This window comes from Mycobacterium sp. 852002-53434_SCH5985345 (assembly GCF_001667155.1).
Lineage (GTDB): Bacteria > Actinomycetota > Actinomycetes > Mycobacteriales > Mycobacteriaceae > Mycobacterium.
The window spans coordinates 113223-167287 of record NZ_LZIE01000066.1 but is presented as its reverse complement, the minus strand read 5'-3'; the positions used below and the strand labels follow the sequence as shown (position 1 = coordinate 167287).

Annotated in this window: 62 protein-coding genes (1 of these 62 only partly in view); 26 read left to right on the top strand and 36 right to left on the bottom strand. The window is 67.7% G+C overall.

Annotated elements, in window-relative coordinates; all coding sequences use genetic code 11:
• Positions 1-122 carry the 5' end (the start) of a class I SAM-dependent methyltransferase gene (locus A5756_RS16730; protein WP_066954518.1) on the bottom strand. It extends 541 nt beyond the left edge of the window, so only the first 122 of its 663 coding nucleotides appear in the window; its start codon is at positions 120-122; its stop codon lies beyond the left edge, outside the window.
• Positions 123-246: 124 nt separating this feature from the next.
• Between A5756_RS16730 and A5756_RS16725 the strand changes: the two genes are divergently transcribed.
• Positions 247-918, top strand: coding sequence for a cutinase family protein (locus A5756_RS16725; RefSeq protein WP_066954515.1), 672 nt, complete (start codon positions 247-249; stop codon positions 916-918).
• Positions 919-960: 42 nt separating this feature from the next.
• On the opposite strand, the gene A5756_RS26495 is transcribed toward A5756_RS16725, so the two are convergent.
• On the bottom strand, positions 961-1413 hold the full coding sequence (locus A5756_RS26495; RefSeq protein WP_232005353.1) for a hypothetical protein: 453 nt from the start codon (positions 1411-1413) through the stop codon (positions 961-963).
• A 690-nt stretch (positions 1414-2103) separates the two neighbouring features.
• Here A5756_RS26495 and A5756_RS16715 point away from each other — a divergent pair.
• A complete protein-coding gene (locus A5756_RS16715) occupies positions 2104-2931 on the top strand; it encodes a family 16 glycosylhydrolase (RefSeq protein WP_066954512.1) in 828 nt (275 codons plus the stop codon).
• Between the two features lie 6 nt (positions 2932-2937).
• Here A5756_RS16715 and A5756_RS16710 read toward each other — a convergent pair whose 3' ends face one another.
• Together A5756_RS16710 and A5756_RS16705 are read right to left on the bottom strand one after the other, a co-directional pair.
• On the bottom strand, positions 2938-3783 hold the full coding sequence (locus A5756_RS16710; RefSeq protein ID WP_066954509.1) for an SAM-dependent methyltransferase: 846 nt from the start codon (positions 3781-3783) through the stop codon (positions 2938-2940).
• 31 nt (positions 3784-3814) lie between these two features.
• Complete coding sequence (locus tag A5756_RS16705) at positions 3815-4501, bottom strand: hypothetical protein (protein ID WP_066954506.1); 687 nt, start codon at positions 4499-4501, stop codon at positions 3815-3817.
• Positions 4502-4553: 52 nt separating this feature from the next.
• Here A5756_RS16705 and A5756_RS16700 point away from each other — a divergent pair, with 52 nt between their 5' ends.
• Positions 4554-5564, top strand: coding sequence for an NADP-dependent oxidoreductase (locus A5756_RS16700; RefSeq protein ID WP_066954503.1), 1011 nt, complete (start codon positions 4554-4556; stop codon positions 5562-5564).
• Positions 5565-5567: 3 nt separating this feature from the next.
• Here the strand turns inward: A5756_RS16700 and A5756_RS16695 are convergent, their stop codons facing one another.
• Both A5756_RS16695 and A5756_RS16690 read right to left on the bottom strand, forming a co-directional pair.
• On the bottom strand, positions 5568-6404 hold the full coding sequence (locus A5756_RS16695; RefSeq protein ID WP_066954500.1) for a class I SAM-dependent methyltransferase: 837 nt from the start codon (positions 6402-6404) through the stop codon (positions 5568-5570).
• Positions 6405-6469: 65 nt separating this feature from the next.
• Positions 6470-7126: a heme-binding protein gene (locus A5756_RS16690; protein WP_066954497.1), complete on the bottom strand. Its 657-nt coding sequence runs from the start codon at positions 7124-7126 to the stop codon at positions 6470-6472.
• Positions 7127-7322: 196 nt separating this feature from the next.
• Here A5756_RS16690 and A5756_RS16685 point away from each other — a divergent pair, with 196 nt between their 5' ends.
• Positions 7323-7577 (top strand): hypothetical protein, encoded by a 255-nt coding sequence (locus A5756_RS16685; protein WP_066954494.1) that lies wholly within the window; start codon positions 7323-7325, stop codon positions 7575-7577.
• Between the two features lie 62 nt (positions 7578-7639).
• Here the strand turns inward: A5756_RS16685 and A5756_RS16680 are convergent, their stop codons facing one another.
• From A5756_RS16680 to A5756_RS16660, 5 genes are all read right to left on the bottom strand, one after another.
• On the bottom strand, positions 7640-9094 hold the full coding sequence (locus A5756_RS16680) for an aldehyde dehydrogenase (RefSeq protein ID WP_066954491.1): 1455 nt from the start codon (positions 9092-9094) through the stop codon (positions 7640-7642).
• A 153-nt stretch (positions 9095-9247) separates the two neighbouring features.
• The gene (locus tag A5756_RS16675) at positions 9248-9658 is read right to left on the bottom strand and encodes a VOC family protein (protein WP_066954488.1); all 411 of its coding nucleotides are present in this window, start codon (positions 9656-9658) and stop codon (positions 9248-9250) included.
• Between the two features lie 4 nt (positions 9659-9662).
• On the bottom strand, positions 9663-10112 hold the full coding sequence (locus A5756_RS16670; protein ID WP_066954485.1) for a helix-turn-helix transcriptional regulator: 450 nt from the start codon (positions 10110-10112) through the stop codon (positions 9663-9665).
• Positions 10113-10121: 9 nt separating this feature from the next.
• Complete coding sequence (locus A5756_RS16665) at positions 10122-11024, bottom strand: NAD(P)-dependent oxidoreductase (RefSeq protein ID WP_066954722.1); 903 nt, start codon at positions 11022-11024, stop codon at positions 10122-10124.
• A gap of 17 nt (positions 11025-11041) precedes the next feature.
• Entirely contained in the window at positions 11042-12226 is a 1185-nt protein-coding gene (locus A5756_RS16660) for an acyl-CoA dehydrogenase family protein (protein WP_066954481.1), read from the bottom strand.
• Between the two features lie 138 nt (positions 12227-12364).
• On the opposite strand from A5756_RS16660, the gene A5756_RS16655 reads away from it, so the two are divergent.
• Both A5756_RS16655 and A5756_RS16650 read left to right on the top strand, forming a co-directional pair.
• Positions 12365-12754 carry an NYN domain-containing protein gene (locus A5756_RS16655; protein ID WP_066954478.1) on the top strand — a complete coding sequence of 130 codons (390 nt, stop codon included), beginning with the start codon at positions 12365-12367 and terminating at the stop codon, positions 12752-12754.
• Complete coding sequence (locus A5756_RS16650; RefSeq protein ID WP_066954475.1) at positions 12751-13710, top strand: nitronate monooxygenase family protein; 960 nt, start codon at positions 12751-12753, stop codon at positions 13708-13710. The genes A5756_RS16655 and A5756_RS16650 overlap by 4 nt, the downstream gene beginning before the upstream one ends.
• Here the strand turns inward: A5756_RS16650 and A5756_RS16645 are convergent.
• Positions 13691-14002, bottom strand: a complete 312-nt coding sequence (locus A5756_RS16645; protein WP_066954472.1) for a DUF4333 domain-containing protein — start codon at positions 14000-14002, stop codon at positions 13691-13693. The genes A5756_RS16650 and A5756_RS16645 overlap by 20 nt on opposite strands.
• 120 nt (positions 14003-14122) lie before the next feature.
• Complete coding sequence (gene tpx, locus A5756_RS16640) at positions 14123-14617, bottom strand: thiol peroxidase (RefSeq protein WP_066954469.1); 495 nt, start codon at positions 14615-14617, stop codon at positions 14123-14125.
• Between the two features lie 110 nt (positions 14618-14727).
• Between tpx and A5756_RS16635 the strand changes: the two genes are divergently transcribed.
• Together A5756_RS16635 and A5756_RS16630 are read left to right on the top strand one after the other, a co-directional pair.
• Positions 14728-15687, top strand: coding sequence for a GlxA family transcriptional regulator (locus A5756_RS16635; protein WP_066954466.1), 960 nt, complete (start codon positions 14728-14730; stop codon positions 15685-15687).
• Between the two features lie 18 nt (positions 15688-15705).
• Positions 15706-16443, top strand: coding sequence for a DJ-1/PfpI family protein (locus A5756_RS16630; protein WP_066954463.1), 738 nt, complete (start codon positions 15706-15708; stop codon positions 16441-16443).
• Here A5756_RS16630 and A5756_RS16625 read toward each other — a convergent pair whose 3' ends face one another.
• Entirely contained in the window at positions 16444-16920 is a 477-nt protein-coding gene (locus tag A5756_RS16625) for a nuclear transport factor 2 family protein (protein ID WP_066954460.1), read from the bottom strand. It abuts the gene before it with no gap.
• Positions 16921-16978: 58 nt separating this feature from the next.
• On the opposite strand from A5756_RS16625, the gene A5756_RS16620 reads away from it, so the two are divergent.
• Positions 16979-17749 carry an SDR family oxidoreductase gene (locus A5756_RS16620; protein WP_066954457.1) on the top strand — a complete coding sequence of 257 codons (771 nt, stop codon included), beginning with the start codon at positions 16979-16981 and terminating at the stop codon, positions 17747-17749.
• 1 nt (position 17750) lies between these two features.
• On the opposite strand, the gene A5756_RS16615 is transcribed toward A5756_RS16620, so the two are convergent.
• The 4 genes from A5756_RS16615 to A5756_RS16600 all read right to left on the bottom strand — a co-directional run bounded on the left by A5756_RS16615 (position 17751) and on the right by A5756_RS16600 (position 22440).
• Entirely contained in the window at positions 17751-18524 is a 774-nt protein-coding gene (locus A5756_RS16615; protein ID WP_066954454.1) for a YqjF family protein, read from the bottom strand.
• Positions 18521-19177, bottom strand: coding sequence for a hypothetical protein (locus tag A5756_RS16610; protein ID WP_066954451.1), 657 nt, complete (start codon positions 19175-19177; stop codon positions 18521-18523). The genes A5756_RS16615 and A5756_RS16610 overlap by 4 nt, the downstream gene beginning before the upstream one ends.
• Positions 19178-19295: 118 nt before the next feature.
• Positions 19296-20528 (bottom strand): serine hydrolase domain-containing protein, encoded by a 1233-nt coding sequence (locus tag A5756_RS16605; RefSeq protein ID WP_066954719.1) that lies wholly within the window; start codon positions 20526-20528, stop codon positions 19296-19298.
• A gap of 76 nt (positions 20529-20604) precedes the next feature.
• Positions 20605-22440, bottom strand: a complete 1836-nt coding sequence (locus A5756_RS16600) for a fatty acyl-AMP ligase (protein ID WP_066954448.1) — start codon at positions 22438-22440, stop codon at positions 20605-20607.
• A gap of 215 nt (positions 22441-22655) precedes the next feature.
• On the opposite strand from A5756_RS16600, the gene A5756_RS16595 reads away from it, so the two are divergent.
• Positions 22656-23123, top strand: a complete 468-nt coding sequence (locus tag A5756_RS16595; protein WP_066954445.1) for an SRPBCC family protein — start codon at positions 22656-22658, stop codon at positions 23121-23123.
• Positions 23124-23175: 52 nt separating this feature from the next.
• On the opposite strand, the gene A5756_RS16590 is transcribed toward A5756_RS16595, so the two are convergent.
• The 5 genes from A5756_RS16590 to A5756_RS16570 form a co-directional block, all read right to left on the bottom strand.
• Positions 23176-23511 (bottom strand): hypothetical protein, encoded by a 336-nt coding sequence (locus A5756_RS16590; RefSeq protein WP_156659573.1) that lies wholly within the window; start codon positions 23509-23511, stop codon positions 23176-23178.
• Between the two features lie 71 nt (positions 23512-23582).
• Positions 23583-24746, bottom strand: a complete 1164-nt coding sequence (locus A5756_RS16585; protein WP_066954439.1) for an LLM class flavin-dependent oxidoreductase — start codon at positions 24744-24746, stop codon at positions 23583-23585.
• Positions 24747-24930: 184 nt separating this feature from the next.
• Positions 24931-25329 carry a hypothetical protein gene (locus A5756_RS25945; protein WP_066954716.1) on the bottom strand — a complete coding sequence of 133 codons (399 nt, stop codon included), beginning with the start codon at positions 25327-25329 and terminating at the stop codon, positions 24931-24933.
• Between the two features lie 377 nt (positions 25330-25706).
• Complete coding sequence (aceA, locus tag A5756_RS16575) at positions 25707-27995, bottom strand: isocitrate lyase ICL2 (RefSeq protein ID WP_066954435.1); 2289 nt, start codon at positions 27993-27995, stop codon at positions 25707-25709.
• A 211-nt stretch (positions 27996-28206) separates the two neighbouring features.
• A complete protein-coding gene (locus A5756_RS16570) occupies positions 28207-28923 on the bottom strand; it encodes an MBL fold metallo-hydrolase (protein WP_066954432.1) in 717 nt (238 codons plus the stop codon).
• An 84-nt stretch (positions 28924-29007) separates the two neighbouring features.
• On the opposite strand from A5756_RS16570, the gene A5756_RS16565 reads away from it, so the two are divergent.
• The 3 genes from A5756_RS16565 to A5756_RS16555 all read left to right on the top strand — a co-directional run bounded on the left by A5756_RS16565 (position 29008) and on the right by A5756_RS16555 (position 31163).
• Positions 29008-30012: a zinc-binding dehydrogenase gene (locus A5756_RS16565; protein ID WP_066954429.1), complete on the top strand. Its 1005-nt coding sequence runs from the start codon at positions 29008-29010 to the stop codon at positions 30010-30012.
• Positions 30013-30047: 35 nt separating this feature from the next.
• On the top strand, positions 30048-30491 hold the full coding sequence (locus tag A5756_RS16560) for an SRPBCC family protein (protein ID WP_066954426.1): 444 nt from the start codon (positions 30048-30050) through the stop codon (positions 30489-30491).
• 63 nt (positions 30492-30554) lie between these two features.
• Complete coding sequence (locus A5756_RS16555) at positions 30555-31163, top strand: YbhB/YbcL family Raf kinase inhibitor-like protein (RefSeq protein WP_066954423.1); 609 nt, start codon at positions 30555-30557, stop codon at positions 31161-31163.
• 10 nt (positions 31164-31173) lie between these two features.
• Here the strand turns inward: A5756_RS16555 and A5756_RS16550 are convergent, their stop codons facing one another.
• Positions 31174-32736 (bottom strand): NAD(P)/FAD-dependent oxidoreductase, encoded by a 1563-nt coding sequence (locus tag A5756_RS16550; RefSeq protein WP_066954420.1) that lies wholly within the window; start codon positions 32734-32736, stop codon positions 31174-31176.
• A gap of 107 nt (positions 32737-32843) precedes the next feature.
• Between A5756_RS16550 and A5756_RS16545 the strand changes: the two genes are divergently transcribed.
• Complete coding sequence (locus A5756_RS16545) at positions 32844-33443, top strand: TetR/AcrR family transcriptional regulator (RefSeq protein ID WP_066954417.1); 600 nt, start codon at positions 32844-32846, stop codon at positions 33441-33443.
• Positions 33444-33488: 45 nt separating this feature from the next.
• Here the strand turns inward: A5756_RS16545 and A5756_RS16540 are convergent, their stop codons facing one another.
• Positions 33489-34358 (bottom strand): LysR family transcriptional regulator, encoded by an 870-nt coding sequence (locus A5756_RS16540; RefSeq protein WP_066954413.1) that lies wholly within the window; start codon positions 34356-34358, stop codon positions 33489-33491.
• Between the two features lie 94 nt (positions 34359-34452).
• Here A5756_RS16540 and A5756_RS16535 point away from each other — a divergent pair, with 94 nt between their 5' ends.
• Positions 34453-34845, top strand: a complete 393-nt coding sequence (locus A5756_RS16535) for a tautomerase family protein (RefSeq protein WP_066954410.1) — start codon at positions 34453-34455, stop codon at positions 34843-34845.
• Positions 34842-35828: a nitronate monooxygenase family protein gene (locus tag A5756_RS16530; protein ID WP_066954407.1), complete on the top strand. Its 987-nt coding sequence runs from the start codon at positions 34842-34844 to the stop codon at positions 35826-35828. The genes A5756_RS16535 and A5756_RS16530 overlap by 4 nt, the downstream gene beginning before the upstream one ends.
• Here A5756_RS16530 and A5756_RS16525 read toward each other — a convergent pair.
• Genes A5756_RS16525 through A5756_RS16515 form a run of 3 tightly spaced genes read right to left on the bottom strand, consistent with a single transcriptional unit; the run spans position 35814 to position 38684 of the window.
• The gene (locus A5756_RS16525) at positions 35814-36527 is read right to left on the bottom strand and encodes a hypothetical protein (RefSeq protein ID WP_066954404.1); all 714 of its coding nucleotides are present in this window, start codon (positions 36525-36527) and stop codon (positions 35814-35816) included. The two genes, A5756_RS16530 and A5756_RS16525, sit on opposite strands and share 15 nt — an antisense overlap.
• Before the next feature lie 15 nt (positions 36528-36542).
• On the bottom strand, positions 36543-37985 hold the full coding sequence (locus tag A5756_RS16520; protein ID WP_066954401.1) for a class I adenylate-forming enzyme family protein: 1443 nt from the start codon (positions 37983-37985) through the stop codon (positions 36543-36545).
• A 9-nt stretch (positions 37986-37994) separates the two neighbouring features.
• Positions 37995-38684 (bottom strand): hypothetical protein, encoded by a 690-nt coding sequence (locus tag A5756_RS16515; protein WP_232005354.1) that lies wholly within the window; start codon positions 38682-38684, stop codon positions 37995-37997.
• 129 nt (positions 38685-38813) lie between these two features.
• Here A5756_RS16515 and A5756_RS16510 point away from each other — a divergent pair, with 129 nt between their 5' ends.
• The 6 genes from A5756_RS16510 (at position 38814) to A5756_RS16485 (ending at position 42891) form a co-directional block, all read left to right on the top strand.
• Complete coding sequence (locus tag A5756_RS16510) at positions 38814-39296, top strand: carboxymuconolactone decarboxylase family protein (RefSeq protein ID WP_066954393.1); 483 nt, start codon at positions 38814-38816, stop codon at positions 39294-39296.
• A gap of 11 nt (positions 39297-39307) precedes the next feature.
• Positions 39308-39937 carry a nitroreductase family protein gene (locus A5756_RS16505; protein ID WP_066954390.1) on the top strand — a complete coding sequence of 210 codons (630 nt, stop codon included), beginning with the start codon at positions 39308-39310 and terminating at the stop codon, positions 39935-39937.
• Positions 39937-40431 carry an SRPBCC family protein gene (locus A5756_RS16500; RefSeq protein ID WP_066954387.1) on the top strand — a complete coding sequence of 165 codons (495 nt, stop codon included), beginning with the start codon at positions 39937-39939 and terminating at the stop codon, positions 40429-40431. The genes A5756_RS16505 and A5756_RS16500 overlap by 1 nt, the downstream gene beginning before the upstream one ends.
• A gap of 105 nt (positions 40432-40536) precedes the next feature.
• The gene (locus tag A5756_RS16495; RefSeq protein ID WP_197505785.1) at positions 40537-41124 is read left to right on the top strand and encodes a hypothetical protein; all 588 of its coding nucleotides are present in this window, start codon (positions 40537-40539) and stop codon (positions 41122-41124) included.
• A 16-nt stretch (positions 41125-41140) separates the two neighbouring features.
• Positions 41141-42112: an FAD-dependent oxidoreductase gene (locus A5756_RS16490; RefSeq protein WP_066954384.1), complete on the top strand. Its 972-nt coding sequence runs from the start codon at positions 41141-41143 to the stop codon at positions 42110-42112.
• Positions 42109-42891 (top strand): enoyl-CoA hydratase/isomerase family protein, encoded by a 783-nt coding sequence (locus A5756_RS16485; RefSeq protein ID WP_066954381.1) that lies wholly within the window; start codon positions 42109-42111, stop codon positions 42889-42891. The genes A5756_RS16490 and A5756_RS16485 overlap by 4 nt, the downstream gene beginning before the upstream one ends.
• Here the strand turns inward: A5756_RS16485 and A5756_RS16480 are convergent.
• The 3 genes from A5756_RS16480 to A5756_RS16470 all read right to left on the bottom strand — a co-directional run bounded on the left by A5756_RS16480 (position 42888) and on the right by A5756_RS16470 (position 44733).
• Positions 42888-43280, bottom strand: a complete 393-nt coding sequence (locus tag A5756_RS16480; RefSeq protein ID WP_066954377.1) for a phage holin family protein — start codon at positions 43278-43280, stop codon at positions 42888-42890. The two genes, A5756_RS16485 and A5756_RS16480, sit on opposite strands and share 4 nt — an antisense overlap.
• Before the next feature lie 66 nt (positions 43281-43346).
• Complete coding sequence (locus A5756_RS16475) at positions 43347-43586, bottom strand: hypothetical protein (protein ID WP_066954374.1); 240 nt, start codon at positions 43584-43586, stop codon at positions 43347-43349.
• Positions 43587-43665: 79 nt separating this feature from the next.
• Positions 43666-44733 (bottom strand): amidohydrolase family protein, encoded by a 1068-nt coding sequence (locus A5756_RS16470; RefSeq protein WP_066954370.1) that lies wholly within the window; start codon positions 44731-44733, stop codon positions 43666-43668.
• A gap of 52 nt (positions 44734-44785) precedes the next feature.
• On the opposite strand from A5756_RS16470, the gene A5756_RS16465 reads away from it, so the two are divergent.
• Positions 44786-46048 carry a sialate:H+ symport family MFS transporter gene (locus tag A5756_RS16465; protein ID WP_197505784.1) on the top strand — a complete coding sequence of 421 codons (1263 nt, stop codon included), beginning with the start codon at positions 44786-44788 and terminating at the stop codon, positions 46046-46048.
• A gap of 1 nt (position 46049) precedes the next feature.
• On the opposite strand, the gene A5756_RS16460 is transcribed toward A5756_RS16465, so the two are convergent.
• Positions 46050-47324: a competence/damage-inducible protein A gene (locus tag A5756_RS16460; RefSeq protein ID WP_066954368.1), complete on the bottom strand. Its 1275-nt coding sequence runs from the start codon at positions 47322-47324 to the stop codon at positions 46050-46052.
• 34 nt (positions 47325-47358) lie between these two features.
• On the opposite strand from A5756_RS16460, the gene A5756_RS16455 reads away from it, so the two are divergent.
• A complete protein-coding gene (locus A5756_RS16455; protein WP_082948149.1) occupies positions 47359-47853 on the top strand; it encodes a macro domain-containing protein in 495 nt (164 codons plus the stop codon).
• Here the strand turns inward: A5756_RS16455 and A5756_RS16450 are convergent.
• The gene (locus A5756_RS16450) at positions 47850-48155 is read right to left on the bottom strand and encodes an MTH1187 family thiamine-binding protein (RefSeq protein ID WP_066954365.1); all 306 of its coding nucleotides are present in this window, start codon (positions 48153-48155) and stop codon (positions 47850-47852) included. The genes A5756_RS16455 and A5756_RS16450 overlap by 4 nt on opposite strands.
• Positions 48156-48206: 51 nt before the next feature.
• On the opposite strand from A5756_RS16450, the gene dtd reads away from it, so the two are divergent.
• The gene (dtd, locus tag A5756_RS16445; RefSeq protein ID WP_066954362.1) at positions 48207-48638 is read left to right on the top strand and encodes a D-aminoacyl-tRNA deacylase; all 432 of its coding nucleotides are present in this window, start codon (positions 48207-48209) and stop codon (positions 48636-48638) included.
• A gap of 67 nt (positions 48639-48705) precedes the next feature.
• Positions 48706-49617 carry a class I SAM-dependent methyltransferase gene (locus A5756_RS16440; protein WP_066954359.1) on the top strand — a complete coding sequence of 304 codons (912 nt, stop codon included), beginning with the start codon at positions 48706-48708 and terminating at the stop codon, positions 49615-49617.
• 5 nt (positions 49618-49622) lie between these two features.
• Here the strand turns inward: A5756_RS16440 and A5756_RS16435 are convergent, their stop codons facing one another.
• The 3 genes from A5756_RS16435 to A5756_RS16425 form a co-directional block, all read right to left on the bottom strand.
• Positions 49623-50648 carry an alcohol dehydrogenase catalytic domain-containing protein gene (locus A5756_RS16435; RefSeq protein ID WP_066954357.1) on the bottom strand — a complete coding sequence of 342 codons (1026 nt, stop codon included), beginning with the start codon at positions 50646-50648 and terminating at the stop codon, positions 49623-49625.
• 10 nt (positions 50649-50658) lie between these two features.
• Positions 50659-52590, bottom strand: a complete 1932-nt coding sequence (locus A5756_RS16430; RefSeq protein ID WP_066954354.1) for an NAD(P)/FAD-dependent oxidoreductase — start codon at positions 52588-52590, stop codon at positions 50659-50661.
• 110 nt (positions 52591-52700) lie between these two features.
• Positions 52701-54065: an HNH endonuclease signature motif containing protein gene (locus tag A5756_RS16425; RefSeq protein ID WP_066954351.1), complete on the bottom strand. Its 1365-nt coding sequence runs from the start codon at positions 54063-54065 to the stop codon at positions 52701-52703.

The window sequence follows — 54065 nt, the reverse complement described above, 5'->3', positions numbered from 1 at the left end:
CCGTCGAGATACCGCAGCGCGGCTTCGTAGAGCGCCCGTCCCTCGTCGGCGGGTAGGAACCCCTGCACCTGTTCGGCCAGCGCGAACAGGCGTTCGGGCGCACTCGCGTCGACGTGACTCATCAGCTGAACCTATCGTTCGCGCCACCGGTGCCCCCACGGTGGTCGGGGTCGCCGCCGCGCGACCGGACTGAGGTCGCTTTGCCTAAGCCCAGCGGCCGGGCCGGGACCGCTTTACCATCATGCTGTGCTTGCCCGCAGACTCCGTGACATCAGCCTGGCGGCGGTCCTCATCGCGGCCGCACCGGCGTTGCCCGCTGCCCTCCCGGCGTCCGCAATTCCCAGCGCCGCGGCCGCCACCTGCCCCCAGGTGCAGGTGGTCTTCGCCCGCGGACGGATGGAGTCGCCGGGACCGGGGGTGTTGGGCAACGCGTTCATCAGTTCGCTGCGATCCAAGGTCAACAAGAACATCGGCGTCTATGCCGTGAATTACCCCGCCGACACCGAGGTTGCTCAGGGTGCCAACGACATGAGCCACCACGTTCAGGACATGATCAACAATTGCCCGAATACCCGGCTGGTGCTCGGCGGCTACTCGCTCGGCGCGGCGGTGACCGACGTGGTCCTCGCGGCGCCCATCGGCGCGTTCGGCTTCGACAGCCCCCTGCCGCCGGGCGCCGACCAGCACATCGCTGCGGTGGCCCTCTTCGGCAACGGCAGCCAGTGGGTCGGTCCGATCACCAACTTCAACCCGACCTACAACGACCGGACCATCGAGTTGTGCCACGGCGCCGACCCCATCTGCAACCCCGCCGACCCGAACACCTGGAACGCGAACTGGCCGCAACACCTCGCCGGTGCGTACATCGACGCGGGCATGGCGAATCAGGCGGCCGACTTCGTCGCCGGCAAGCTCTGAGCGATCCGGCGCGCCGGATCGCTACAGGCGGTAGTGAGCGAGCTAAGCCCGCGACGTAACCCGCTCCGGCGATCTCGCGGTCCGACGCCGTCGTGCCCGCAGTCCCACGTACCCGAGCAGCAGACCCGCGCCGATCTCGGCGACCGCGGTGACCCACGAGAACCAGGTGACGTTGATGCGCGGCCCGGACGTGAAGCTGTCCTGGAAGTCCGGCAGGAACGTCGGCAGCACATGGGCATAGACGAACAGCGCGGCGCTGCCGAAACCCACCGCGATCGCCGCCTCGGGCGCCCGCGGGTGATGACGCAGGACGAGCACGACGGCGATCAGCACGACGATGCCCTGGATGGTGCCGCCGACCATGATCGACGGCGGCGATGCCGCCATTCCCCGCCGAAAATGATCGATTGCGTGCAGGGCGTAGGCGGCGGCGAACCCGATCATCGCCGTGGTGAGCGGACGGTGCGCTGTGCTCGAAAACCAATTGTTCGACATCGCTTTCCCCAATCGACTTCTACTACTCACGGTAGTAAACGGTGGGAATGATGTAAACGGCGCACACCGAAAATCTCGGGGCATCGCCGTGGCTCTCGCGCCACGGCTGCCCTCTATGGCGGAGCGCTGCCCCGGACGGAGTTATCGAAATGATTTTGCGGCTCGATTATCGCGTGGGAGCGGGTCCACGCCCGGTACGCCTATTGCGCAATTTACGCACGGAAATGTTCAGGCCGGGGTGTTGGTGCTGGAGTAGAGCTTGAAGTCGCGGATCAGCGGAATGACCTCGCCACCGGCGACCGCGGCACGCTGGCTGGCGCGGAAAGCGGGGTGACGACGCATCGCCTCACGGCGTTCGCGTTCCTGGCGCCGAGCCGCAGCCCATCGCGGGTGGGACTGAAGGGAAATAACCGTCGCTCCCGTTGAATTCGCCACGATCGTTAACTCCTCCCAGTGCAACCCGCAAAAGCTACGCCTTCTGGTTATCGGCTTGTGATCTCAGGATGCCCGGCCGATCCTGAGGCCAAACCACCCACGAAGTTGAGAATTAGCCATGAATTTCGACTAATCCCGCCGCCGTTACCGCGCCGCCGTCCGTGCTGGCCCGCCCGCGATTCGAAACGTTAGCGGCGAGCACCGACAGATTTCGGAGTTCGGTCGGGACGGCGGTGGCTGCTATCGTCCCCGCGTATGCCCAAGATGGACCGCCGCCGCATGATGTTGACCACCGGGATCGGCGTGCTGGCAGCCGCGCTGCCTGCGCCGGATGCCCTGGCCAGCCCGGGTCGCACACCCGCTCCCGCCGCTCCCAGCGGCCAAACCGGCACCTACATTTTTCACGACGAATTCGACGGACCCGCCGGCTCAGCGCCGGATTCGTCGAAGTGGACGGTGGCGAAGGCCCGCGAATCCATCAAGGACCCGACATATTGGGAGCTGCCCGAGCACATCGGGCAGTACCGCGACGATCGTCGCAACGTCTTCCTCGACGGCAACTCCAACCTGGTTCTCCATGCCGCCAAGGATGGCCCCACCTACTACAGCGGCAAAGTCCAAAGCCTCTGGCGGGGTGGCGTCGGCCATACCTGGGAAGCCCGTATCAAGCTCAACTGCCTGACCGCCGGTGCCTGGCCGGCCTACTGGCTGGGCAACGATGACCAGGGCGAGATCGACGTGATGGAGTGGTACGGCAACGGCAGTTGGCCCTCGGCCACCACCGTGCACGCGAAAGCCAATGGCGGCGAATGGAAGACCCACAACATTGCGATGGACAGCGCCTGGCACACCTGGCGCACGCAGTGGGATGAGGCCGGCATCCGGTTCTGGAAGGACTACTCCGACGGGGCCCAGCCGTATTTCGACGTGCCGGCGAGCTCGCTGCCCGATTGGCCGTTCAACGGACCGGGCTACACGGTCTACCCGGTGTTCAATCTGGCGGTGGCAGGTTCCGGCGGCGGCGATCCGGGACCGGGAACCTATCCCGCCGACATGCTCGTCGACTGGATCCGCGTCTGGTAGGCGGGTTCAGTGGGTGAGCAGGGCGACCGCACTCGACGATTTGCCGCCCGGACGGCGCAAATCCGGCCGAGGCAGCCAGGCAAGCGGACGCATCCAGATCGGTAGGCGATGCAATCGGTGGGCGGCCACCAGTACCGACTCAGCCTCGACGGTCCGCCAACCAAGGTCTTCGAAAAAGGCCAGGCCGTTGTCGGGTGCGAATTTGAACGGCGCGTTTTCCGAGATGCCGGCGACGTTCTTGTTGATCCGCTTCTTCAGGCCCGGAAAGGCGAAATCGAGCATCCACCACGCGACCTCGGGGCGCTTGATCGCGTCTGAAAGCCCGACGACGGCGGTGGGCTCGAGGTACATCGACAGGCCCTCGGTCAGCACGAAGGCCTTCGCCGCACCATCCAGCGCGTCGTTGAAGAACGTGTCTCGGGCGCGCGGGTCGGCGAGGTCAACCGCTATGCGTCGGAGCCGGCAGCGCGGGGTCTGATCGCCGAGTACTTGCGTCTTTTCCTCGAGCAACTTGGGCAGATCGGCCTCGACCCAGGTGAGATCGGGTGGGAGGTCTAAGCGATAGGGCCGGGTGTCCAGACCGGCGGCCAGATTCAGCACCCGGTCGCAGCCGTTCGCGAGCGCGTCGGCGATGGCGTCGTCGATGAGCTTGGTGCGCGCGACCAACCAAAAACCGCTGCGATCGGTCCAGCGAACGTTGTCGACGATCGCGCGGCCGTGTTCGCCGGCGAGACGCTCCGCCAGCGGGTCGCTGAACAGCGCGTCGGGGCGGGCCGATTCGGTTGCCCGATGCAACGCCGTCCACCGGGCCGTATCGGAAACATGGGTGATCGTTTGGCCTGGGCGTGACATACGTTGCGTTATAGCAAGCCCCGCTGCCGCTCTACTGACCGGCCTTGCCGCCGGCGAGCCACGCTTCCGTCACCCCGCGGGTCTGGGGCGGTGGGTAGACGGTGTCCGGTCGGCCGATTTGGCCGACCTTGACCGTCCACGCCGATGATGAGCGGTCGATGCAACTCCCGGCGCCCTGGCTGGGCAGCCACAGCACCGCGGTATTGCCACCGCCGCCGGTGCCGCACCCGTACACCGGGACATACCCGTCGGCGCGACCGCCCCAGGCGCCACCGTTGCGGAACAGGCACCGCGTGCCGTCGTCGAGAGTCAGCGCGAACGGGTCCGGGGTTGTGGGTGCCTGCACGGGCGGCAGCGGGCCGTCGTAGTTCACCCGATGCATGCGCTTGTCCCAGGGATTGTCCACGCACAGCAGCGATCCGGGTGTCGAGGGCCAACAGGTGAGGGCGCCCGCCGCGGTTGGCGAGCAGGAGTAGACGTTGTCGGCCAGCGCCGACGGCGACGGTGAAGAGCACTCGCTGGCCTGGCCGACGTTGCCCGGTCCGGACGCCACCTGGTAACCGTTCATCGGTTGGCCATCGGGCCCGACGGCCACGACGGTGATCTGCTGGGTGGGCGGCGGATCCGCGGCAGCCGGCCCGGGCGGCGACAGGATCGTCGCTGTCAGCACCGTCAGCGCGGCGACGGGGACACCGGCGATTCGCGACATCACGTTCACCGCGCAAAACCTTTCGTACGGCGGCCCCCTTGTTGAAGGGTACGGTGCGCATATGTCCGATCGAAACCGTCGTTTTCTGCTCCGCGAACGCCCCACCGGCCGCATCGGCCCGGACACCTTCGAACTGAGCGAGGAGGCGGTGCCCGAGATCGGCGACGGCGAGGCGCTGGTGCGCGTCGACTGGATCTCGCTCGACCCGACCAACCGCATGTGGATCAACGACACCCCGACATACCTCCCCCCGGTCGGGCTCGGCGAGGTCATGCGCGCCGCCGGGATCGGCGAGGTCGTCGCGTCCAAGAGCTCCACCTACGCGGTCGGACAGCAGGTGCAAGGCCTGCTCGGCTGGCAGGAGTACGCGGTCCTCACGGACACGGCGATGGTGAACCCGGTGGACGTGGCACCCGGCATCTCGCCGAGCGCCTACCTGGGTGCGCTCGGGATGACCGGGCTCACCGCGTGGATCGGGATCCGTGAGATCGGCAAGCCGCGGCCGGGCGAGACCGTCGTCGTCTCCGCGGCCGCGGGTGCGGTCGGGTCGGTCGCCGGCCAACTCGCCAAGGCCGCCGGCGCTCGCGTCGTCGGGATCGCCGGCGGGCCCGAGAAGTGCGCGCTACTCACCGACCAGCTCGGCTTCGACGCGGCCGTCGACCACCGAGCCGACGACTGGGCCGCCCAGCTGGCGGCGGCGACGCCCAAGGGCATCGACGTCGACTTCGAAAACGTCGGCGGCGACCTGATGGACGCCATCTTCGCGCGCCTCAACATCGGCGCCCGCGTCGCGCTCTGCGGCCTGATCTCCGGCTACAACGCGGAAGACCCCCCGCCGGGCCCCCGCGCATTCGGCAATCTGCTCATCCAGCGCGCCACATTGCAGGGTTTCATCGTCCTCGACCACTTCGGGCGCGCGCCGGAAGCGATCGGCGAGATCGCGGGCCTGATCGAGGCGGGAAAGCTCACCCCGCTCGAGACCCTCGTCGAGGGCTTCGAGCAGCTGCCAACGGCGATCAACATGCTCTTCGACGGCAAGAACGTCGGCAAGCTGGTGGTCAAGGTCGGCTGATCCTCAGCCGAATTCGAGTAGGGCGAAGACGCCGCGATAAGGCTTCGCGGGCGGAAAGCGCCAGAACGCGGGGTATAGCTTGCCGAAGAAGAAGCCCCGCCCCGCGGGCATCGGTACATCGTGCACGGCACGGATGCCGGGCACGCCTTCCGCCAGCTTCGCCAGTTGACGCACCGAGAGGCTGAAGGGCATCGGCGGTACCCGGTAGCGCTTGGACGATCGCAGCCCCCTTCGCGCGACCTTCTTGACGATCGTCGGCGGCAGGTCGAAGAACATCCGGCCGCCGGGAAATCGCTTGGCGCACTGGGTGATCAGTCCCAGCGCCTCGTTGGGCTGTAGGTACATCAGCAACCCTTCGGCGGTGACGAACACGCCGTTGCCGGTGTCGACCTTGTCCATCCAGCTGTAGTCGAGTGCGGACTGCGCGAGATGAGTGATCCGCGTGGATTGCGGCAGCAGCCGCTGCCGAAGGTCGATGACCTGAGGCAAATCCACCGAAAGCCAACTGAATTGCGCGCCGGGTAGGGCGCGGTCCAGGCGCCAGAAAGACGTCTGGAAACCTTCGGCAAGCGCGACCACGGTCGCCCTGGGATGCGCGGTCAGGTAATCGATTGCGCACCGATCGACGGCCAGCGAACGCAGCGCCATCTCCTGGCCCCTGCGCCCGAACTTCTCGAAGTCGAAGTCGAAGGACTCCACCAGCCTGACGGCCATCGGATCGTCGATGATCGGGTCCGGGCGCCCGGCCTGATATGCCCTGCCGTAGAGGGTCAGCAGCGCCGTTTCCGAAACACCGGTCAGCAGCGTGGCATCCACCTTCTGGCTGTCTTGATTCGTCATCACGCCAAACCGTAACCGGCTCAGCGCCGAACGTAGGTGCCTACGCGCCGTCTCATGTCGAGCGGCTAGGCCGGTGCGGAAGCCGGATCGATCGGAATCGCGATCTCGTTGCGACGCCGCATCGGCAGCGTCCAGGGCGGATCGTAGAACCAGGCCTCGGCCTCTCCGGTGGTCTTGATCCCGTTGTCCCGCAATGTTTTCCTGAGCTCATCGGTGCGAGACGCGACCGCCTTGGGGCTGCGGTCACCGCTGAATCGCAGCACGGCTACGGTCGCGGACGGCACGGTGACGAGGCGGACCTGATCGTCTTTGGGCGCGGGAAGGGTCTCCATCGTCCACTTCTCGGGCATGAAAAACCGGATCACCCAGCCACTCTCGGCGCTGGCGGACTGTACGACGGGCGCGGTCATCGCGATCTGCTGGCCACGACGGCCCGGCTGCTGGCTGACGGGTGCCGTCATCGAGATCGATTCGTTGCCCCGATTGCCGCCGAATATGTATCCCGCCAGTCGTCGGAACCCCACGTCACGAGCGCGGTTTTCGTCGGCGTCGACTGTAGTCTCGGCGGCAATCCGCGGACCGTAGCGGCGTATCTCGACGGTGCCGGTGAGCGGATGGCGCGTGTACTTCGGTTCCTCGAGGCCAACGCGAATGCCGCCCACCGCCAGAACCGATTCGGCGACCTGCTCGGCGAGCTTGATCGGGTTCATCATCAAAACCATTTGACCCACCAGGCCCCGATGACGCAAGTGCGGTCACTCCCCAACGACGGTGTCACCCGACCCTTGTCTTTCGTCGTGGGCGAGGGTAACGCGCGTCCTCCCCGGTGGCGGGTTGGGATCGGTAGCCGACCCGGGGATCTGTACTTGGCGCAACGACGACGCCAGTCCGGCGCCGCCCCACGAAAGGAAGTCAGAAATGAAGATCGTCCCGGCCAGCATCGAAGAGCAGATCAACCGGGTGGACCGGCAGCGCAGCCTCTACATCGGGCTCAGCGCCGGCGCCGTGGCGCTGTGGAGCGCTTTCCGGCTGATCTGGGCCCTCTACATCGGGATGACATTCGGCTGGTTCTTGGGGTCGATGGTCTTCCAGTTGGTGCTGTGGGGCGTGATCGGTGCGGTCTCGGCGGTTGCGGCCGCTGGGTTCCTGACCCGCTACGCCAAGGGCTCTTGACTCGTCCGTAGCAGCGCGAAGTTCCGAACCTCATGGAGGTTCGGAACTCTTGCGTTCGAAGGCTAGAGCTGGGCCCAGACCGACTTCGTCTTCAGGTAGGCCTCGATGCCCTCACGCCCGAACTCGTGACCCCAGCCGGACTGCTTGTAACCGCCGAACGGTACATCGTGGTCGAACACCAACTGGCAGTTCACCTGAACGCTGCCGGCCTGCAGCCGCTTGACGATGCGGTGGGCGCGGCCGAGGTTCTCCGTCCAGGCCGTGGCCGCCAGGCCGTAGGTGGTGTCGTTGGCCATGGCCACGGCCTCGTCCTCATCGTCGAACGGCAGGACACTGACCACCGGCCCGAAGATCTCCTGCTGATACAGCCGCATGCCGGGGTCGACGTTGGTCAGCACCGTCGGGTGCACGAAGTAGCCCTTGCGGTCCAGGCGGTAGCCGCCGGTCACCACTTCGACGCCGTCACTCTTGCCCTCGTCGATAAAACCCATGACGCGGGTCAGCTGCTTCTGGCTGATCAACGGTCCGCTGACGCAGCCCTCTTCGCTGGGCGCGCCCAGCTTGAACGTGTCAGCCATCAGCGCAATGCCTTCCACCACGCGGTCGTACACCCCACGCTGCACGAAAATCCTCGAGCCACATACGCATCCCTGCCCGGAGTGCACGAAGATGCCCAACGACGCCATCATGATCGCCTTGTCCAGGTCGGCGTCGTCGAAGATCAGCACCGGCGACTTCCCGCCGAGTTCGAGCATGACCTTCTTCAGGTTGCCGGCCGAGGCCCGCACGATCTCCTTGCCGACCTCGGTCGACCCGGTGAAGGCGACCTTCTCGACGTCGGGATGCGCGGTGATCGCCGCACCGGCGGTATGCCCGTAACCGGTCAGCAGGTTGACCACTCCCTCGGGGACACCGGCATCGTGAATCAGCCTGTCCAGCAAGACCGCCGACAGCGGGGTCTCCTCCGCGGGTTTGACGAGCATGCTGCACCCGGCCGCCAGCGCGGGCGCCAGCTTCGCGCTGGCATTGAAGATCGGGCCGTTCCACGGGAAGATCAGCCCCACCACGCCGAAGGGCTCCTTGAGCGTGTAGGCATGCATGTTGACGAAGGCGTCGGTGGCGATGCCGTCCGTCTTCACGTCATACGCGACGCCGTTGAGCTTGGAACACCAGCCCGCGTAGTAGCGGAAGAACTCCGAGCAGGTCGACATCTGCAACTGCGCCTGCATCAACGGCATGCCGGTGTTGAGCGAGTCGAGTTGGGCGAACTCTTCGGCATGCTCGTCGATCAAATCCGCGATACGCCACATGATCTTGGCGCGCTCGCGGCCCGGCAGCTGGGACCAGGCGCCCGATTCGAAGGAAGCCCTCGCCCGCGCGGCGGCACCGTCGACCGCCGCTTCCCCACAGTCGGTGAACTCGGTGATCGTCTCCTCGGTGGCGGGGTCGATGACCGCGATGACCTCGCCCGTTCCCGGGCGGTTTCGGAGGTCCTCCAATACCGTCTGCAGCGTCATCCGATCCCTTCCGTATCGCGGTGCCGTTCGGCCGGCACACAATGCTGAGCACTTGCTTAGCATTGTGTGTGCAGCCGGTCAAGGCCGCGTTCACGGATCAGACCGCGGCGCCGTGCCGCGAAAGCGGTTGGTATCGATTGGCTAGCGCAGCACTCAGCGCAGTTCCTGGATGCGGATCAGGTTGCCCGCGGGATCGCGGACCGCGCAGTCCCGCAGTCCGTACGGCTGTTCTGTCGGCTCCTGGACGATGTCGACGTCGTTGGCCTGCAGCTGCTCGAAGGTGCGGTCGAGGTCCTTGGTCGCCAACAGCAACGTGGCGTAGCTGCCCTTGGCCATCATCTCGGCGATGGTGCGCCGCTCGTCATCGGTGATGCCCGAGTTGGCGGCCGGCGGATTCAGGACGATCGACGTGTCGGGCTGGTTCGGAGGTCCCACGGTGATCCACCGCATCTTGCCCTTTCCGACGTCAAGGCGGACTTCGAAGCCGAGGGTGTCGCGGTAGAAGGCGAGCGAGGATTCCGGGTCGTCGTGTGGCAGGAAGCTCGAGTGAATCGTGATATCCATGGGGTCAGGCTAAGCGCGGCCCGGTGACCGATGCTTCTCGATTCCTGATCGGTCTGGTCACCTGTTTGGCCACGCAGGGCGGCATTCCGGCCAGCGTGTCCACCCCCAGGCGCCGGTAGGTGCTCGGCGGCACGCCGACCAGTTCGGTGAAGCGAGTGCTGAAGGTGCCCAACGAAGAGCAACCGACCGCGAAACACACATCGGTGACGCTCAGGTCGCCACGCCGCAGCAGCGCCATCGCGCGCTCGATGCGCCGCGTCATCAGATAGGAGTATGGCGACTCGCCGTAGGCACGGCGGAACTCGCGGCTCAGGTGGCCGGCGGACATGTGCACGTCACGCGCGAGCGCCTCCACGTCCAGCGGCCGTGCATACTCGCGATCGATCCGGTCCCGGACGCGGCGGAGCAGCGTGAGGTTGCGCAGGCGCTGCGCCGCGTCGGCTCCTTGGCGCACCGGTAATCCCTACGCGCCGACCAACTCTGGATGGAACTTGGTCGCCATCCGGCGCAGCCCGTCACGCCAGTCGACCGTCGTGCCGCCGATCAGCTCGTGCATCCGGACGCTGTCCGTGGGATTGCCGCGCAGCGCCTGAGCGCTCACCTCGAAGACCGGCTCCTTGCCCACCAGCGAGCCCAGGTAGCCACACCACTCCTGGATGCTGACCGTTTGGTCACCGCACCAGTTGACCGTGGTCGCCGGGACCGACGCCACCTCCAGCAGCTTCGGAATGGTCGCGATGATGTCGTCCTCGTGAATCGGGTTGTAGCGCGCGGGTTCCCCGGGCGGGACCGGGATCGGGATGCCCGCCAGCAGCATCTCCATGTGGTAGAACGGCCACCCGCCGTTGTCGCCGTATGGGACGTTGAGCCGGGCGACGGTGGTGGGCACTCCGAGGGCCCGCGCCATCGAACGGGCGACGACCTCCCCGGCGATCTTGGAGATGGAGTAGGTGGGGAACAGGCACTTGTGGTTGTCGCCCAGGGCGGCGGCCTCGGTTCGCGGATCGTCGCCCGGCGGGTCATAGACGGCGGCGGACGAACAATGCAGAAACGCCTTGGCATCGCGGCAGTGCGCCATGAGCAGACCCACCGACTCCGCATTGGCGGCGAGGTCCTTGTCCCAGTTCCCGCTCTTGGCCACTGCCAGGTTCAGGACGTACTCGAAATCGGTTGGCAGACTGGCGAAGTCACCTGCTGCCAGGTTGACCTTCTCGCATCGGACGCCAGCCTTCTCCAGGCCCTCCCGGGCCGCCGGATCGGTGAAGCGGGCAATGCCCCACACCTCGTTGTCGGCCGCGAGCGCCCGCGCAATGGGGGTTGCGATTTGACCGGTCGGACCGGTGATCAGGATCTTCGAGCCGCGCATGCGCTGATAGTAGCGACTCACAGCCCTGGTTGGTCGTCGATGATGCCGAGCCAGATCTGCGCGACGTCGATGGCGACTTTCTCGCTGATGAAGGCATGCTGCGTCCCGGTGTAGATGTCCCGGAAAGCGCGCTCCAACCGGGTACCCTCCCGGATCGAGCTGGTGCCCGCGACCAGGTGCGCCCACTCGGCGCAGCTTCGGGCCGTGTCGGTCGCAAAGACCGCCGCCACGCGCATGTCCGCGCGCAGCAACGGTGTCAGCTCCTCCCCCGACGCGACCGCGGCCTCGGCGGTGGTGAACGCGTCGAGCACCAGCAGCCGAGCGGCGCGCCAGGCCGCGCGGTGGTGCGCCAGCCCCTTCTGGAAGGTCGGGCGGCTGGCCAGCGACGCCATGTCACTCATCCGGAACTTCGTCGCCGCCAACTCCTGGACGTCGTCGAGCATGCTCTTGGCGACGCCCAGGGCCCACGACGCGTGACCGGCGGCGGTCACCGGCATCAGCCCCATCCGGGTGGCCGGCGACGTCCCGCGATACGGCTGACGCACAAAGAGCTCGAAGGTGCGGCTCGCCGGTACGAACACCTCCTGGGCGCTGTAATCATAGGACCCGGTTCCCTTGAGCCCCTGGACAAACCAGCCGTCGTTGAAGCTGATCTGATCCCGGGGAATCACCGCGACCCGCATCTCGGGGAAGCCCTCACTGATCCAGCGCATTTCGCCGTTGTCCATCGGAAGGAACCCGGCGGCGACGTACTGGGAATGCCCGATGCCCGAGCCGAAGTTCCACGACCCGCTCACCAGGTAGCCGCCATCGACGGCGGATCCCTGCCCGTTGGGGAAGAATTGGCCGCCCATCGTGACGCGGTTGTCGTGCGCCGTGAACACCTCGGCAAAACCCTCGTCGGGCAGATACGCCGCGACGGCGAAGGAAGATGGCAGGTTGGCGATGCCGACCCACCCGAAAGAGCCGTCCTGCCAAGCCATTTCGATCCAGGTTTCGATCATCTCGGTGAACGACGGCTCCGTACCGCCCGCCGGGGCCGGGTTGAACGCGGACATCAGCCCGGTCGCCCACATCTCGTCGACGATCGCCGGGGTAAGGGTGCGCATCCGCTCGGATTCTGCGGCCTCGGCGCGCACCAGGTCGCGCATTCCGCGGGCGAGCGAGACAACCCGGTCATCGGTGTCGGCTATCGACGTCATCCACCTGTCCCATCATCGCGACGGCATCAGCGGGAAACTGATATCGGTGACCGTACCAACCGCTTAGCGCTGAAAAGAATGAATCGCGGGACACGGGGCCGGAAGCGGTACGCCGAAATGTCGCCTTACCGTAGGGGCGTGCGCTGGATCGTTGACGGCATGAATGTGATCGGGAGCCGCCCGGACGGGTGGTGGAAGGACCGCGGTCGCGCCATGGCCGCATTGGCCGACCGCCTCGACCGATGGGCCGCCACCCAAGGCGACCACGTGACGGTTGTGTTCGAACGGCCGCCGTCGAGCGCCATTCCCGCGGCGGCGATCGAGATCGCGTACGCGCCCCGGGCGGCCGCCAACTCGGCCGACGACGAGATCGTCCGGCGCGTCCAGGCCGACCCCCGGCCGCACGACATTCGGGTGGTGACGTCGGACAAAGGGCTGAGCGACCGCGTGCTGAGCCTGGGCGCCTCGGTCCACCCCGCTGCAAGCTTCCGCGACCTCATCGACCCCCCGGGGCAGCGGGCCCGATGAACACCAGCCGCAACCGGGTCTGTGCATCCGCCGGGGTCGACATCCCGATCATCCAGGCGCCGATGACCTATATCGCCGGCGCCCAGCTGGCCGCCGCGGTGTCCAACGCGGGCGCGCTGGGCGTCATCGAGACCACATCCGAGCAGGGGCGGGCCGACCTGCGGCGCGTCCGTGACCTCACCGACCGTCCGGTGGGCGCGAACATCGCGCTGATCATGAACCGCGACCCGGCCACCGTGGATCTCCTGGTAGCCAACGACATTCGCTTCGTCACCACATCGGCCGGCGATCCGGCGCTGTTCATCGGACGGCTCCACGATGCCGGGATCACCGTGTTCCATGTGGTGGGCACCCTCGCGGCTGCCCGGAAAGCCGTGGACGCCGGAGTGGACGGGCTCGTGGTCGAGGGCGTCGAGGGCGGCGGGTTCAAGAACCGATTCGGTGCGTCGACCATGGTGCTGCTGCCGCTGGTGGCGGCGCAGGTCGACGTGCCGATCGTGGCGGCTGGAGGGATCTGCGACGCGCGCTCGATGGCGGCCGCGTTCGTCCTCGGAGCCGAGGGCGTGCAAATGGGGACGCGGTTGCTCGCCTCGGCGGATTCCCCGGTGCACGGCAACCTCAAGCAGGCGGTCGTCGCGGCCGATGAAACCTCCACCGTGCTCCTCCCCCTCGACGGCAAACGCATGATGCGGGTGATCCGGACGGCCGCCGCCGAAAGGCTGGACACCGCGATGTCTTCCGGCGACGGCGCCGCGGCGCTGCAACGGGTGCAGCGGCTGTATTTCGACGGGGACATGGACGCCAGTGTCGCCAACACCGGTCAGGTGGCCGGGCGGATCGAGGACATCCCGCCGGCGGCCGACATCATCAAGCGGATGTGGGCGGGATGCGGCGAAGCGCTGGCGGCCACCGCGGACCTGTTCGGGCCGCCGGGGCTTAGCTTGGGCGACTCTTGACGTCGAAGACGACCTGCTCGCCTTCGACTTTGGTGATGCGCATGTGCGCGGTGTAGCCCTTGCCCTCCGGCCCGGTGAAGTGACAGTCGAACTCTTGGCCCACCTTGGCTTCGACACCGGAGGGACAGCTCACGTCGGTCGGGTGGAATCCCGTCTGGCGCGAGACGACGTCGACGACGGATTGCGCCGCGCCGTCGGGTTTGACCGTCGACTTCGCGCTGCATCCGGCGACCTGGAGGGCCACCAGAGTCGCCAGCACGCCCGCGACGACCGGAAATCTGCCGCAATCCATAGCCGGTCAGGCTAACACGCAATCGGCGCGTTAGAACAGCTCACAGCGACGGACATTGTCAGCTCGCAAACGAGCGACGGGAGGCCCGCGCCTGGGGGCAACCGCAGTCGGCGGATCGGGTCAGCCCGCCGCGGCCAGTGCCGCGTCGTAGTTGGGCTCCTGGGCGATCTCGGGGACCAACTCCGTGTAGCTGACCTTCCCGTCGGCGCCGACCACGACGATCGCCCGGGCCAGCAGACCGGCCATCGGCCCGTCGTTGATGGTGACGCCGTAGTCCTCGCCGAAGCTGCTGCGGAACGCCGAGCCCGTCTTGACGTTGTCGATGCCCTCGGCGCCACAGAATCGGGCGAACGCGAACGGCAGGTCCTTTGACACGCACACCACCGTGGCTCCGCTCGCGGCGGCGCGCTCGTTGAAGGTCCGTACGCTGCTCGCGCACACCGGCGTGTCCACGGACGGGAAGATGTTGAGCACCACGGCTTTACCGCCGAGCTGGTCGCTACTGACCGCCCCCAGATCGCCGCCAGTCAGGCTGAATGCCGGCGCCGGGGATCCGACGGCAGGCAGCTCGCCGACGGTGTTGATCGGGTTTCCACGCAACGTTATCTGTGCCATGCGGACAGTCTGCCAAGCGCGCCTTGGCCACCATGGGTCAGGTCCCATGTCCTAATTGGTGGGTTGCAGGGCGTAGACGACATGTGGCTGCGTGCCGAACACTTGAGTCCATGACTCGCAAGGTCGTCATCGCCGGTTTCCCCGGCGTGCAGGCGCTCGATGTGGTGGGCCCGCACGATGTCTTCACCGGCGCCTCGCTGCTCACCGGGGGCGGGTACGAGGTCGTCGTGGGCTCGGTCGGCGGCGGCCCCGTGGCCACCCCGACCGGGCTGGCCTTCGTCGCTGCGCCGCTGCCGGCCCCGAACGACCCCAACGAGAAGATCGACACGGTCGTGCTGCCGGGCGGCGGAGGTGTCGAGGCGGCCCGGTCGGATACCGAGCTGATCGGCTGGATCAAGGCCGTCGCCGGAACCGCCCGCCGCGTGGTCACCGTCTGCACCGGCGCGTTCCTGGCGGCCGAGGCCGGGCTGCTGGACGGGCAGCGGGTCACCACGCACTGGGCCTTCGCCGGGCGGTTGGCCCGCGAGTTCCCCGCGATCGAAGTCGACGCCGATCCGATCTTCGTCCGCACCTCGGACACCGTATGGACGGCCGCCGGAGTCACCGCGGGGATAGACCTGGCGCTCTCACTGGTCGAGGATGACCACGGCACCGAGGTTGCGCAGACGGTCGCCCGCTGGCTGGTGCTGTATCTGCGCCGGCCGGGCGGACAGACGCAGTTCGCGGCGCCGGTGTGGATGCCGCGCGCGAAACGCAACGCGATCCGCGCGGTGCAGGAGGCGATCGAGGCCCAACCCGGTGGCGAGCACAGCATCGACGAGCTGGCCCGTCGCGCGGCGATGAGCCCGCGGCACTTCACCCGTGTGTTCACGGCCGAGGTAGGCGAGGCGCCCGGCCAATACGTCGAACGCGTCCGCACCGAGGCCGCGCGCCGGCAGTTGGAGGAGACCGACGACACCGTCGTCGCGATCGCCACCCGCTGCGGCTTCGGCACCGCGGAAACCATGCGGCGCAACTTCCTTCGCCGGGTCGGCATTCCGCCGGACCAGTACCGCAAGGCCTTTGCCTGAAATCGAAAGGACGACACCATGACCCAAATCGCAATCGTGACCTATCCGGGATTCACCGCGCTCGACATGATCGGCCCCTATGAGGTGCTGCGCAATCTGCCGGACGCCGAGGTGCGGTTCGTCTGGCACGAGCCCGGGCCGATCACCGCGGACTCCGCTGTGCTGGTCATCGGGGCCACCCACGCACTGGCCGAAACACCCTCGCCCGACGTGGTTCTGGTGCCGGGCGGCCCGTCGACCCCGGTGCATGCCCGCGACGAGGCGCTGCTGGACTGGCTGCGCCGGGCGCATCGGACCGCCCGATGGACGACGTCGGTGTGCTCCGGGTCGGTGATCCTGGCGGCGGCCGGACTTCTCGAAGGGCGGCGGGCCACGTCGCACTGGCTGACCATTCCCGCGCTGAAGGCCTTTGGCGCTGTCCCGGTGGCCGACGAACGCGTCGTGCATGAAGGCGACATCGTCACGAGCGCGGGCGTCTCCGCGGGACTCGATCTCGCGTTCTGGCTGGCCGCGCAGATCGGCGGCGAAAGCCGCGCCAAGGCAATCCAACTCGCGCTCGAATACGATCCGCAGCCGCCGTTCGATTCCGGCCACATGTCCAAGGCGTCGGCCGCCACGAAGGCGGCTGCGACCGCGCTGCTGTCCAGGGAGAGTGTGAAGCCGGCCAACGTGAAGGCGGCCACGATGCTGGCGTGGGAGGAGGCGTTGGCGGCCGTGCGGTCGCGGCGGCGGGGGCGACAGCCGGTGACCAGTTAGTCAGGCGCCCGGCTGCAGGATTTCGTCGGACTCGAGCCGGCCGCCGGCCTGTAGCCAGGCGGCCACCACACCGGGCGCGTCCCGGTTGGGGTTGTAGATGTCCTCCTCGCTGGAGAACAGTCCGTCCCCGGCATAGACCAGCCGGGTCCAGTTCGGAAACCAGAAGGGTTCACCCTTGGGGTCCGTCGGATGGTCGAGCAGATTCTTGATCATCACGACGACCGCGTCGTTGTCCTCGTCGTAGGCGGTCCAGTCGGACGGAAATCGCATGTGCGGGAACGGTGCCATGACGGCGACGATCCAGTCCCGCACTGCCTCGCGGCCATGGAACACCCCGTAGTGATGTTCGGTGTAGACGACATCCTCGGTGAAGAGATCGGCGAAAGGTCGCCAGTCGCCCGACGCGCTGCACCCCTCCACTACCCGCGTGTAGTTCTCGACGGCTTGCTCGATTTCTGCCCTGGTGAATTTGCCCATGGCGGACACACTAGAACGTGTTTCGGTTAGAGGAAGCTCGTCTGGATAGGGATATGGCATGAACGTCTTGAAGTTGTTTGATCTGCGCGGCAAGCGGGCGCTGGTGACTGGGGCATCCAGCGGCATCGGCAAGAAAGTGGCGCAGGCATATCTGCAAGCGGGTGCCGACGTGGCCATCGCGGCGCGGCGAGCCGAGGGTCTGGAACAGGTGGCCCGGGAGATCGCGGCGGACGGCGACGGCAAGGTCGTGCCCGTCGCCTGCGACGTGACCCAACCCGATCAAGTCACCGAGATGCTGGAGCGGGTGACCGCGGAGTTGGGCGGCGTCGACATCGCGGTGTGCAACGCCGGCATCATCACGGTCAACGGGATGCTGGACATGTCGCTCGAAGAGTTCGAACGCATCCAAACCACCAATGTGACAGGCGTTTTCCTCACGGCGCAAGCGGCGGCCAGGGTCATGGTCCGGCAGGGCCGGGGCGGCGCCATCATCACGACGGCCTCCATGTCGGGCCACATCATCAACGTGCCGCAGCAAGTGGGCCACTACTGCACGTCCAAGGCGGCGGTGATTCACCTGACCAAGGCCATGGCCGTGGAGTTGGCCCCGCACAATATTCGGGTCAACAGCGTCAGCCCGGGTTACATCCTGACCGAACTCGTAGAGCCGATGACGGAGTATCACCGGTTGTGGGAGCCGAAGATTCCGCTCGGGCGGATCGGCCGGCCCGAAGAACTGACCGGCCTGTACCTCTACCTGGCGAGCGACGCTTCCAGCTATATGACCGGTTCGGACGTCGTGATCGACGGCGGATACACCTGCCCGTAGCTCATGCGACGACGATGCGGCGGCCGAAACGGGCTCGCACACCGGGCGAGAAGAGCGCGCGCAACGGCTCGCCGGCGCGCCGAACCATGCTGGCCGCCACCAGGTCGTCGTGGAGCTCGACGATGTCGGCCGCGTACAGCGGCCAGGTCTCGTGTTCGTTCGGTACCCACCAGGTGCGGCCGGCCGTGCGGGTGTGCGCACCCCATCGGGCCGTCAGCCAGATTTCCAGCGGTGTCGGTTTCACCGGCGCGCCGATGGCGACCTCGATCCGGCTGCGCAGACCGCGGCGGGGCCACCGCCGCACGCTGTCGTACGTGACGCGGTCGCCGTGCCGGTTCGTCCGCATTTTCGCCCAGGTGTAGGGAACGCCGAGGCCGACGCGGGTGACGGGCACGACCGCGAGCCGCGCCGTTTCCAGCGACCGGAACAGCACACCGTGCCGGCCGGCGTCGTCGACCGAATACAGCCGGACGTTTGTCTCCGGGAAGCTGCCGAAGTACGGAAGTCGCAGCACGGAGCCGACTTTGGTGCTGCCCATGACGAACGAGACCAACCCGACGTAGGTCATCCCGTCGGCGAAGACGTCGGGCCGGGTGCCGGGCGGGTACATCGTCTCGACGGTGTCGGGCCGCACCGGCCAGTGGATGAAGGTCAGTTCACGCCAGCACTGATCGAAGGTGACGGGACCGCGAAGCGGCGGCGGGGTGAGCGGGTATCCCTCGAGCCCCCGGCCGCCGCCCGGTTCGGGCGTCGGCGACTCGGGAGTCGCGGTCATCCCTCCAACTCCCCGAAGACCTTTCGTTCGATGCCGGCTTGCGTGGTGGCCGGCAAGACGACGAGCCCCTCGAGTTCCTGGCGCGCCAACTCATAGGCCTGCCGGCGTTCCTGCCCTGTCGCGGCGGAATCCGCCGCGACCCGTAGCAGGTTCTGAGCGCGCGCGATCCGCTGCTGGTCCGCTCGAGAGAAGTCGCTGCGCCGCCTGCGTATCGCTTCCGTCTCGGCGGCGTGGAAGGCGGTCAGGTAGTCCTCGACGGCGGTCCGGTACTGCGCGGCCGTTTCGCGGTCGTCGAGGAGGTCTTCGGCTTTGGCGGGGCGCAGGAAGTCCGCTCGGAGCTTGGCTTTGTGGAAGGCGACCGTGAGCGGGTCGCGCATGTCCGTCATGAGCGGAAAGTCGAGCAACTTGGCGACGTCGAGTTCGTATTCGAGCCAGCGCGCGTCGGTGCGGCTGTGCTCCTCGAGGACGCGGCGCAGCGACCGCCACTGGGCGATGTGGTTGTCGGCGGTGTCCGGTGATTCCGTCCGATCGATCTGCGGCGGTGGTTCGGCCGGCCGGCGGTTGGCGCTGAATGCGCGCACCGCGGCGATGGTGGCCCCAGCCAGGGGCAGGATGACGATCAACAGCTCCGCCAACCGGATGAGTAAACCCACACGGCCAGGATGCCACCCGCGGCCGGCCAAGACGGACGTCGAACGCGGGGACCGAGGACGAATCCAGTGCCGGGCCCGTACACAGGGCCCACAGTCGGCGACCCAGGGAGCGGCGATGTCACGTCTGCGGTCGCACCCCGAGGACGTCGCGAAACAACGCCTGCCGCAAGGCGAGTTCGCGCGGGTCACTCCACAGGTGAAAACCCAGCCGGTTCATCACGTAGGCGAAGCCGACGCCGGTGTCCGGGTCGGCGCAGCCGAAAGAGCCGCCGAAGCCGGGAGTCCCGAAGGCCCGGCCCGAAGAGCCGAATGCAAAGTGCGGCACGGGTTTACAGAAGCCGAGGGAATACTCCACGTCGACATTCATCACCTTGTCGCGAACGCCCCGGCTCGGCGAGAGCGCCGGTGCCGCCAGAGCTTCGACGGTGTCGCCGCCGAGGCCGAGCTCGGCTCCCCCGGTTGCCGCGCTGCCATATATGCGCGCCACCGACCGGGCGGTGCCGATGCCGTTGGCCGACGGGATCTCGACCGTCCGAACGTCCTCGCGGTTGTAGTCGCCGTTGAACGGGTTGACGCCCCGCGGGACCGCGATCGCGCGGGCGGTCAGGCCGACCGGGTTGAGCGAGGCAGCCACGAATCCCCGGGGCATGACGTTCAAATGCAGCAGCGTTTCGGGGCGAACCCAGTTGTGGATGTGCGCGACCCGCTCACGGTTGACCGAATCCGGCAGGCCGATGTGCAGGTCGAGCCCGAGCGGCCGGACGATCTCGTCGGCCATGAAGCGGCCCAGCGTGCGGCCGGCCGGGTCCGTCCGGCGGATCAGCTCGGATTCGTACCAGCCCAGCGTGATCGCGTGGTAACCGTGCCGCGAACCCGGTCGCCACGCCGGCGCCTGGGCCGCCAGGATGGGCGAGAGCCTGGCCGGGTCGGCGACGTCAACCAGCGCCGGCTTCGGTTTGAGCGCGCACAGCCCGGCCTGATGCCCCAGGAGTTGGCGGACCGTCACGTCGCCCTTGCCCGCCCGCGCGAATTCCGGCCAGTAATCGGCCACCCTGGCGTCATAGGAGATGAGTCCGCGGGACACCGCGACGGCCACGACCAGGGCGGCGACCCCTTTGGTCGTGGAGAACATGTTGACCATGGTGTCGGCCCGCCAGGGTTGTCTCGCCAACCCGTTCCGGTAGCCGCCCCACAGGTCGACGACCTTGACCCCGTCGCGGTAGACGGCGACGGCCGCGCCGACTTCCGCGCCGTCGCGGAAACTGGCGCGGAAGGCGTCGGCGACCTTTCCGTAGCCGGCGTCCACGTCGCCGCCGATCAGGTCCGCCGACACCGCAACCTTGAGCACCATCGTCACGCCTCCGAAAGGAGACTAAGCCAGCGCCGGACGCGAGCAGCGCTTTTCGGGCCGTCTCAGCCCGGCCGGGTCAGTGGCCACCCAGGCTGCCGTTCAGGTACTGGGCGCGGCAGGCCCGCCGCGCCAGCTTGCCGCTGGTGGTGCGCGGAATGGCGCCGGCCGGCAGGAAACACACCTCGGCGACCGGCAGCCCGTGGCGTCGCAGGACCGCGGCGCCGATGGCCTCGATGGCCGGCCGCGGGTCGGCGCGGCTGGTGCCCGTCGCCCGCTCGGCGATGATCACCAGTCGCTGTTCGGTATCCTCGCCGGGCACGTCGAAGGCGGTCACGTATCCGCGCCGCACCAGGGGGGACGCTTCGGCGACGGTCGCCTCGATGTCCTGTGGGTAGTGGTTGCGGCCGCCGATGGTGACCATGTCGACGATCCGGCCGGTGACGTACAGCTCGCCGTCGAGATAGGTACCCAAGTCCCCGGTCCGCAGCCACTGGCCATCGAGCACCGAGCCCTCGGCGTGGCTGCCGTCGGCGAATCGCGATCGCAACCGGGCGCCGAACGCTCGCCCGGTTTCGCCGAACAGTCCCCAGTAGCCCCCGCCGACGTTTTTGCCCTGCACCCAGATCTCGCCGACCTGACCGTCGGGCAGTTCCGTCCCGGTGGTCGGGTCGACGATGACGGCCCATTCGCTGCGGCCCACCTGGCCGCAGGAGACCTGCGCCACGGCCTCGGGGTCGCCCGCCGCAACCCGCACCGCGCGGCCGGCGCCCAGCTCCTCGCGGTGGAAGTAGGCGGCGGTCGCCTCCGCGGCGGGCGCGATGGTCGCAACGAACAGGGTGGCCTCCGCGATGCCGTATGACGGCTTGAACGCGGTCGGCGGCAATCCGTACGGGGAGAACGCCTTGTTGAACGCCGTGATCGCCTCGATGCGGACGGGTTCGGACCCGATGATCAGCACCACGTTGCTCAGGTCGACATCGTCGCCCGGCGCGGGCAGCCCCCGCTGGGCGGTCCATTCGTAGGCGAAGTTCGGCGCCGCGGTGACGGCCCGGCCCGTCTGGGCCGACAATGCCTTGATCCAGCGCAGCGGCCTGCGGACGAACGCGGCGGGCGACATCAGCGTGGAGTGCCCGCCGTATACCGCCGGGAAGCCGATCATCGATAGCCCCATGTCGTGGTAGAGCGGCAACCAGCTCACGCCGTGCGTGTTGCGGTCAAGCAGGTCAATGGAAAGGATCATCTGCACGAGGTTGGTGCCGACCGCCCGGTGCGTGATCTCGACGCCGACCGGGGGCCGCGTCGAACCCGACGTGTACTGCAGGTGAGAGATGTCGTCATGGCGTAACTCATTGGGGGCGAATGAATCCCGCGCCGAGTCGGGGATCTCGTCGATCACGATGACCCGTGGCCGGTGCCGTTGCGGGAGGGTGCTCAGAAAATCCTCGACCGCGTTCCTGGCCGCCGATGTGGTCAACACGGCCGTCGGCTGCGAATCGCGCAGCGCAGTGTCCAGGCGTTCGGCGTGGCCGGGCAACTCGGGCGCGAACAGCGGCACCGCAATGGTTCCGGCCTTGATCGCGGCATAGAACCCCATCACGTAGTCGAGGCTCTGCGGCGCCAGGACCGCGACTCGATCGCCATGGCCGGCGGCCTGTTGGACGCGCGCGCCGATGGCTTCCAGCCGGACACCGAACTGGTTCCACGTCACCTCTTCGACATGGCCGTCGGCCGAACGGTTGTAGTCCAGGAAGCGGTACGCCACGGCGTCACCGACATTGGCGATGTTGCGATCGACGAGCGAGATCAGCGTGACGTCGGGCGGCACCAGGATGTTGCCCGCGGCATCCAGGCAGTCCTCGATCTCGAGCAGGCCGGGGACGGGCCTGGTGTGCTGCCGCGAACCGAACTCCATGGCCCTACTGTAGGCAAGGGGATGCCGCAGCAGCCGCGCCGCGAAGAGTTGTCGGGACGCCCCGCGCGAAAAGCTTTCGGAGGGAATCGAATTCGCCAGTCGGCGCCGGCCCGTCGGCGACCGTTGTGCGCCCTCGTCACGGTGACCACGGCGTGGGCGGTAGCCTACGCGCGAGCGGCATGCAGGGTCGTCGATGATCGCACCGGGAGTTGGCCATGTCAGGCAGGACGTTTTCATTCGAGATCAACCGCACCAGCACCGCGCCCGCCGCGACGCTGTTCCGGCTCGTGACCGACGGCGCCAACTGGTCGAAGTGGGCCAAGCCCATCGTCGTTCACTCGAGCTGGGCCCGGCAGGGCGATCCCGCGCCCGGCGGAATCGGGGCCGTCCGCAAGGTGGGGATGTGGCCCGTGCTGGTGCAGGAGGAGACCGTCGAGTACGAGCAGGACCGCCGGCACGCCTACAAGCTCGTCGGCCCCCCGACTCCGGCCAAGGATTACTCGGGCGAGGTGGTCTTCACGCCGAACCCGGCGGGCGGAACCGACATCCGCTGGACCGGCTCGTTCACCGAGGGAGTGCGCGGGACGGGCCCGGTGATGCGGGCCGCCATGGGCGGAGCGGTTCGGTTCTTCGCCGGCCGGCTGGTGAAGGCCGCCGAGCGGGAATCGAACGCCGGGCGGTAGCACCGGGCGCATGACGGCCGCGGGAGGCGGCCGCCGCGCTTTCAGGCAGGGTCTACGGGTTGTTGGCCTGTTGCTCGTCCAGCTGAGCCTGCTGCATGCTCTGCTCGAACTGCTGCTGGGCCTGTTCGTTCTGTTGTTCCGCCTGCTGCATGGACTGTTGCAGCTGCTGCTGGGCGAGCTGCTGCTGCAGTTGGGCTTCGTCGTCGCCGTCATCGGCGGCAAAGCCGCCGGAGAAGTTGGGCGGTGTCTGGGGCGATACGGCCACGTCGGTCAGGCGCACCGGTCCCTGCGCCGTGCCGAGGAGGGAGAGCAGGGCGACGGCCGCGGCTCCCGCGAGAAGGAGCCGCACCATTCGTCGCCGGCGGTGGTCAGGGGCGCGGGTAGTCATCTTTCAGTTATGCGCCGAGACCCTAGCTACCGCCTGGGCGGCGGCTGTTCGGCGAATATGAAGTCCGCCCCCTACTTCGCGTCGACCTCGTCCTGATACTTCTTCGTCATGTGCGCGACCGCGTCCAACTGCGACTGCGCCAAGCTGTCCCGGGCCTGCCCGGCGCGCGCGGCGGCGTCCAGCGTCGGTTGTGCCTGGCCCTGGAAATGCGGCATGACTTCGGCGGCAAACAATTCGGCGGACCGTTTGGTGGCGGCCGGGTTGGCCCACTCGTGGCCCATCTGCAGCATGCAGCCGAACCCGCCGGATTGATCCCACAGCCGCTGAACCTGCCCGCGCGCCCGCTCGGGCGTGCCGATCACGCCCGCCCCGTTTTCGTTGATGACGTCGATCATCTCGTCCAGCTGTTCGCCGGGCATCGTCATCTGCGGGAAGGCGGCCACCTTCTGGAAGTACCGGAACCACGGCTCGATGCCGAACTTGACCTCTTCCCGGGCCTGCTTTTCCGTTTCGGCAAGGTGGAACAGTCCGACCAGGCTCCAGTTCCTGCGGTCGACCTGCGTGCCGAAGGTCGCCGCGCGCTCCTCAACGATGCCCCAGTGATACGAGAGCGCGTTGAAGCCCTCGACGGTCAACGTCGCCCCGATGGAGAGCAGGCCGATGCCGTGTTTTCCGGCCAGCCGTGCACCGGTCGGCGAGGCGACCGCGGCGACCGACAGCGGGATCCCGCCGTCCGAGTACGGGGCAAGCTGCAGCTTGGCGTCGAACAGTTGGTGCGTGGCCGTCTTGGCGCTCACGGTCTCCCCCGCCAGCAGCCGCACCACGATGTCGAGATTCGTTTCGAGCAGTTCGCGGGTGTCGGTGGGCGTGAGCCCGATCATGGACGAGTCGCTGGGCAGGGAGCCCGGCCCCACACCGCCGATGATGCGGCCATGTGTGAGGTGATCCAGCAGCATCAGCCGGTCGGCGACCCACAGCGGGTTGTGGTACGAGAGCGAAATGACCCCGGTGCCAAAGCGAATGCGCTTGGCGCGCTCGGCCGCGGCGGCGATGAATACCTCGGGCGAGCTGATGATCTCGCTGCCGGCCGAGTGGTGTTCGCCCATCCACACTTCGTCGAAGCCGAGTGCGTCGAGGTGCTCGATGAACTGCAAGTCGCGCTGCAATGCGAGCGTGGGATTTGTGCCCGCCCGATGGAACGGGGCGATGAAGTATCCAAACCTGAGCTTCGTCATTGAGGCTCCCTTGCATCCGATTGGCCTGAACCATAACTCGGATGCGGTGTTCGGCCTAGGCCGTCACGGAAGAACGCTCGGCAAGGAGCGGGTTTTCAGCCGGCGGGGCCAGGTGATCCCGGCCCCGCCGACTAAGGGAGCAAGTCTTTTTCGCGGTGCGCTACGGCGAGCTCAGCGCGTGAGGTCAGTAGCCGCCGCAGACGTTGCCGACGCATCCGCCGCCGCCGCCCGGGCCGCCGCCGCCACCCCCGACGCCGGGGATGCTGCCGCCTCCGCCGCCGGGGCCGCCGCCACCCGTGGGGCCGCCGGGGACGCCGCCGCCACCGCCGCCCGGGCCACCGCCACCCGTCGGGCCGCCGGGAACGCCGCCGCCACCGCCGCCGGGGCCGCCACCGCCGGTGGGGCCGCCCGGAGCGCTGCTGCCGCCGCCAGGTGTGGACGGAGCCACGCTGGACGACGGCGTGGTCGTCGGGGTGGTGCTGCTGCTGCTCGGCCCTTTGTTGCCGCCGCCGCAGCCGACCGCGAACACGAGCATCGCCGCGCCGCCGAAGAGAGCGACCGACGTCCTGCCTGCAGATCTCATCGAAGTCCCCAATCCCCACTTGCGCCACGGCAACTGGTCCACTTCTCCTTACCCCGGCTCGTGCCCCTGCAAACGGGATTCGATGCGGGACTTCTGCCCGGAAACGGCGATGGCCCATCCGCCGGGATGGGCCATCGGTACAAGCGGCGGGCGCGGCTGGCGCCAAGCATTAAACGCAACGGAAGCGAGTGCGTTGGGAGCCGATGGCCCATCTCGGGCTAATGGGCCATCGGCGAGCCAAATCGTATCCCCGGACAACTGTTGCTATGCGGGAATTTGCTACATAGGTAATAAGAAATTTTCTTATTCGTAAATTGGATACCGAGTCCGCGCCGTGAGCCCGCATCAGCAGCAGCGGTCAGACCTGCGTCCGCTCCCTAGGCTTCCTTGGTGATCAGCTTGCGCAGCGCCACCCGGTCGGGGGTCAGCAGCTCGGCGATGCGCGGCTTGTTCACCTCGGCGACAATGATCTCGCCGACCTCCTGGTAGACCTCGCTGAAGATCCCGTGGGACTTCATCTTCTCGGTCTGATAGAGGTTGTCCTCGGTCGGCGTCACGTAGTAAACCGCGTCGGCCTTGAACCGGTGCACCAGCCAGAGGTGAATCAGCGTCATCAGGCGCTTCTGGCGCAGCTTCTCGGCGAAGGTGTTCTGGTCACGGACCTGCAGGATGCTGCGGCCGTGCCGGTCCTTGATGGGATCGACGACGACATTGGCCAGCTGCTCGTTCCCGTTGCCGTAGATGCCGAGCTCGAGAACGTCCGAACCGGCGCGGCGGGGCCGCAGGGTCACCCGCAGCTTTTCGCCGAGCTGGTAGTTCTCGCTCCACAACGCCAGCCACTCCTCCAGCAGCTTCTTGGGCACCTCGGTCTGCGCGAGGTGCTGATGCTGGGTCGAACCCTTGCCCATCGCCTTGGTGGTCGCCGTGCGCCCGGACGACGCCTGCAGCGCCGCGTCGCTGCGTGGCCCGCCGACCAGGGTCTGCGGGGTGCGGTAGGGCGACTCGACCAGGCGCATCTTGCGCTGCAGCCGAGCCAGCGCCAGCATGCCGTCCTGCTGCAGCGACGTGGCGAACTCCTCGGCGGCGACGCCGTCGATCTGGTGGCCGCCGTAGGTGATGAAGTTGAAGACGAAGCCCATCTTGCCGAGCTCCTCGGGGAAGCGCTTCATCTCCTCGTCGGTCATCCCGGTGGTGTCCCAGTTGAAGGACGGAGAGAGGTTGTAGGCCAGCATCTGCTCCGGGAATTCGGCGTGGATCGCGTCGGCGAACTGACGGGCGTCGGCGAGATCGGCGGTCTTCGTCTCCATCCAAAGGATGTCGGCGAACGGTGCGGCCGCGAGCGACTTGGCGATGGCGTACGGAATGCCGCCGCGGATCTGGTAGTAGCCCTCCGGCGTTTTCGACAACTCCGGGTCCCACGGCGGATCGACGCCCAGTTCCTTCGCCTTCTCCCGCGCGGCGTAAAGCGATGCGCGGGCCGCGAACTGGCGCCACTCGTCGGGGGTCATGCTCGGTGACTCATCTTCGGTCTCGTCGAACGAGAGCACCTCCGCGACGGCCTCGCTGTAGGTCATCAGCCCGGCATCGTCCTCCCACGCCGCCACGAATCGCGACTCGACCTGGTCGAAGAGGTCGTCGATAGAACCTTGCCCGTCCTCGCGCCGGGCGTTCACGGCGTCGGAGATCAAGCCCTGGATGCCCTGGCGCTCCAGCCAGGCGGTGGCGGCGGTGTACTGCGAATCGGGCAGAGCGTAGAGCAGGTGGCCGTTGAGCTCCTTGATCCCCAGCTCGTGGAAGCGCCGGACCATCGCCAGGAAACACGCCTTGTACGACGGGATGTCGAGGTTGGTGGCGCCGAGCAGGAACGGCTGGTCACGTTCGTCGGCGCGGCTGTCGATGAGGTTGGCCGCCTCGGCGTCGGTGCGGGCGACGATGATGCCGGGCACCTTCATGACGTCGAGCTGGAACCGGGCCGCATTGAGCCGCTTGATCTGTTCGTCCGACGGCACCAGCACCTTGCCGCCCTGGTGGCCGCATTTCTTGGTGCCCGGGCGCTGGTCCTCGATGTGGTAGCCGGCCACGCCGACCTCGACGAAGCGGCGGACCAGGTTGCGCACGTGCGGGTCACCGCCGTGGCCGGTGTCCGCATCGGCGATGATGAACGGGCGGTAGTCGTACGCGGGTGTGGTGGCGCGCTGCCGTTCGGTCATGTTGAGGCGCTGGTACTGCTGGTTGCGGTCAGCGGTGAGCAGGGCGCGCACCAGCACCGCCGCGTCGTCGGGCACCTGGCTGAGGGGATAGCTGGCGAGGTCGGGACCCGGGTCCTCGGTGGTGGAGCCCTTGGCCGAGGTGGCCCAGCCGCCGAGGTAGATGCCCTCGATGCCCATCCGCTTCATGGCCACCGCCTGGCCGGGCGAGTAGGGGCCGAAGGTCGTGATGCTCTTCTTCGCGGCGTACAGCTCGCGCAGCCGGTCGTAGAAGGCGGCGGCCGCGTTGCGTGCCACCGGGTAGTCGGACGGGATGGTGCCGCGCTGCTCGACTACCTGGCGGGCCGTGTAGAGGCGCGTGATGCCGGCGAAGCGCGGGTCGTCCATGTACCGCTGCGTGGCGGCGATGTCGTCTTCGAACGATGTCCGGACTTCGGTGTCCGAGTCAATGATGGCCATGGCCCTACGCTCCTCTTCGGCATGATTCCCCTGGACGGAGTCTATCCCCGGAGATGACCTTTCAATCAGGGGTCGAAAGACCCATGCCAAAACTGTTGCCGGACGCCTGTATCCACCAGCCGGCGCCGGCACGGCACGGCCGCGGGGCGCCGGGCGCACGGCCTCGGTGTGCACCGCTTGCGGCGCAACACTCTTCGCACGCAAGGTCGGATCAGTTGGGGCCGCCGGCCGCGCGCCGGGTCAACCACTCCCGCTGGCGACGGACGAACTCTGCGTCGACGACCCTTCCGTGGCCCGGCACGTAGACCGCGTCCGTGCCGCCGACCTCGAGCAGCCGATCGAGTGTGGCCGGCCAGGCCGCCAGATCCGAGTCGGCGTCGATCGCGGGTTCGGCGGACTCTTCGACAAGGTCGCCGGTGAACACGACGACCGGATCGTCGGCTCCCCCGGGAGCGACCACCACCAGATCGGAGGTGGTGTGGCCACGGCCCAGGTGGGCGATCGTCACGGTGCGGTCGCCGAGGTCGATGGTGGCGTGAAAGACCCCCCGCCGCGGGGGTCGCAACGCCGCGATCGCTCGGTCTATCTCTGCGGCGTCGGCGCCGTGGTGTAACGCGTCGTCACGCATCCGGTCGGTTCCGGACGACAGGTATTCGACCACCTCGGGTGCGCAGTAGACATTCGCGTCCGCAAACGCCGAAGAACCCAAAACGTGGTCAAAATGCTTGTGCGTCAAGACGATATCGCTGACAGGGCGGCCGGCGAGCCGTCGCACTCCGGCGTCGATTGCGGCCGCCTCGGACAGCGTCGTGCCGGCGTCGACCAGCAGTGCCCCGGTGCGGCCCCACACCAATCCGACGGTGACATCGCAGAACGGCAGCCGGCAGCGATGCACGGTGGCCGTCAACCGTTCCCACGCGAGGTGCACACGAGCAAGGTAGCGCCCGGGGCTGGGCCGAACAGGTCGGACATAGTTGACACGTTGGCAACGGCCGGAGAGAAGGTATTCGCGATGCGCGCAGTCGTCATCACCAAGCGTGGCGGTCCGTCGGTGCTGCGGGTCCAGCAGCGGCCCGACCCCCCGCCGCCGGGTCCGGGGCAGCTGCGGGTGGCGGTGCGCGCAGCGGGCGTGAACTTCGCCGATCACCTCGCCCGCGTCGGCATGTATCCGGATGCGCCGAAGCTCCCGGCGGTCGTCGGCTACGAAGTCGCCGGGACCGTCGAGGCCGTCGGCGACGGTGTCGATCCCGGCCGCGTCGGCGACCGGGTGCTGGCGGGTACCCGCTTTGGCGGCTATGCCGAGATCGTCAACGTGGCCGCGAGCGACTCGGTGCCGCTGCCGGCCGCAATGAGCTTCGAGGAGGGCGCCGCCGTCCCGGTCAATTACGCGACCGCGTGGGCCGCGCTGCACGGGTACGGGTCGCTGCGCGCCGGGGAAAGGGTGCTGGTGCACGCCGCGGCCGGCGGGGTCGGTATCGCGGCCATCCAGTTCGCGAAGGCCGCCGGGGCCGAGGTGCATGGCACCGCGTCGCCGGCGAAACACGAGAAGCTGGCCGAACTGGGGGTGGACCGGGCGATCGACTACCGCCGTGACGGCTGGTGGCGTGGCCTGGATCCCTACGACGTGGTGCTCGACGCGCTCGGTGGCACGTCGCTGCGGCGGTCCTACGCATTGCTGCGGCCGGGCGGACGGCTGGTCGGGTACGGGGTGTCGAACCTGCAGCATGGCGAGAAGCGCTCGCTGCGGGCGGCCGCCCCGCACGCGTTGGCGATGCTGCGCGGGTTCAACCTGATCGATCAACTCTCGGAGTCCAAGGCGGTGATCGGCCTCAACATGTTGCGGCTGTGGGACGACCGCGGCACGCTCGAGCCGTGGATCACTCCGCTGGCCCAGGCGCTCGCCGACGGAACGATCGCTCCCGTCATCCACGCGGCCGTGCCGTTCGCCGACGCGCCGGAGGCACACCGCATCCTGGCGGCCCGGGAGAACGTCGGCAAGGTAGTCCTGGTGCCGTGAGTTTTTAGCGGCGCTGCAGTGGTTATCTATCTCCCATGGCTGTCACCGAATCCCGCGAGGTCGTCATCGAAGCGACACCGGATCAGATACTGGATGTGCTGTTCGACATCGAATCGCTGCCCGAGTGGTCCTCGGTTCACCAGAAGGTGGAGGTTCTCGAGCGGGACGATCAGGGCCACCCCACCAGATCGAAGCAAGTGGTCAAACTCGTCGGTGTCAGCGACGAGCAGGAGTTGGCGTACACCGTTCACGACGACGGTGTCAGCTGGACTCTGGTCAGCGCCAAACAGCAACGCGCGCAAGACGGTCGCTACACGCTGACGCCCGACGGAGACTCCACGCGGGTGAACTTCGATCTCACCGTGGACCTGTTGATGCCGGTGCCCGGGTTCTTGATCAAGCGAGGCTCCAAGAGCCTCATGGACACGGCCACCAAGGGATTGCGTAAACGGGTCCTGGAGCGCAAGGGCGGCAAGTAACGGCACCCAGGCCGTCTGAATCGGGCGCTTTCGGATGGGCGCCGCGCGAGCGACACTGTCCATATGAAACCGAAACCCGTGAGCAACTTTCGACGGGTCGCATCGCTCGCCGGTGCGTTGGCGATCCTCGGCGCGGCGGCCGGCCGCGGCGGCCACGGTGACACCCGCATGACGGCACCGTCGACGCCGAAGGTCACCACCCTTGGGCGGACCGTCCCGGCCGCCCCCGTCGACGGGCCGTTAACCATCAGCAGTCCGGCGTTCCGCGACGGTGCGCCGATCCCCGTGCAGTACACGTGCAAGGGGGCGGACACGGCCCCCCCGCTGACGTGGTCGGCGCCGTTGGGTGCCGCACTCGTGGTCGACGACCCTGACGCCGTCAACGGTCTCTACGTGCACTGGGTGGTGGTCGGCATCGGCCCCGGTTCCGGCAGCACCGCCGACGGTCAGACGCCGGCCGGCGCGACCACCTTGCCGAACACCGCCGGCGAGCTCGCATACAAGGGACCCTGCCCGCCGGCCGGTACCGGCACGCATCATTACCGGTTCACCCTCTACCAGCTTCCCAACGACTACCGGCTGCCCGACGGGCTCGCCGGCGTGCAGGCGGCGCAGGCGATTGGCGGCGCCGCGAACGCGCAGGCGCGACTGACCGGAACCTTCGGAGGCTGAGGATGCGCTTTCAGGCCATGTCTTCGAGCGCCTGATAGCCGGCGTTATAGCCGGGCGTGAACGTGATGCCGGGCCCACCGTGGCATCCCGCACCGCCGAGGTAGAGCCCCGCGATGGGAATCGGAAAGTCGAGGAATCCCTTGGGACCGGGGCGGTTCGGGCCCATCAAGTCCGGATGCAGCAGCCCATGGCAGAAGTCGCCCGCGGGCGCACCGAACATCGTGTTCATGTGGTAGGGCGCAAACGTGATGTGACGGATCACGATGTCCTTGAAATTCGGGGCCAACCGGGTGATCTTGTCGATAACACGCTGTGCCATAACATTTTTGAGTTGCCCATGATCGTGGCGGTCGACTTCGACCGGGAAGGCGTAAGCGTAGGCGCTCGCGGCGTGCTTACCGGGCGGCGCCATCCCCGGATCATGCACGGACGGTATTTGCATCCCCATCGACGGGTTGTCCGGGACGATGCCCCGACGGCAGTTCTCCCAATGCAGCTGTTGTTCTTCGGGATCGCCGAAGATCCCGACCGACTGCTGCATGCCTTCCTCGTTCAAAAACTCGTAGGGCGGCGCGAATTCGGGCAGCCCGTCGAGGGCGAAGTGGATCTGCACGAAGGAGGCACGGTGGTCTCGTCCGGCAAGACGTGAAATGAGCTCCCCCGGCACATGTTCGGGTGCGATCAGCTCGGTGAGGGTGACGTCCGGCGCGAGGTTGGAGACCACGATCGGGGCGGTGATCGTCGAGCCGTCGCGTAACCGCACGCCGGTCACGGTGCCGTGGTCGACGAGGATTTGCTCCACCTTGCTGCGGAAGCGGATCTCACCGCCGTGGGAGACGAAGAGCTCCCGCAGGTGTTCGGTGAGCGCGCCGATGCCGCCCTTGAGTTTGGTCATCATCGCCGTGCTGTCGTCCGGCACCGCCAGAGCGAATGCCAGGCAGGTGGCACTGCCCGGCGTGTAGGGGCCGCGGTAGGTGGAGTTGACGGCCAGGAACGCGAGCATCCCCCGCATGACCGCGTGCTTGTCTTTGTCGGGCAGGTAGCGGTCGATGACGTCCATCGCCGACCCGAACAACATCTCGTGAATGGCCCGTCGTTCGGCGTCGTTTGCCGCGCAGGCGTACATCTCGTCGAGGGTCTTGGGCGGTGTGCGAACGTCGAAGCGGCCCAGTGCCTTTGCGGGTCCCTGGCTCCACCCGATCAGTTCGGCCATGCCGGTGACGGCCTCCATGCCGTGCTTCTCGGCCAGGTGCGTCATCAGCCGCATCGGGTCGCGGTAGAAGATCATCGGCTCCTCGCCGTGGTCGCCGATGTTGGTCGACATCACGTCCGGCTCCACCGTGGGCAGGGTGTCCAGCCCGAGATCCTTGGTGATCTGGCTCGCGGTCGGAAACTGGACGGAGCCGGCGATCTCGTACCGGAAGCCGTCGATCAGTTCGACGGTCGCCGCCATGCCCCCCGCATAGGTATTGCCTTCCAGGCACAGCGTCCGCAGGCCTGCGCGCTGCAGTACGGCGGCCGCGGTAAGTCCGTTGTGGCCCGCTCCCACGACGATCGCGTCGTAGTCAGACATGGCGTTCCTCCCTCGATTGGCGCGTGACAAGGATATGTCAGTACTGACATGGTTGGAAGATGTCAGTTCTGACAAATTCTGGCCGGCTGGGATACCATTCCGGGGGGATGAACGCGCCGACGAACCGTCATGAGCTACGCCGACGATCGACGCACGAGGCGCTACGCCAAGCGGCATTGAAAAGCTTTGCGCGCAAAGGGTTTACCAACGTCACCGTGACCGAGCTGGCCCGGGAGGCCGGCGTAACCGAGCGGACTTTCTTTCGCCACTTCCCCACCAAGGAGGCGGTGCTCTTCCAGGATTACGAGACGCAGCTGGCGTGGCTGGCCGAGGCGCTAGCCGACCGTCCCGCGTCCGAGTCGCTGTTCGATGCGGTGCTGGCGAGCGTCGCGGCCTTCCCGCACGACCTCGAAGTGGTCCGCCAGGCCGCGACGGCCCGCGCGGAGTTGATCAGCGCGGAGCGCATCGCGAGCCACCTGCGCGTCGTGCAGTCGTCGTTCGCCCAGGTGCTGACCGATTTCGTCAGGGATCGAAACCCGGGTGTGGCGAACATCGATCTGCTCGCCGAGGTAACCGGCTCCGCCCTGGCCGCCGCGCTCGTCGTCGCAGTGGAGAATTGGGGCCGCAACGGCTGCAGGGGCGACCTCGGCGAACTCGTCGCGGCCAGCCTGGAGCTGCTGCGCTCGGGCTTCGTTTTCCCTGCTTGAGTGTGCGTCGAGGGCGACGACACGCCGGATAACCCCGCCGTGGGCTCAAACACTTTGCGCGCTCTCCACGGCCGCCTCGACGAAGCGGCGCAGCACGGCGTTGCGGGCGCGCGGCAAGAACGCTATCGAGACCGAGCTCGCGGGGGCTCCGCGCAGCGCGACGAACCGGACGCCGGGGTGGATGTTGCGCCGTACCGCGACGTCGGGGATCACACCGATGCCGCGATCGGCCGCGACGGATTCGAGCCATTCGTCGAAGTTGGTTGTCTCAACGACCGTTTTCGGTCCCTCGCCCGCCGGCCATGACCAGGGCCCGGTGGTCCCGCTGGCGGTGTTGACGACCAGCGGCCACTGCGGGACCTCGGCCCAGTCCAGTTCGGATCTGGTGGCCAGCGGCGAGTGGACCGAACACACGGCCACGCGGGCCTCGTCGAACAGGTGCACCATCCGCACCTGAGCGGCCGTCACCTGGCCGCGGACGACGGCGACGTCGACCCTGCCCTGCTGTACGGCGCTCAGCGCATCGTCGGTGCGGACCAGCCTGACCGTGGTCCCGGTGGCCCGCTCGAAGCGGGCAACGGTGTCCTGCGCCCACGGATCGGGCAGCAACCAGCTGAATCCGAGGCCGATGCTCGCCTGCCGGCGTACGGCGCCGAACGCCTGGTCGAGCTCGGCGAGGATCCGCGCGACGTGGTCGAGGAACGTCCGCCCGGCCTGGGTGGTCTCGACGTGTCGCGAGGTGCGATCCACCAGGGTCACGCCGAGCGCATCTTCCAGTTGGCGAATGGTGCGGCTGAGCGCCGGTTGGGTGATGCGGAGTTCGTCGGCGGCCCCGGTGAACGACTGCAGTCGCGCCACCGCCTCGAACGCCCGGAGGTGGCGCAACTCGATTCGACCGCCCGCCAATGCGCCCATGCCTGACAAGCATAGATCGATTACAGCAGGCATTTCACAGGCCGTCTCGACGGACCTAACGTCGTTGCCAGGACAGAGATCTTAAGGAGCCGAAATGCCGCTGCTATACATCGACCTCATCGAGGGCCGCACGCCGTCGGAGGTCGGGGCCCTGCTCGACGCGGTTCACGAATCCGTCGTCGAAGCGTTCGGGGTGCCGCCGCGCGACCGCTATCAAGTGGTGCGCACCCATCCCGCCCACGAAATCGTCGCTTTAGATACCGGTCTCGGCATCAGCCGCTCGTCGCACCAGGTGATCGTCAACGTGGTGAGCCGGCGGCGTACGCGGGCGATGAAGGAGAAATTCTACGAGCTGCTGGCGACCAACCTGGCCGAGCGGTGCGGTCTCGACCCGGCCGACCTGATCGTCTCGATCACCGAAAATGGCGACGAGGATTGGTCTTTCGGCTACGGCCGGGCACAGTTTCTCACCGGCGAGCTGCCATGAGCCTCGACACCCGGCTCACGGAGTCCTTCGGCATCCAACACCCCATCGTGCTGGCCCCGATGGCGATGATCTCCGGTGGCCGGCTCGCGGCGGCGGTGACGTCGGCCGGCGGCCTGGGCCTCATCGGCGGCGGCTACGGCGACGCGGAATGGCTGCGGCGCGAATTCGACCGGGCCGACGGGGCTGACGTCGGCTGCGGGTTCATCACCTGGAGCCTGGCCCGCCAACCTGAGCTGCTCGACGAGGCCCTGGCCCGGCGGCCCGCCGCGATCATGCTGTCCTTCGGTGACCTGCAGCCCTTCGCCGACCGCATCCGCGCCGCCGGCGCCCCCCTGATCGCGCAGGCGCAGACGCTCGACCACGCACGCCAGGCCCTGGACGCCGGCGCCGACGTGGTGATGGCGCAGGGCGGGGAGGCCGGCGGCCACGGCATGACCGTCCGGTCCACCTTCACGCTGGTGCCCGACGTCGTCGACCTGGCCGCCGAACGCGCACCGGACACGCTGGTGCTGGCCGCGGGCGGGGTGACCGACGGGCGTGGCCTGGCCGCCGCGCTGGCGCTCGGCGCCGACGGCGTGCTCGTGGGCACCCGGTTCTGGGCGTCGCCGGAGGCGTTGGTGTCGCCCCGCGCGCACGAGCGGGCGCTGACGGCCGGCGGTGACAACACCGTTCGCACGCGTGCCTACGACCTGGTGCGGCGGCTGGATTGGCCGGCCGGATACACCGCGCGGGCGCTCGGCAACGCCTTCCTCGACACCTGGCACGGCAATGAGGATGAACTGGCCGCGTCGCTGCCCGAAGCGATAATCGACTACGAAAAGGCCGTCGCGGCAGAGGATTTCGACAGTGCCGCCATACTGGTCGGTGAGGGGGTGGGGCTCGTCCGGCGAGTTCGGCCCGCGGCCGACATCGTGGCCGACATGGTCGAGCAGGCCGGCCGCATCCTGAATCGCGCGACCGGGCCGGACTCAGTACAGCGGTGACCAGTCCGAGGTCCGCAGCAGGCGGCTCTGCCACTGGTCGCGGTACTGCAGGGCGTCGAACATGTAGCTGCCCGGCGCCCGGTGCTCCGGCGGGATCTCCTTGGTCAGCAGATGGACCAGCGCCGCGTAGTTGTTGGAGTCATCGATCTTCTGCCAGAGCATGGCCTCTCGGCGCCGATTGCTCCCATGCGCCACCTGGAAGCACGCCTGGATGTCGAGGATGCGCATTCGGGCCGGCGCCTGGGACAGCGGCCGGTAGTAGATCTCGTCCCAGGACCGGATGTAGTCGTCGAGCGGCGCGTACGGCCAGCCGGTGTCCTCCATGAACATCGTCAGCGGGTGCGTCTCGCCCGTGGTCGGCACGCCGGCCAGGTCGAGGGTCTGCAGCGGTGACCAGCTAACCGGCAGCAGCAGCTTGCCCGTTACCTCGTGGCGCAGGTCGTCCAGTTCACGCATCCACGGGCGCAGGTCACCACTCTGGGTCCGGCGCGCCAGCCTTTCCCAGGCCGCGCCGTCGGCGATGCCGGTGATGGTGACCACGTTGTAGGACAGCCCCGAGCCGTGGGCGTGATTGGTGTACCAGAGCAGCCGGGCCTCGTCCCCGTGGGCCAGCGTGGGCATCCAGCCCTCGCGGTATGCGGCCTCGAATTCGTCCTGCCGCGCGCCGACCACTTGGTGGGTTTCGTGTAGGAACAGCATCGGAACTCCTTGCCGTCAAGCGTCTTTGGCGATCAGCGCGGCGAGCTCGCGGCGGTTCACCTTGCCGGTCGAGCTGTACGGGATCTGCTCGACGATCGCCAGCCGTTCGGGCAGTTTGAAGTAGGCGATCAACTCGCGACAGTGCGCTCGCAGCTGTTCGAGGGTCACCGGCGCGCAAGCCGTCACGGCCACCCCCACACGTTGGCCGAGCTCGTCGTCGGGGATTCCGGCGACCGCGACGTCGCGCACCGCCGGGTGGGAACGAAGCGCCTCCTCCACCTCGATCGGCCCGAACTTCTCGCCGCCGCGGTTTATGGTGTCGCTGAGCCGTCCGCTCGGGAAGAGGTAGCCGTCGGGGTCTTGGCGGGCGAGGTCCCCGGTGCGCAGCCAACCTTCGGTGACGTTCTGGGCGGTGTTGACCCACAGTTCGCCGACCGTTCCCGGCTCGACGTCCTTCCCCGTCTCGGGGTCCACCACTCGCACGTCGACACCGGGCAGCGGCCGGCCGACCGATCCCGCGCGGGCCGGATCGCGGTGATCGGCGGGCAGCAGCGTCGTGTAGGCGCCGAGGGTCTCCGTCTGCCCGAATACGTTGGCGAACGCCACATGTGGGAGGGCGTCCATCGCCCGGCGCACCAAACTGATGGGCGCGGCGGCGGCGCCGTAGGCGACGGCGACCAGCGACGACAAGTCGGCGGCGGCGAAGTCGGGATGGTCGAGGATGCGCTGAAGCATCGCTGGAACCAGGAACGTGGTGCTCACCCGATGCTCGGACACCAGGCGCAACCACTCGCCCGCGTCAAATCGTCGCTGTACCACCGACGTATTGCCCGAGTACAAACTGCCGAGCGTGCCCAGCGCGCCCCCGACGTGGAAGAACGGGACGCACATCATCCCCACCGAGGGTCTGGCGTCGGCCCGGAACGGTGCCGCCATCCCCTTGATCCGCCTTGTCAGTTGCCGGCCGCTGATACCGACGGCCTTCGGGAGTCCCGTTGTCCCGCTGGTGAACAAGACCAAGGCGTCGCGGTCGGCGTCGTCGCTGGACGGCGGCGCTGACCCGCCGGCGCCGTCCAGCAGATCGCTGCTCGTGACCACCGTCGGCGCACCGGCCTCGCGGAGCCGCTGCCCGTACGGCTCCCCCGCTACGGCCACCTCGGCACAGCCCGCGCTCGTCAAGAGCCCGTGCAGTTCGGGCGGGGTCAGCGCGGGGTTCATCAGCGCCGCCGCGGCGCCGACGCGGGCCGCCCCCAGCACGGTCGCGATCGAGAGCACGCTTCCGCCGTCGACGACGGCGACGCGTTGGCCGGCCGCCACGCCGCGGGCGGCCAGGCCGGCGGCGCACCGGTTCACGATGGTCGCCAGCTCGCCGTAGCCGATCGAGCGCCCCTCGATGATGAGGGCGATCCGGGTGGGATCGCCATCCGCGGCGGCCTCGAGCATCGTTGCGATAGTCATGCGCGCGGCTCAGTGCAGGGGTGACCACGCGGAGGTGCGCAGCAGCCGACTGGTCCACTGGTCCCGCAGGTTCAGGGCGTCGTGCATCCACGTCCCCGGCGCGCGGTATTCGGAGGGGATCCGGGTCTCTAGCAGCCCCAGCAGCTGGTCGGGCCGCTGAATGCGCTGCATCAGGACGACCTCCCGGCGCAGGTGGCTGCCCAGCGCGGGCTGAAAAGCCGCCTGGATCACCAGCATTGACGACGGCCGCTGCAGGCTTTGGGCGTACACGTCGCCGCTGCGATCGATGTATTCCTCGAACTTGTCCGGGTAGGGCCACATGGTGTCTTCCATGTAGAGGCTGAGTTCGTGCTCCCGGCCGTCGACCGGCACCTCGCGCGACGTGATCTCCTGCAGCGGCGACCACGGCAGCGGCGCAAGCAGTTTGGCCTCGACGTCGTAGCGCAGGTCGTCCAGCTCGCGCATCCACGCCTGCAAATCACCCTGTTGCACCCGGATCGCGAGGCGCTCCCACGCCGCCCCGTCCCGAACGGCGGTGATGGTCACGACGGTGTAAGACGGTCCGCTGCCCTGGGCGTGGTCGGCGTACCAGAGCAACCGGGCATCGTCACCGGCGGCGAGCATGGGCATCCAGCCCTGTCGGAACGCGGCCTCGAAATCGTCTTCGCAGCGGCCGCGCACCTTGTGCACCTCGTGCATGAACAGCACGCCGAGACGGTAACTCCGAACGCGTTGTCGGGTCTACAGCTGCGCGATTACGCCCTGGACAGCCGAGTTGCGAACTGGTTTGCTCGACTCAGTAATTAACTCACCGGGCAGGAGTCGCCGATGGCCCGTCTCAACGTGCCGGATGGCCCCGGCGGCGAAGCCGCCATGATCTGGACGCTGCGGCCGCAACTCGGCGACATGGTGGAGCGGATGATCCGCGGCGCATACCAGCAGAGCGTTCTGCCGGCCGACGAGCGCGAGCTGGCCAGGATGCGCATCGCCCAGATCAACGACTGCGTCGCATGCTCGGGCTTTCGGGCCCAGTCGGTGCTGGACGCCGGCGTCACGGCGGAGCTCTACGAGAACGTCGCGGCGTACGCCAGCTACCCCGGCTACACGCCGCGCCAACGGCTTGCCATCGAGTACGCCGAGCGCTTCGCCACCGACCATGTCTCCCTGGACGACGCCTTCTTCGAGCGGCTCCGCGAGTCGTTCTCCGACCCCGAGATCCTCGATCTCACCCTCTGCGTCGCGGTATTTCTGGGCTTGGGACGCTCGTTGACCGTGCTGGGCGTCGACCAGTCCTGCGCAATCGATCTCTAGTAAGGAACCGAATGGACCTGGCGACCGTCGACGAATTACTGACGACGACGCGGTCGGTGCGAAAGCGCCTCGACTTGGACCGGCCGGTCGGCCGCGAGGTGATCCTCGAGTGCATTCGGCTGGCGATGCAGGCGCCCACGGCGAGCAACGCGCAGGACTGGCGCTGGCTGGTGATCACCGACCCCGACAAGCGCGCCGCTATCGGCGAGATCTATCGCAGCATCGGCGCCGAATACCTTGCTTACGCGACCAAGCAGGCATCCGATCCGCAGACCCAGCGCGTGTACGCCGGCGCGCTGGCCCTGACCGACACGCTGGGTAAAGTCCCCGTGCACGTGATCCCGTGCCTGGCGAACCGCATCGACAACTCGACTCTGCTGACCGCCGCGTCGGCCTGGGCGTCGATCATCCCGGCCGGCTGGAGTTTCCTGCTCGCCCTGCGGTCGCGGGGGCTGGGATCGGTGTGGACGACGATGCATCTGGCCAAGGAACGGGAAGTGGCCGAATTGCTCGGTATCCCGGACACGGTGACGCAGGCCGCGCTGTTTCCGGTGGCCTATACGATCGGCACCGACTTCCGGCCGGCCACCCGCCCGCCCGCGGAAACCGTGACGTTCTGGGATAGCTGGGGAGACGGCTGATGCAGTCCTACACCGTGCGATTTCACGTCGACGCACCGCCGGCGAAGGTGTGGCGGGTGCTGCATCCGCCGGCGCCGCCCAACGCGCCGCGCCCCCGAGTCCTCAAATGGCCCACCGGCAGCATGGAGATCCTCAACGAGGGCAACGAGGCCGGCGAGGGCCTGGTCCGCACCTGCGTCTACCCGGTGCCCAAGTACCTGCTGTCTGGGGGCCGGGCGCGGTCGTGGGAGACGGTCACCGAAGCCGAAACCAACAAGCTGTCACGCTACGTGGCCGTCGGCGCGCCGCTGTGGTCCCGGGCCGAGGGCTATCACCGGCTTGAGGAGCAGCCCGACGGCACCACCGTGCTGACCTTCCACGAGACCTATCACGCATACAACCCGCTGCTGCGGTTCTTCCTCGAACGCCCGGTGCACGCGAAGATTTCCCGGGACAACCTCGACACGTACGAGCACGCGCTCGGCTACGCCGGCCGCGTGCGGCGGCTCCCCTGAGGGGTTCGTTGGGCGCCGTGACCATGGGTTACGCATCCGGGGGCGCCGGCCGGCGGATGCCGCTTTGCGTGAATTCGGCTGCTCAGCCCGGTACGCTGACGTGCTATGGGGATTGAGGCTGGTGTATCTACGGCCGGAAGGTTGGCCGTCGCGGGGTTGATGATCGCGGGCTGGGCAGCGGCGGTGGGCGTCGCGGGGGCCGACCCGGACCCGACGGGACCCGCACCCGGACCGCCACCGTCGTCGGCCTCACCGGCACCCTCTCCCGCCGCCTCGTCGGCCGCCTCCCCCTCGCCGTCCGCTGGCGCCTCGCCGGCCGCCTCACCGGCACCGGGACCGAAGACGAGCATCGACAAGGACGGCATCTACAACGTCGGGTCCGACATTGTGCCGGGCATCTACAGCTCCGGGGGGCCGCTCGACAACGGCACCTGCTACTGGAAGCGGATGAGCAATCCGGACGGCAACATCATCGACAATTCGATGAGCAAGAAGCCTCAGGTGGTGCTGATCGACCCGACCGACAAGGCGTTCAAGACCTCGGGTTGCCAGCCGTGGCAGCTGACCCCGGACGCCGCCCTGCCGCCGACTACACCGCCGGCCGGTGTGCAGAGCACGCTCGGTCTCCTCAACGGCCTGCTCGGCGGCGGCCAGGGCGGACAACAGCCGTCCTCGCCCGCTCCCCACAACTGACGGTTCCTGACGGGCCGTGGCCAGTGCGCAACGAGCTGTCGTCGTCGGCGCCGGTGTCAGCGGTCTGACGTCGGCCGTGTGCCTGGCCGAGGCCGGCTGGTCGGTGCGAGTCTGGACGGCCGCCACGCCACAGCACACGACCTCCAAGGTGGCGGGCGCGGTATGGCTGCCGCCGCGGCCGGCGGAGCGTGCAAGCGGCACGCTGGATTGGACCGAGCACTCCCTGCGGGTCTTCCGCGAACTCGCGGACGACGCCGACTCCGGCGTTCAACTGTCGCCCGCGATGGCGGTCGGTGAACTGACTGCGGCCGAGGCGATGTCGTCCGCCGCGGCGTTGATTCCCGACCTGCGCCCCGCCGACCCCGCCGACCTTCCGGCGGGCTTTAGCAACGGATTTCGCGCCACGTTGCCGATGATCGACATGCCGCACTATCTCGACTACCTGACCCGGCGGCTGGCCGCGGCCGGCTGCGCAATCGAGGAGCAACCGGTGCGGTCACTGGCCGAGGTCGCCGACGCCGCGCCGACCGTAGTCAACTGCGCCGGTCTGGCCGCGGGATCCCTGACCGGTGACGACACGCTGCGCCCGCTGTTCGGCCAGCACGTCGTGCTCACCAATCCCGGCCTGCGGCAACTCTTTCTGGAAATCAACGGCGGGCCGGAATGGACCTGCTACTTCCCCCACCCACAGCGCGTCGTTTGCGGCGGCATCAGCATCCCCGGCCGCCGGGACACCACCCCGGACCCCGACGTGACCGAACGAATCCTGCACCGCTGCCGCCAGATCGAGCCACGGCTCGCCGAAGCCGAGGTGATAGAGATCATCACCGGGCTGCGTCCCGACCGCCCCTCGGTGCGGGTGCAGGCCGAGCCGCTGGGCCGGGCCCGGTGCATCCACAACTACGGCCACGGCGGCAACGGCGTGACCTTGTCATGGGGTTGCGCGCGCGACGTGGTCCGCCTCGCCGGTCAGCGGGAGGCGCGGTGAGCATCGACTACGCGCTGGACGCCCACATCGCCACCATCACGATCAACCGTCCCGAGACCCGCAACTCGTTGGACATGGAACACTTCCGCGACCTGGCCCACGCGTGGGCGGCGTTCCGCGACGACGCCGGCGCCTGGGTGGCGGTGATCACCGGTGTCGCGCAAGACTTTTGCACCGGCGCCGACCTCAAGAAGTTCATCCCCGAACTCACCGGCGACCTGCCGCAGCCCGAAGGCTGGAACAAGGACGACGCCATCCACGCCGTCCTGCACCACTTCCCCGTCTACAAACCGATCATCGCCGCGGTCAACGGCACTTGCGTCGCGGGCGGCTTCGAGATGTTGAGTTCCACCGACATCCGCGTCGCCGTGCCCGCCGCGCGATTCGCGGTGATGGAGCCCAAGCGGGGCCTTTTCGCCGGCGGCGGAAGCACCGTGCGGCTGCCGCGTCAGATGCCCTATCCGCTGGCGATGGAGCTACTGCTGACCGCCGACATGGTCGACGCGGACCGCGCGCTGGCGATGGGGCTGATCAACCGCGTGGTCCCGCCGGAACGGCTGATGGATACCGCGTACGACTACGCCGAGCGCATCGCGGCGAACGCGCCGCTCGCGGTGTTCGCGACGAAGCAGTCGGCCGTCGAGGGTCTGGCGCTCGACCTCGCGGCGGCGTACGACAACGAAACCCAGCACAGCGACCGCATTTTCGAGACGCAGGATGCCAAGGAGGGGCCGCGGGCCTTTGCCGAGAAGCGTCCGCCGCGGTGGCAGGGCCGCTAACGCCGGCTGACGTCCCGAATGATCAGCGACAGCACCCAGCTCACGATGGACAACACGATCGCCGCCCAGATCGCCGTCCACCAGAAATGATCGATCTGCAAACCCCAATGTGTGGTGTGCTCGGTGATTAGGGCGGTGATCCACAACATCAGCGCGTTGACGACGACGTGAAACAGCCCCAGGGTCAGGATGTACAGCGGGATCGACAAGAACTGGACGATCGGCTTGATGAACGCGTTGACCAGTCCGAAGATGACGGCGACGACGAAGATGATGCCGACCCGTTCCAGCTTCGTGTCACCGCCGACGAACGTGATCCCATGGACGAACTTGGTGACCAGCCATAGCGCGAAACCGGTCAGTGCGGCGCGAAGCAGGAAAGGGCCCATGCCCAAGATCCTCTCACCAGGCGTGCGCGAAAGGCAGCCTGTTGAGTTGACTGCCGATATTCCTCGCTAAGCGTCGCCGCGCTGCGACGCCAGGTACTTCACCATCTGGCACAGGTTGACGACGGCCGCGCTCAACTTATAGATGGTGGCGTCCCGATCCGCCACACACGACTGCCAATCGGGGAACTCCTGCGGGGCTTTCTGGTTGTCGGCGTTGAGGTGCATTTTCTGCTCGATCTGGTCGCACAGATCGGCGAGGGTCAACTGCCCCGGCGCGCTGCTATCGGAGAACCATTTGTCAGTCATCTTCGGATCGTCGCCTCTCAAACATCCCCGCTTTCTCCTCAGGCTATCGGGCCGACTGCCACGAGGATTGCGCGGCCGCTCAATTCAAATTGTAGAAGCGCTGGGCGTTTAACCCGCCGATCTTTTCGCGGGCCATTTCGGTGATGTCCGGACGGGTCCGCAGGTGCTTGGTGCTTTCCGGCCATTCACCGTCCCAGTGCGGGTAATCGCTGGCGAACATGATGAAGTCGGCGCCGAGCACGTCGATCACCCCGGGCAGGATCGGTTCCTCCGGCTCGCACGTCACCCAGATGTTGCCCGCGGACAGGTACTCGTGCGGGTCGCGCCGCCAGCCGCGTTCGACCCAGTCGCCGCGCTTCTCGTAGTGCTCGTGCAGGCGATCCATGAAGAACGGGACCCAGCCCGCACCCGCCTCGAGGAAGGCAACCCGCAACCGCGGGTGCCGCTCGAAGACGCCGCCGGAGACCAGCGCCGTCATGGCCGTCATCTGATCGAACGGGAAACTGATGCAATGCACCTGAATGTAATTGGTGAAGCGGTCGACACCGATCTTCGGCAGGTGGATGCCCGGGGCGCCGTGAATGCCCAGGGGCATGTCGAGGTCGACCGCGGCGGCGTAAAAGGGGTCCAGGTCGGGGTGGTCGAGATTGCGCGTCTTGAGTGCCGGCGGAACCAGAGTTGCCACCAGCCCAAGCTCTTTCGCTTCGGTCATGACGTCGATCGCCGCCTGGCCGTGCTCGATGGGGGTTACCGCGACGCCGCGCAGCCGTCCACCCGACGGGGCGCAATAATCCGCGATCCACTGGTTATAGAGCCGGGAGAATCCCGCCCCGAACTCGGGATCCTCGAGCGTCGGGGCGCACAGCCCCAGGCTGGGGTACAACACCATGGTGTCGATGTGGTCGCGGTCGGCATCCCCCAGCACGCCTTCGGTCGACCGGCAGTTGATGTCCGGCGCCTTGCTGATGCCGTGCTCGGGCGGACAGCCGGCGCCCGGGCCCTGATCCTCCGGATAGTTGCGGCCTTCGAACGTCAGCCGCAGCCGCCCGTCGGTGCTGGGCTTGACGTGCTGCGGCCAGCGTTTGATCGCTTCGATTGCCAACGAGGGGTTCTCGGCAACGTGTCCGTCCGCGTCGATGATGCGCATGTATTCGCAACTTACTCTCGCGCCATCGCGCTCGGTACTGCACGATGCTGACGTGACAACTCAACGGTTGACCGCCGATCAGCGAAACTCATTCATCGCGGCGTTGTTGGGCTGGACGATGGACGCCTTCGACTACTTCATCGTCGTGCTTGTCTACGCCGACATCGCAAAGACTTTCCACCACAGCAAGGCGGAGGTCGCCTTCGTCACCACGGCCACCCTGATGATGCGTCCCGTCGGCGCGCTGCTGTTCGGGTTGTGGGCCGACCGCGTCGGCCGGCGGCTGCCGCTGATGGTCGACGTGATGTTCTACTCCGTGGTCGGCTTCCTGTGCGCGTTCGCCCCCAACTTCACCGTGCTGGTGATCCTGCGCCTGCTGTACGGCATCGGCATGGGCGGCGAGTGGGGTCTTGGGGCCGCGCTCGCCATGGAGAAGGTGCCCGTCGAGCGACGCGGGTTCTTCTCGGGGTTGCTGCAGGAGGGTTACGCGTTCGGCTACCTGTTGGCGAGCGTCGCCTCGCTGGTGGTGATGAACTGGCTGGGGCTGTCCTGGCGGTGGCTATTCGCGCTGAGCATCGTTCCGGCGCTGGTCAGCCTGATCATTCGCTACCGGGTGGAGGAGTCCGAAGTCTGGGAGGCCGCGCAGGACCAGATGAAGCTCACCAGCACCAGGATCCGCGACGTGCTGCGCGACGGGGTGATCATCCGCCGGTTCATTTACCTGGTGCTGCTGATGACGGCCTTCAACTGGATGAGCCACGGCACCCAGGACGTCTACCCGACCTTCCTGACGTCGACCGCCAACCACGGCGCCGCACTGTCCAGCGCGACGGTCAAGTGGATCGTCATCGTCTACAACCTCGGTGCCATCATCGGCGGCCTGTTCTTCGGCACGCTGTCGCAGCGATTCAGCCGTCGCTACACCATCATCTTCTGCGCGCTGCTGGCGCTGCCGATCGTTCCGCTGTTCGCCTACTCGCGCGCCGCCGCGATGCTGTGCCTCGGCTCGTTCCTCATGCAGCTGTTCGTGCAGGGCGCATGGGGGGTGATTCCCGCCCACCTGACCGAGATGTCGCCGGACGCCATCCGCGGCCTGTACCCCGGCGTCACCTACCAGCTCGGAAACCTGCTGGCCGCGTTCAACCTCCCCATCCAGGAACGGCTGGCCGAGTCGCACGGCTATCCCTTTGCCCTGGCGGCGACGATCGTGCCGGTGCTGATCGCGGTGGCGTTCCTGACGCTGATCGGCAAGGACGCCACCGGAATTCGTTTCGGCACCGCCGAAAGCGCTTTCCTGCCAACCGAAGTGACGTGAGTCAGTCCGAATGGTTCAGCAGGCGCAGCAGCAGGTGCATCGCCACTGTCGTCGAGCGCTCCCGGATGTCCGAGCGGTTGCCGGGCAGCCGCAACGTGCGGGTGTCCGTGCGGCCGTTTGAGAGCTCCACCGTGAAACACACCGTGCCAACCGGCTTTTCGGGAGAGCCTCCGCCGGGGCCGGCGATCCCGGTGATCGCGACGGCGGTGTCGGCGCCGAAACGGCGTAGCGCCCCGGCCGCCATCGCCTCGGCCACCGGCTCGGACACCGCGCCGTGGGCCTCGATCAGCGCCGGATCGACGCCCAGCAGTTCCGCTTTCGCATCGTTCGAATAGGCCACCACCCCGCCGGCCACATACTCCGACGATCCGGGCCGGTCGGTCAGTCGCGCCGCCACCAGCCCCGCGGTGCAGGATTCGGCCGTCGCGATCCGACGACCGGCCAGCGCTTGGCCGACCAGATCGTCCACGGTCGAACCATCTTCGGAGAACAGCTGCTGTGCGTGTCGGTCACGCACCAGCTGGATCAGCTTCGCGTAACCGGCGGCGGCGTCCGGCTCGTAGCGCGTGACCATCTCGACCTCGCCCCGCCGCAAGCAGGTGGTGATCTCGAGCGACTCGAAGCCCGGCACCGACGCCTCGGCATCGCGCAGGGTCTCGGCCAGGCCCGACTCGGGCAGCCCGAACATGCGCACGGTTTCCTGCCGATAGAGCGTTCGGCCGGCGATCGCCTGCTGGGCGGCGGGCGTCTCGATGGCCCGGTGCCACATCGGCTGCAGCTCGCGGGGCGGCCCCGGGAGCACGATGACCGTCGGCTTGCCGGGCACGACCACGCCGGGCGCGGTGCCGACCGGGTCGAGCACCTGCGATCCGGCGGGAATCATCGCCTGCTTGCGGTTGGCGGCGCGCACCGCCTCGAAGTCCACGCCCTCGAATCGCGCCATCAGCTTCTTGAGGATGTTCGCGATCTTGTTCTCGGTCTCGTCGTCCAACACCAGCTCGCGGTTGCAGAACCGGGCCACCACCTCCACGGTCATGTCGTCGGCCGTCGGTCCAAGGCCACCGCTGGTGACGATCAGGTCCATGCCCTGGTCCGCCATGAAGCGCAGCTGCGCCTCGATGTCTTCCGGGCGGTCGCCACAGATCGTGATGTGCGCCAGCTCGACGCCCAGCTCCAGCAGGCGGTCGGCGATCCAGGGTCCGTTCGCGTCCTGGACGCGCCCGGTGAGGACTTCGGTTCCGGTGACGACGATTCCTGCGCGTGCGCTCACCGCCATGAGCCTACTGGCAGGGCTGAGAGACAATGGGCCGATGACCGAGCTAGAGGTCTTGCAGGCCGACGTCACCAAGCTCGAAGTCGACGCGATCGCCAATGCGGCCAACACGCAACTGCGGCACGGTGGCGGTGTCGCCGCGGCCATTGCCCGCGCCGGCGGCCCGGACCTGCAGCGGGAATCGACCGAGAAGGCGCCCATCGGGCTCGGGGATGCCGTCGAGACGACGGCCGGCGACATGCCGGCGCGCTACGTAATCCACGCCGCGACCATGGAGCTCGGCGGCCCGACGTCGGCGGAGATCATCGCGCGGGCCACCGCTTCCACGCTGCGGAAGGCCGACGAGCTCGGCTGCCGCACCCTCGGCCTGGTGGCCTTCGGCACCGGCGTCGGCGGCTTCCCGCTGGATGAGGCGGCGAGGCTGATGGTCGACGCCGTCCGGCGACACGAGGCGAAATCGTTGGAGAAGGTGGTGTTCGCCGTTCACGGCGACGCGGCCGGGCGCGCGTTCCGGGACGCCGTTGCCGGCTAATCCTCTTCGAGGTAACGCTCGACGGAGGCGACCTTCTGCGTCATCGCGTCGCTGACACCGGCCCGCCAGTCCGCCTTGATCACCGTGCTGACCCGGGGCGCGCGAGCGGCCACCGCCTCGACCGCTCGCTGCACGACCGCCATGACTTCTTCCCAGCTTTCACCCTCGATCACGGTGAACATCGAATCGGTCTTATTCGGCAGGCCGGAATCGCGCACTACCCGAACCGCTTCGGCGACGATCTCGCCGACACCCTCGCCCACACCCATGGGCGTGACGGAGAACGCGACAAGCACAGACACTCAACGAGCCTACCCAACCATTTGAGTGTCGGCCTGGCAGCATCAAGGCCCATGCGGGTTTTGGTGCAACGGGTCGCTTCGGCGACGGTGTCGGTCGGCGGCGAGGTGGTGGGCGCCATCCGGCCCGCCGGTCAGGGCCTGCTGGCCTTCGTCGGCGTCACCCACAGCGACGATGCCGACAAGGCGCGACGGCTCGCCGAAAAGCTCTGGAATCTACGGATTCTCAGCGACGAGCGGTCGGCCGCCGACGTCAACGCGCCGATCTTGGTCGTCAGCCAGTTCACCCTGTACGCCGACACCGCCAAGGGCCGACGACCATCCTGGAATGCGGCCGCTCCGGGCGCGGTCGCCGAGCCCTTGGTGGCGGCATTCGCCGACGCGTTGCAACGGCTGGGCGCCGAAGTCCACAGCGGGGTGTTCGGCGCGAACATGCAGGTCGAATTGGTCAATGACGGCCCGGTCACGGTGCTACTGGAGCTCTGACCCGCGATTGCAGGTACGTTGGGACAGGCCGATTTTTCGTGACCGATCGTTGACGGGAGGGGCGACCATGACCGCGACGCCCGAGTTTGGCTCGCTCCGTTCCGACGATGACCATTGGGACATCGTCAGCAGCGTGGGCTACACCGCCTTGCTGGTGGCCGGATGGCGTGCGCTGCATGCCGTGAGCCCGCAGCCGCTGGTCCGCGACGACTATGCCAAGGTATTCATCGAGGCCTCGAAAGACCCGTATTTGGCGGGCGTGCTCGCCAACCCGGGGACCTCCGAGGACGAGATGGCCTTCCCCCGTCTCTACGGCGTACAGACCCGGTTCTTCGACGACTTCTTCGTTGCCGCCGGCGCCGCGGGCATACGACAGGCGGTGATCGTGGCCGCCGGCCTGGACTCCCGCGCATATCGACTCGAATGGACACCGGGCACAAGGGTTTTCGAGGTCGACCTGCCGAAGGTGCTGGAGTTCAAGGCACACGTGCTCGCGCAGCACGGCGCCAAACCCAAGGCCCCCAGGGTAGAGGTTGCCGCCGATCTGCGCGCCGACTGGTCGCGGGCTCTGGAGGCCGCCGGCTTCGACGTGGAACGCCCCAGCGCCTGGTCGGTGGAGGGAGTGCTGCCCTACCTGACCGACGAGGCCCAGAACACGCTCTTCACCCGGATCAGTGGACTCAGTGCGCCCGGCAGCCGGATTGCCATCGGCGCGTTGGGATCCCGTTTGGACCACGACCAGCTCGAGGCCCTTGAGACGGCGCACCCCGGCGTCAACATGTCCGGCGACGTCGATTTCTCCGCGCTGACCTACGAACCCCAGACCGACCCCGCGGAACGGCTGGCCGCGCACGGGTGGACCGTCGAGCCCGTCCGCAACACGCTCGACCTGCAGGCCGGTTACGGGATGACCCCGCCCGATGTCGACGTCAAAATCGACAGTTTCATGCGGTCCCAATACATCACGGCAACGCGGTAACAGACCTAGGGCGTCAACAGGATTTTCACGTCGTCGCCCGAGCGCGACGCCGCGGTCGCGTAGCCCTTGGACGCCTCCTCCAACGGCAGCGTGGTGGTGAAGATGCCGTCGACGTCGAGCCGCCCGGACTGCAGCAGCGGGATCAATTCCGGCCAGGTGCGCTGCACCGGCGCCGTCGTCATCCGCAGCGTGATGCTGCGGATCAGGCAACCCAGGGCGTTGAGCGGGAACGGATTCATGTCGTGTACACCGACAACCGAGACCGTGCCGCCCGGCCGCACCGCATTGAGTGCATCGGTCAAAGACGCGTCCGTGGCGACGGCGTCGATCACCGCATCGGCGCCACGTCCCCCGGTGGCGGCGAGGATGGCCTCGACCGCCGGCGCCTTGAGGGGCGTCGCGCCCCACTGGGCGGCCCGATCCAGCCGGCCCTGCACTTGGTCCACCGCGAAAACCGTTGCGGCTCCTTGAAACAGCGCGCTGCGCAGCGAGCACAGCCCCACGGCGCCCAGACCGATGACCGCCACGGTGCCGCCGAACGGAATATCGGCGCGTTGCGCCGCCGCCCAGCCCGTGGCGAGGTTGTCGGTGAGGAGTAGCGCCTGTTCGGTGCTGATGCCTTCCGGCACCTTGAGCAACTGGAAGTCGGCCGCCGGCACGGCCAGCAGGTCGGCCTGCGCTCCCCCGAGCAAACCCCCGCCGAAGATCTGAAAGCCTCTGTGGCACATGACGGGATCGCGGGTGGCGCAGCCGGCGCAGGCGCCGCACCCGGTCACCGAGGACACCATGACGAGGTCGCCCACCTTGACGGTGCGTACCTCCGGCCCCGCCTCCAGGACGGTGCCGAGCGCCTCGTGGCCCAGCGCGATCGGGTCGGGCATCGGGAAATCGGCCTCGTAGAAGTGCAGGTCGGATCCGCAGATGCCGGCGGCGGCGACGTCGACGATAGCCCCGTCGGGTCCGGGGAGGGTGGGATCGGGCCGCGTGTCGACCCGGATGCTGTGGGGTCCGTCGACGACTACCGTACGCATAGTGGCCTGCTCACTTCCTTTGCCGCACAACAAATTGTGACCAGTCGGGCTCACGCACCGCGGCCCAGTACTCGTTGAGGCGCCACGGACTGACGGTGTGGATCTCGCCGTCGGCGTTCTTGAAGTAGGAGTGTTTGACCGCGGGGTGCGCCCACACCATCTTCTTGATCTGAGTCTGCGTCCGGTCATGCCAATCGGTGGCGGCATCGGGCCTCGGCTCCAGCGAATGCACCTCTGGGTCGGCCAGCCGCGCCAGACACTGGTCTATGTAGCGCATCTGCAACTCGGACTGGAAGATCAGGCTGCCGCCGTGGGCGAGGTGGGTTCCGGGCCCGTAGATGATGAACAGGTTGGGGAACTTTGGAACGGTGATGCCGAGGTAGGCGTACGGCCGGCTCCCCCACATCTCGCGCAGGTCCACCCCGTCGCGGCCGGTGATCTTCAGCGGCCACAGCACTTCGGTGTGCCGGAAGCCGGTGGCGTAGACGATGACGTCGACGTCATGCGCCACGCCGTCTTCGGTGACGATGCCGCGCGGGGTGATCCGCCGGATGGGCGTGCGCACCAGCTCGACGTTGTCTCGCTGCAGTGTTTGCAGCCAGCTGCCGTTGTCCTGCAGGGTCCGTTTACCGCAGGCGGGATAGTCGGGCATCACCTTGGCCAGCAGGTCGTGCCCTTCTCCGACCTGGCTGGTGATCCACTGGGAGAACATCATTTGGGCGGCGGCGTTGATGTCGCTGACCGCATGCTCCTGGTCGGCGTAGTTTGGGTCGCCTTCCGCGGCGTCGAGTCCCTTGTCGGACCCCGGCCAGAGGACGAGAAAGCGGTACCACCGCCCGTAGAACGGCAGGTGGCGCATGGCCCAGCGCATGCCGTCGCCGACCTCGTCGTGATACATCGGGTTGGGGAACATCCACTGCGCGGTCCGCTGAAACACGGTGAGGTGCTCGACATCCGGGGCAATCGCGGGTGAGATCTGGAAACCGCTGGCGCCGGCGCCGACGAGCGCGACGCGCTTACCGCTGATGTCGACGGAGTGGTCCCAGGCCGCGGAGTGGAACGACGGGCCCGCGAAGCTCTCGGCGCCGTCGAAGTCGGGAATGTTGGGCCGGTTCAATTGACCGACCGCGGTGATCAGGGCACGGGCGCGCACCGTGCTCGTCTGGCCGTCGACACCACGCAGCCGGATGCTCCAGGTGGCGTCGTCGTCGACCCATTCGGCGGCGAGAACCTCCGTATTCCACCGCACGTGCTCGGCCAGGTCGTGCTTCGCCATGACCTGGGTGAAGTAGTCCTGCAGCTCGTGCTGTTCGGCGAAGAAATGGGTCCAGTCGTTGTTGGGTTCGAAACTGTAGCAATAGAAGTGGTTGGCCACGTCGACGCGGGCGCCGGGATAGCTGTTCTCCCACCAGGTTCCGCCCGGACCGGGGTTCTTCTCCACGATGGTGAAGGGAATGTTGGCCTGCTTGAGCCGGATTCCGGCCAGGATGCCCGATTCGCCGCAGCCGACGACGAGGACCGGAATATCGGCCGCGCTGTCGGCCGGCACGGTCGGCGGGCGGCGTGGATCGACCCCGTCGAGGTCCATCTCTTCCAGCACCAGGCGCAGGTAGTCGTCGGTCACGTGCTCGCAGGCCGCCCAGTCCATCATTTCGCGAATGAGGTCGAGGCTCAGCGGCTTCGGCTCGGGACAACCGCGGTCCCGATATTCGGTGATCACCGGCAGGGCTGCCGCGCGGGCCCGCGCCTTGTCCTCCTCGGACATGAAGCCCTGAATCTCGTTGAGGAACACACCCATCTGCTTGAAGTCGCGGATGAAGCGCGGGTCGCCGGTGATGTGCACGAGTGAAAGCAAGAGTGTCGGGATGCTGACATCGGCGAGGGCGGCCTCGATCTCCGCCGTGGACGTGGTGAAGGGATCGCCGGCATAGGCGCTGCGCATCGAGCCGATCCTCTCGGGTGAACGGGGTCCCCCAATTACGCTACTGACCGTGTCGTAATTGGCAGCACTACGCTACCCGCTGGCGAGGGAGGGGATCAATAGCCTGACTGCTATGGCGCGTCGTCCTCGTCGTTTTGCCCCATCGTCTTTTCGGGGTGGTGGAAGGTATTGACGCGGGGCTGCCCGCGATCCAGGTGCGGTGGTGGGATCCATTCGGTGTCGCCGTTGGCGCGTTTTCGGGTGGTCCAGCCGTTGTCGAGGAGGCGGTGGTGGGGCCCGCAGGCCAGGGTGAGTTGGTCGATGTCGGTGCGGTGGGTGCCGGCCCAGTCCTGGACGTGGTGGACTTCGCAGTAGTAGCCGGCCACGTCGCAGCCCGGGGCCGAGCAGCCACGGTCCTTGGCGTACAAGACAATTCGTTGCCCCGGGGAGGCCAGGCGCTTGGCGTGATACAGCGCCAGCGCGTTGCCCTTGTCGAAGACGGCCAGATAGTGGTGGGCGTGGCGGGCCAGCCGGATCACGTCGGACATCGGCAGCAGGGTGCCCCCGGCGGTGAGGGCTTTGCCGGCGGCGGACTCGAGGTCATTGAGCGTGGTGGTCACGACGATGGCCGCGGGTAATCCGTTGTGCTGACCCAGGTTGGCGCTGCAAAGCATTGCCCTTAGCGCGGCGTTGAGGCCGTCGTGGTTGCGCTGCGCGGCGCTGCGGGTGTCACGCTGCACCGCCTCGTCGCTCGGGGCGCCCTCGGCGATCGGTGTCTGGTCGTCGGGGTTGCACATCCCTGGCGCGGCCAGCTTGGCCAGCACCGCCTCCCAGGTGGCGCGGGCCTCGGGGGTGAGCCAGCCGCTCAGCTTGGACATACCGTCGCTGTCTTGGGTTCCCAAGGTCACGCCGCGGCGCCGAGCGCGGTCGTGGTCGGTGAACTGTCCGTCGGGATTGAGGTAGCAGGTCAACCGTTCGGCGACCTTGCGCAGCCCTTCCGGGCGTTGCTCGCCGGCCCAGCGGGCGAGGTCGGCCTCGGCGGCCTCGCGGGTGGGGGCATCGACCCAGCAGGGCAGTTCGTCGAAGAAGCGGTGGATGACGGCGATGTGGGAGGCGCCGATCTTTCCGGCGCGCTGGGCGGCCGCGGTGGCCGCATACTGCGGCGTTAGCGGCTCACCGGTCAGCGTGTGTCGCGTGCCCAACGCGCGGGCGTCGGTGATCCGGCGCGTGGCTTCCCCGCGGGTGATGCGCAGGCGGTCGGCCAGCACGTGCGGCAACGTGCCGCCGAGTTCGGCCGGAGTGGCTTGGCAATCGATCTGATTGAGCAGCTCGTGGCCGGCCACCGGCAGCCGCCTCATCTCGCGTTCGAGGGATTCGAGGTAGGTGAAGCGCTCCGGGGTGGTCAACGCGTCGTACGAGTGCGCGTTGATGCGTGAGACGACCTCGTGCAGCGCGGCGTAATCCGCCGCAATCTCGTCACGGTCACTCGAACTCAT

Excerpts from the sequence above, each read along its gene's own strand:
- A5756_RS16455 (WP_082948149.1), top strand. The coding sequence starts at position 47,359 with ATGACCGAGCTAGAGGTCTTGCAGGCCGACGTCACCAAGCTCGAAGTC.
- A5756_RS16660 (WP_066954481.1), bottom strand. The coding sequence starts at position 12,226 with ATGACGTCGATAGCCGACACCGATGACCGGGTTGTCTCGCTCGCCCGC.
- A5756_RS16625 (WP_066954460.1), bottom strand. The coding sequence starts at position 16,920 with ATGGGCAAATTCACCAGGGCAGAAATCGAGCAAGCCGTCGAGAACTAC.
- A5756_RS16435 (WP_066954357.1), bottom strand. The coding sequence starts at position 50,648 with ATGCGTACGGTAGTCGTCGACGGACCCCACAGCATCCGGGTCGACACG.
- A5756_RS16480 (WP_066954377.1), bottom strand. The coding sequence starts at position 43,280 with ATGGGCCCTTTCCTGCTTCGCGCCGCACTGACCGGTTTCGCGCTATGG.
- A5756_RS16605 (WP_066954719.1), bottom strand. The coding sequence starts at position 20,528 with ATGGTGCTCAAGGTTGCGGTGTCGGCGGACCTGATCGGCGGCGACGTG.
- A5756_RS16615 (WP_066954454.1), bottom strand. The coding sequence starts at position 18,524 with ATGACCGCGACTCCCGAGTCGCCGACGCCCGAACCGGGCGGCGGCCGG.
- A5756_RS16565 (WP_066954429.1), top strand. The coding sequence starts at position 29,008 with ATGCGCGCAGTCGTCATCACCAAGCGTGGCGGTCCGTCGGTGCTGCGG.
- A5756_RS16530 (WP_066954407.1), top strand. The coding sequence starts at position 34,842 with ATGAGCCTCGACACCCGGCTCACGGAGTCCTTCGGCATCCAACACCCC.
- A5756_RS16710 (WP_066954509.1), bottom strand. The coding sequence starts at position 3,783 with ATGTCACGCCCAGGCCAAACGATCACCCATGTTTCCGATACGGCCCGG.
- A5756_RS16540 (WP_066954413.1), bottom strand. The coding sequence starts at position 34,358 with ATGGGCGCATTGGCGGGCGGTCGAATCGAGTTGCGCCACCTCCGGGCG.
- A5756_RS16505 (WP_066954390.1), top strand. The coding sequence starts at position 39,308 with ATGGACCTGGCGACCGTCGACGAATTACTGACGACGACGCGGTCGGTG.
- A5756_RS16620 (WP_066954457.1), top strand. The coding sequence starts at position 16,979 with ATGAACGTCTTGAAGTTGTTTGATCTGCGCGGCAAGCGGGCGCTGGTG.
- A5756_RS16500 (WP_066954387.1), top strand. The coding sequence starts at position 39,937 with ATGCAGTCCTACACCGTGCGATTTCACGTCGACGCACCGCCGGCGAAG.
- A5756_RS16590 (WP_156659573.1), bottom strand. The coding sequence starts at position 23,511 with ATGACTACCCGCGCCCCTGACCACCGCCGGCGACGAATGGTGCGGCTC.
- A5756_RS16645 (WP_066954472.1), bottom strand. The coding sequence starts at position 14,002 with ATGGATTGCGGCAGATTTCCGGTCGTCGCGGGCGTGCTGGCGACTCTG.
- A5756_RS16560 (WP_066954426.1), top strand. The coding sequence starts at position 30,048 with ATGGCTGTCACCGAATCCCGCGAGGTCGTCATCGAAGCGACACCGGAT.
- A5756_RS16460 (WP_066954368.1), bottom strand. The coding sequence starts at position 47,324 with ATGGCGGTGAGCGCACGCGCAGGAATCGTCGTCACCGGAACCGAAGTC.
- A5756_RS25945 (WP_066954716.1), bottom strand. The coding sequence starts at position 25,329 with ATGAGATCTGCAGGCAGGACGTCGGTCGCTCTCTTCGGCGGCGCGGCG.
- A5756_RS16425 (WP_066954351.1), bottom strand. The coding sequence starts at position 54,065 with ATGAGTTCGAGTGACCGTGACGAGATTGCGGCGGATTACGCCGCGCTG.
- A5756_RS16545 (WP_066954417.1), top strand. The coding sequence starts at position 32,844 with ATGAACGCGCCGACGAACCGTCATGAGCTACGCCGACGATCGACGCAC.
- aceA (WP_066954435.1), bottom strand. The coding sequence starts at position 27,995 with ATGGCCATCATTGACTCGGACACCGAAGTCCGGACATCGTTCGAAGAC.
- A5756_RS16510 (WP_066954393.1), top strand. The coding sequence starts at position 38,814 with ATGGCCCGTCTCAACGTGCCGGATGGCCCCGGCGGCGAAGCCGCCATG.
- A5756_RS16585 (WP_066954439.1), bottom strand. The coding sequence starts at position 24,746 with ATGACGAAGCTCAGGTTTGGATACTTCATCGCCCCGTTCCATCGGGCG.
- A5756_RS16665 (WP_066954722.1), bottom strand. The coding sequence starts at position 11,024 with ATGCGCGGCTCGAAGATCCTGATCACCGGTCCGACCGGTCAAATCGCA.
- A5756_RS16515 (WP_232005354.1), bottom strand. The coding sequence starts at position 38,684 with ATGCACGAGGTGCACAAGGTGCGCGGCCGCTGCGAAGACGATTTCGAG.
- A5756_RS16430 (WP_066954354.1), bottom strand. The coding sequence starts at position 52,590 with ATGCGCAGCGCCTATGCCGGCGATCCCTTCACCACGTCCACGGCGGAG.
- A5756_RS16715 (WP_066954512.1), top strand. The coding sequence starts at position 2,104 with ATGCCCAAGATGGACCGCCGCCGCATGATGTTGACCACCGGGATCGGC.
- A5756_RS16680 (WP_066954491.1), bottom strand. The coding sequence starts at position 9,094 with ATGACGCTGCAGACGGTATTGGAGGACCTCCGAAACCGCCCGGGAACG.
- A5756_RS16600 (WP_066954448.1), bottom strand. The coding sequence starts at position 22,440 with ATGGAGTTCGGTTCGCGGCAGCACACCAGGCCCGTCCCCGGCCTGCTC.
- A5756_RS16495 (WP_197505785.1), top strand. The coding sequence starts at position 40,537 with ATGGGGATTGAGGCTGGTGTATCTACGGCCGGAAGGTTGGCCGTCGCG.
- A5756_RS16555 (WP_066954423.1), top strand. The coding sequence starts at position 30,555 with ATGAAACCGAAACCCGTGAGCAACTTTCGACGGGTCGCATCGCTCGCC.
- A5756_RS26495 (WP_232005353.1), bottom strand. The coding sequence starts at position 1,413 with ATGTCGAACAATTGGTTTTCGAGCACAGCGCACCGTCCGCTCACCACG.
- A5756_RS16550 (WP_066954420.1), bottom strand. The coding sequence starts at position 32,736 with ATGTCTGACTACGACGCGATCGTCGTGGGAGCGGGCCACAACGGACTT.
- A5756_RS16635 (WP_066954466.1), top strand. The coding sequence starts at position 14,728 with ATGACTCGCAAGGTCGTCATCGCCGGTTTCCCCGGCGTGCAGGCGCTC.
- A5756_RS16675 (WP_066954488.1), bottom strand. The coding sequence starts at position 9,658 with ATGGATATCACGATTCACTCGAGCTTCCTGCCACACGACGACCCGGAA.
- A5756_RS16690 (WP_066954497.1), bottom strand. The coding sequence starts at position 7,126 with ATGGTTTTGATGATGAACCCGATCAAGCTCGCCGAGCAGGTCGCCGAA.
- A5756_RS16475 (WP_066954374.1), bottom strand. The coding sequence starts at position 43,586 with ATGACTGACAAATGGTTCTCCGATAGCAGCGCGCCGGGGCAGTTGACC.
- A5756_RS16525 (WP_066954404.1), bottom strand. The coding sequence starts at position 36,527 with ATGCTGTTCCTACACGAAACCCACCAAGTGGTCGGCGCGCGGCAGGAC.
- A5756_RS16630 (WP_066954463.1), top strand. The coding sequence starts at position 15,706 with ATGACCCAAATCGCAATCGTGACCTATCCGGGATTCACCGCGCTCGAC.
- A5756_RS16470 (WP_066954370.1), bottom strand. The coding sequence starts at position 44,733 with ATGCGCATCATCGACGCGGACGGACACGTTGCCGAGAACCCCTCGTTG.
- A5756_RS16695 (WP_066954500.1), bottom strand. The coding sequence starts at position 6,404 with ATGACGAATCAAGACAGCCAGAAGGTGGATGCCACGCTGCTGACCGGT.
- A5756_RS16520 (WP_066954401.1), bottom strand. The coding sequence starts at position 37,985 with ATGACTATCGCAACGATGCTCGAGGCCGCCGCGGATGGCGATCCCACC.
- A5756_RS16595 (WP_066954445.1), top strand. The coding sequence starts at position 22,656 with ATGTCAGGCAGGACGTTTTCATTCGAGATCAACCGCACCAGCACCGCG.
- tpx (WP_066954469.1), bottom strand. The coding sequence starts at position 14,617 with ATGGCACAGATAACGTTGCGTGGAAACCCGATCAACACCGTCGGCGAG.
- A5756_RS16685 (WP_066954494.1), top strand. The coding sequence starts at position 7,323 with ATGAAGATCGTCCCGGCCAGCATCGAAGAGCAGATCAACCGGGTGGAC.
- A5756_RS16440 (WP_066954359.1), top strand. The coding sequence starts at position 48,706 with ATGACCGCGACGCCCGAGTTTGGCTCGCTCCGTTCCGACGATGACCAT.
- A5756_RS16650 (WP_066954475.1), top strand. The coding sequence starts at position 12,751 with ATGAACACCAGCCGCAACCGGGTCTGTGCATCCGCCGGGGTCGACATC.
- A5756_RS16535 (WP_066954410.1), top strand. The coding sequence starts at position 34,453 with ATGCCGCTGCTATACATCGACCTCATCGAGGGCCGCACGCCGTCGGAG.
- A5756_RS16700 (WP_066954503.1), top strand. The coding sequence starts at position 4,554 with ATGTCCGATCGAAACCGTCGTTTTCTGCTCCGCGAACGCCCCACCGGC.
- dtd (WP_066954362.1), top strand. The coding sequence starts at position 48,207 with ATGCGGGTTTTGGTGCAACGGGTCGCTTCGGCGACGGTGTCGGTCGGC.